The 57,671-nt window shown below is 70.6% G+C and carries 48 protein-coding genes and 2 pseudogenes; 25 read left to right on the forward strand and 25 right to left on the reverse strand.

Annotated features, from left to right (window positions below; translation table 11 throughout):
- Positions 1-1,046: 1,046 nt before the first annotated feature.
- Positions 1,047-2,780 carry a cellulose-binding protein gene (locus tag ADL01_RS23070; protein WP_234354762.1) on the reverse strand — a complete coding sequence of 578 codons (1,734 nt, stop codon included), beginning with the start codon at positions 2,778-2,780 and terminating at the stop codon, positions 1,047-1,049.
- 568 nt (positions 2,781-3,348) lie between these two features.
- On the opposite strand from ADL01_RS23070, the gene ADL01_RS23075 reads away from it, so the two are divergent.
- Complete coding sequence (locus ADL01_RS23075; RefSeq protein WP_053743930.1) at positions 3,349-4,257, forward strand: MerR family transcriptional regulator; 909 nt, start codon at positions 3,349-3,351, stop codon at positions 4,255-4,257.
- A gap of 1 nt (position 4,258) precedes the next feature.
- Positions 4,259-4,438: pseudogene (locus ADL01_RS46465) on the forward strand (hypothetical protein); the annotation flags it as partial.
- Positions 4,439-4,609: 171 nt separating this feature from the next.
- On the opposite strand, the gene ADL01_RS23080 reads toward ADL01_RS46465, so the two are convergent.
- On the reverse strand, positions 4,610-6,040 hold the full coding sequence (locus ADL01_RS23080; protein WP_053743979.1) for a non-reducing end alpha-L-arabinofuranosidase family hydrolase: 1,431 nt from the start codon (positions 6,038-6,040) through the stop codon (positions 4,610-4,612).
- A gap of 335 nt (positions 6,041-6,375) precedes the next feature.
- Positions 6,376-6,591: a hypothetical protein gene (locus tag ADL01_RS46470; protein ID WP_234354767.1), complete on the reverse strand. Its 216-nt coding sequence runs from the start codon at positions 6,589-6,591 to the stop codon at positions 6,376-6,378.
- Between the two features lie 8 nt (positions 6,592-6,599).
- Between ADL01_RS46470 and ADL01_RS46475 the strand changes: the two are divergent.
- A pseudogene (locus ADL01_RS46475) lies at positions 6,600-6,878 on the forward strand (flavin reductase family protein); the annotation flags it as partial.
- Positions 6,879-7,016: 138 nt separating this feature from the next.
- Here ADL01_RS46475 and ADL01_RS23090 read toward each other — a convergent pair.
- The 6 genes from ADL01_RS23090 to ADL01_RS23115 form a co-directional block, all read right to left on the reverse strand.
- A complete protein-coding gene (locus tag ADL01_RS23090) occupies positions 7,017-7,334 on the reverse strand; it encodes a hypothetical protein (RefSeq protein ID WP_053743931.1) in 318 nt (105 codons plus the stop codon).
- A gap of 36 nt (positions 7,335-7,370) precedes the next feature.
- Positions 7,371-7,628, reverse strand: coding sequence for an ALF repeat-containing protein (locus tag ADL01_RS23095; protein ID WP_234354763.1), 258 nt, complete (start codon positions 7,626-7,628; stop codon positions 7,371-7,373).
- A 585-nt stretch (positions 7,629-8,213) separates the two neighbouring features.
- Positions 8,214-8,477 (reverse strand): hypothetical protein, encoded by a 264-nt coding sequence (locus ADL01_RS45460; RefSeq protein WP_063783564.1) that lies wholly within the window; start codon positions 8,475-8,477, stop codon positions 8,214-8,216.
- Between the two features lie 166 nt (positions 8,478-8,643).
- The gene (locus ADL01_RS23105) at positions 8,644-10,545 is read right to left on the reverse strand and encodes an alpha/beta hydrolase family protein (RefSeq protein WP_053743933.1); all 1,902 of its coding nucleotides are present in this window, start codon (positions 10,543-10,545) and stop codon (positions 8,644-8,646) included.
- A 59-nt stretch (positions 10,546-10,604) separates the two neighbouring features.
- The gene (locus ADL01_RS23110) at positions 10,605-11,264 is read right to left on the reverse strand and encodes a TetR/AcrR family transcriptional regulator (protein WP_078960698.1); all 660 of its coding nucleotides are present in this window, start codon (positions 11,262-11,264) and stop codon (positions 10,605-10,607) included.
- A 322-nt stretch (positions 11,265-11,586) separates the two neighbouring features.
- Positions 11,587-12,909, reverse strand: coding sequence for an MFS transporter (locus tag ADL01_RS23115; RefSeq protein WP_053743934.1), 1,323 nt, complete (start codon positions 12,907-12,909; stop codon positions 11,587-11,589).
- 71 nt (positions 12,910-12,980) lie between these two features.
- Here ADL01_RS23115 and ADL01_RS23120 point away from each other — a divergent pair, with 71 nt between their 5' ends.
- Positions 12,981-14,024 carry a GlxA family transcriptional regulator gene (locus ADL01_RS23120; protein WP_053743935.1) on the forward strand — a complete coding sequence of 348 codons (1,044 nt, stop codon included), beginning with the start codon at positions 12,981-12,983 and terminating at the stop codon, positions 14,022-14,024.
- On the opposite strand, the gene ADL01_RS42440 is transcribed toward ADL01_RS23120, so the two are convergent.
- The 4 genes from ADL01_RS42440 to ADL01_RS23140 all read right to left on the reverse strand — a co-directional run bounded on the left by ADL01_RS42440 (position 13,929) and on the right by ADL01_RS23140 (position 18,614).
- Entirely contained in the window at positions 13,929-15,260 is a 1,332-nt protein-coding gene (locus tag ADL01_RS42440; protein WP_078960704.1) for an MFS transporter, read from the reverse strand. The two genes, ADL01_RS23120 and ADL01_RS42440, sit on opposite strands and share 96 nt — an antisense overlap.
- A gap of 88 nt (positions 15,261-15,348) precedes the next feature.
- Positions 15,349-16,398 (reverse strand): alcohol dehydrogenase catalytic domain-containing protein, encoded by a 1,050-nt coding sequence (locus tag ADL01_RS23130; RefSeq protein WP_053743937.1) that lies wholly within the window; start codon positions 16,396-16,398, stop codon positions 15,349-15,351.
- The gene (locus tag ADL01_RS23135) at positions 16,398-17,567 is read right to left on the reverse strand and encodes an acyl-CoA dehydrogenase family protein (protein WP_053743938.1); all 1,170 of its coding nucleotides are present in this window, start codon (positions 17,565-17,567) and stop codon (positions 16,398-16,400) included. Before ADL01_RS23135 ends, ADL01_RS23130 begins: the two co-directional genes overlap by 1 nt.
- Positions 17,568-17,699: 132 nt before the next feature.
- Entirely contained in the window at positions 17,700-18,614 is a 915-nt protein-coding gene (locus ADL01_RS23140) for an SDR family oxidoreductase (protein WP_053743939.1), read from the reverse strand.
- 107 nt (positions 18,615-18,721) lie between these two features.
- On the opposite strand from ADL01_RS23140, the gene ADL01_RS23145 reads away from it, so the two are divergent.
- Positions 18,722-19,657 (forward strand): cyclase family protein, encoded by a 936-nt coding sequence (locus tag ADL01_RS23145; RefSeq protein WP_053743940.1) that lies wholly within the window; start codon positions 18,722-18,724, stop codon positions 19,655-19,657.
- A gap of 450 nt (positions 19,658-20,107) precedes the next feature.
- Here the strand turns inward: ADL01_RS23145 and ADL01_RS23150 are convergent, their stop codons facing one another.
- The 4 genes from ADL01_RS23150 to ADL01_RS23165 all read right to left on the reverse strand — a co-directional run bounded on the left by ADL01_RS23150 (position 20,108) and on the right by ADL01_RS23165 (position 24,460).
- Complete coding sequence (locus ADL01_RS23150; protein WP_053743941.1) at positions 20,108-20,701, reverse strand: ATP-binding protein; 594 nt, start codon at positions 20,699-20,701, stop codon at positions 20,108-20,110.
- Between the two features lie 514 nt (positions 20,702-21,215).
- On the reverse strand, positions 21,216-22,121 hold the full coding sequence (locus ADL01_RS23155) for an acyl-CoA dehydrogenase family protein (RefSeq protein ID WP_053743942.1): 906 nt from the start codon (positions 22,119-22,121) through the stop codon (positions 21,216-21,218).
- 9 nt (positions 22,122-22,130) lie between these two features.
- A complete protein-coding gene (locus ADL01_RS23160; RefSeq protein ID WP_053743943.1) occupies positions 22,131-23,267 on the reverse strand; it encodes an acyl-CoA dehydrogenase family protein in 1,137 nt (378 codons plus the stop codon).
- Entirely contained in the window at positions 23,267-24,460 is a 1,194-nt protein-coding gene (locus ADL01_RS23165; RefSeq protein ID WP_053743944.1) for an amidohydrolase family protein, read from the reverse strand. The genes ADL01_RS23160 and ADL01_RS23165 overlap by 1 nt, the downstream gene beginning before the upstream one ends.
- Positions 24,461-24,631: 171 nt before the next feature.
- Between ADL01_RS23165 and ADL01_RS23170 the strand changes: the two genes are divergently transcribed.
- Positions 24,632-26,188, forward strand: coding sequence for a class I adenylate-forming enzyme family protein (locus tag ADL01_RS23170; protein ID WP_053743945.1), 1,557 nt, complete (start codon positions 24,632-24,634; stop codon positions 26,186-26,188).
- Here ADL01_RS23170 and ADL01_RS23175 read toward each other — a convergent pair.
- Both ADL01_RS23175 and ADL01_RS23180 read right to left on the reverse strand, forming a co-directional pair.
- Positions 26,131-26,679: an EF-hand domain-containing protein gene (locus tag ADL01_RS23175; RefSeq protein WP_053743946.1), complete on the reverse strand. Its 549-nt coding sequence runs from the start codon at positions 26,677-26,679 to the stop codon at positions 26,131-26,133. The two genes, ADL01_RS23170 and ADL01_RS23175, sit on opposite strands and share 58 nt — an antisense overlap.
- Before the next feature lie 208 nt (positions 26,680-26,887).
- A complete protein-coding gene (locus ADL01_RS23180) occupies positions 26,888-27,289 on the reverse strand; it encodes an STAS domain-containing protein (RefSeq protein WP_053743981.1) in 402 nt (133 codons plus the stop codon).
- A gap of 362 nt (positions 27,290-27,651) precedes the next feature.
- Between ADL01_RS23180 and ADL01_RS23185 the strand changes: the two genes are divergently transcribed.
- The 10 genes from ADL01_RS23185 to ADL01_RS23230 all read left to right on the forward strand — a co-directional run bounded on the left by ADL01_RS23185 (position 27,652) and on the right by ADL01_RS23230 (position 39,153).
- A complete protein-coding gene (locus ADL01_RS23185) occupies positions 27,652-28,281 on the forward strand; it encodes a sigma-70 family RNA polymerase sigma factor (RefSeq protein WP_053743947.1) in 630 nt (209 codons plus the stop codon).
- Complete coding sequence (locus ADL01_RS23190) at positions 28,278-29,633, forward strand: zf-HC2 domain-containing protein (RefSeq protein ID WP_053743948.1); 1,356 nt, start codon at positions 28,278-28,280, stop codon at positions 29,631-29,633. The genes ADL01_RS23185 and ADL01_RS23190 overlap by 4 nt, the downstream gene beginning before the upstream one ends.
- 433 nt (positions 29,634-30,066) lie before the next feature.
- Positions 30,067-31,080 (forward strand): C-terminal binding protein, encoded by a 1,014-nt coding sequence (locus ADL01_RS23195; RefSeq protein WP_053743949.1) that lies wholly within the window; start codon positions 30,067-30,069, stop codon positions 31,078-31,080.
- A 42-nt stretch (positions 31,081-31,122) separates the two neighbouring features.
- Complete coding sequence (locus ADL01_RS23200) at positions 31,123-32,298, forward strand: KamA family radical SAM protein (protein ID WP_063783565.1); 1,176 nt, start codon at positions 31,123-31,125, stop codon at positions 32,296-32,298.
- Positions 32,295-33,479 carry an alanine racemase gene (gene alr / locus ADL01_RS23205; protein WP_053743951.1) on the forward strand — a complete coding sequence of 395 codons (1,185 nt, stop codon included), beginning with the start codon at positions 32,295-32,297 and terminating at the stop codon, positions 33,477-33,479. Before ADL01_RS23200 ends, alr begins: the two co-directional genes overlap by 4 nt.
- 55 nt (positions 33,480-33,534) lie before the next feature.
- A complete protein-coding gene (locus ADL01_RS23210; protein ID WP_053743952.1) occupies positions 33,535-34,635 on the forward strand; it encodes an iron-containing redox enzyme family protein in 1,101 nt (366 codons plus the stop codon).
- Positions 34,636-34,644: 9 nt separating this feature from the next.
- Positions 34,645-35,721: a pyridoxal phosphate-dependent aminotransferase gene (locus tag ADL01_RS23215; protein ID WP_053743953.1), complete on the forward strand. Its 1,077-nt coding sequence runs from the start codon at positions 34,645-34,647 to the stop codon at positions 35,719-35,721.
- 10 nt (positions 35,722-35,731) lie between these two features.
- Entirely contained in the window at positions 35,732-36,943 is a 1,212-nt protein-coding gene (gene metK, locus ADL01_RS23220) for a methionine adenosyltransferase (protein ID WP_053743954.1), read from the forward strand.
- 116 nt (positions 36,944-37,059) lie between these two features.
- A complete protein-coding gene (locus ADL01_RS23225; RefSeq protein WP_053743955.1) occupies positions 37,060-38,421 on the forward strand; it encodes a glutamate-cysteine ligase family protein in 1,362 nt (453 codons plus the stop codon).
- Between the two features lie 87 nt (positions 38,422-38,508).
- Positions 38,509-39,153, forward strand: coding sequence for a dihydrofolate reductase family protein (locus tag ADL01_RS23230; protein ID WP_053743956.1), 645 nt, complete (start codon positions 38,509-38,511; stop codon positions 39,151-39,153).
- Between the two features lie 120 nt (positions 39,154-39,273).
- Here the strand turns inward: ADL01_RS23230 and purU are convergent, their stop codons facing one another.
- Both purU and ADL01_RS23240 read right to left on the reverse strand, forming a co-directional pair.
- Positions 39,274-40,167 carry a formyltetrahydrofolate deformylase gene (purU, locus tag ADL01_RS23235; RefSeq protein WP_053743957.1) on the reverse strand — a complete coding sequence of 298 codons (894 nt, stop codon included), beginning with the start codon at positions 40,165-40,167 and terminating at the stop codon, positions 39,274-39,276.
- Between the two features lie 85 nt (positions 40,168-40,252).
- Positions 40,253-40,753, reverse strand: a complete 501-nt coding sequence (locus tag ADL01_RS23240) for an SCO4402 family protein (protein ID WP_053743958.1) — start codon at positions 40,751-40,753, stop codon at positions 40,253-40,255.
- A 117-nt stretch (positions 40,754-40,870) separates the two neighbouring features.
- Here ADL01_RS23240 and ADL01_RS23245 point away from each other — a divergent pair, with 117 nt between their 5' ends.
- Positions 40,871-42,160, forward strand: coding sequence for an ABC transporter substrate-binding protein (locus ADL01_RS23245; RefSeq protein ID WP_053743959.1), 1,290 nt, complete (start codon positions 40,871-40,873; stop codon positions 42,158-42,160).
- A gap of 78 nt (positions 42,161-42,238) precedes the next feature.
- Here the strand turns inward: ADL01_RS23245 and ADL01_RS23250 are convergent, their stop codons facing one another.
- Complete coding sequence (locus tag ADL01_RS23250; RefSeq protein ID WP_234354764.1) at positions 42,239-43,738, reverse strand: hypothetical protein; 1,500 nt, start codon at positions 43,736-43,738, stop codon at positions 42,239-42,241.
- Positions 43,739-43,753: 15 nt separating this feature from the next.
- Here ADL01_RS23250 and ADL01_RS46480 point away from each other — a divergent pair, with 15 nt between their 5' ends.
- Positions 43,754-44,086: a hypothetical protein gene (locus ADL01_RS46480; protein WP_234354765.1), complete on the forward strand. Its 333-nt coding sequence runs from the start codon at positions 43,754-43,756 to the stop codon at positions 44,084-44,086.
- Between the two features lie 114 nt (positions 44,087-44,200).
- Here ADL01_RS46480 and ADL01_RS23255 read toward each other — a convergent pair whose 3' ends face one another.
- Positions 44,201-45,586 (reverse strand): hypothetical protein, encoded by a 1,386-nt coding sequence (locus ADL01_RS23255; protein ID WP_053743961.1) that lies wholly within the window; start codon positions 45,584-45,586, stop codon positions 44,201-44,203.
- A 306-nt stretch (positions 45,587-45,892) separates the two neighbouring features.
- Between ADL01_RS23255 and ADL01_RS23260 the strand changes: the two genes are divergently transcribed.
- The 7 genes from ADL01_RS23260 (at position 45,893) to ADL01_RS23290 (ending at position 55,310) form a co-directional block, all read left to right on the forward strand.
- Entirely contained in the window at positions 45,893-46,546 is a 654-nt protein-coding gene (locus tag ADL01_RS23260) for a bifunctional DNA primase/polymerase (RefSeq protein ID WP_234354766.1), read from the forward strand.
- Positions 46,547-46,803: 257 nt separating this feature from the next.
- Positions 46,804-47,580, forward strand: a complete 777-nt coding sequence (locus ADL01_RS23265) for an ABC transporter ATP-binding protein (RefSeq protein ID WP_053743963.1) — start codon at positions 46,804-46,806, stop codon at positions 47,578-47,580.
- Positions 47,577-49,187 (forward strand): hypothetical protein, encoded by a 1,611-nt coding sequence (locus tag ADL01_RS23270; RefSeq protein WP_053743964.1) that lies wholly within the window; start codon positions 47,577-47,579, stop codon positions 49,185-49,187. Before ADL01_RS23265 ends, ADL01_RS23270 begins: the two co-directional genes overlap by 4 nt.
- Positions 49,188-49,327: 140 nt before the next feature.
- Positions 49,328-50,143, forward strand: coding sequence for a hypothetical protein (locus tag ADL01_RS44840; protein WP_053743965.1), 816 nt, complete (start codon positions 49,328-49,330; stop codon positions 50,141-50,143).
- A gap of 5 nt (positions 50,144-50,148) precedes the next feature.
- Positions 50,149-54,423, forward strand: coding sequence for a CHAT domain-containing protein (locus ADL01_RS47290; protein ID WP_053743966.1), 4,275 nt, complete (start codon positions 50,149-50,151; stop codon positions 54,421-54,423).
- A 27-nt stretch (positions 54,424-54,450) separates the two neighbouring features.
- Positions 54,451-54,645, forward strand: coding sequence for a hypothetical protein (locus tag ADL01_RS23285; RefSeq protein ID WP_053743967.1), 195 nt, complete (start codon positions 54,451-54,453; stop codon positions 54,643-54,645).
- Positions 54,642-55,310, forward strand: a complete 669-nt coding sequence (locus ADL01_RS23290; RefSeq protein WP_053743968.1) for a hypothetical protein — start codon at positions 54,642-54,644, stop codon at positions 55,308-55,310. The genes ADL01_RS23285 and ADL01_RS23290 overlap by 4 nt, the downstream gene beginning before the upstream one ends.
- A 124-nt stretch (positions 55,311-55,434) precedes the next feature.
- Here the strand turns inward: ADL01_RS23290 and ADL01_RS23295 are convergent, their stop codons facing one another.
- Positions 55,435-56,316: an alpha/beta fold hydrolase gene (locus ADL01_RS23295; RefSeq protein WP_053743969.1), complete on the reverse strand. Its 882-nt coding sequence runs from the start codon at positions 56,314-56,316 to the stop codon at positions 55,435-55,437.
- Positions 56,317-56,882: 566 nt separating this feature from the next.
- Positions 56,883-57,575, reverse strand: coding sequence for a metal-dependent transcriptional regulator (locus ADL01_RS23300; RefSeq protein WP_053743970.1), 693 nt, complete (start codon positions 57,573-57,575; stop codon positions 56,883-56,885).
- Positions 57,576-57,671: the final 96 nt, after the last annotated feature.

Here is a 57,671-nt window from a genome sequence, read left to right on the forward strand (position 1 = left end):
GACGAGCAGCGCCGCCAACGCGGCCAGGGCCGCGACCACGGCGGCGAACACTGCGGGTGGACGTCTGCGACTGAAAATACGTCTGCGCATCAGGACCTCATTATCCTTGAGCAAGCGACTCCGGTTCGGCCCGTCAAGGGCTGCCCGGAGGCGGTGTGGTGGGGCCCTCGCGTCCGATATGCCGAACAAGGGTCGAAGTGTCGAGCAATTGGATGATAAGGATCCAGTGGTCGGCGTCAATACCTCTCGCGAAATTCGCAGGCGGAAACGTTCGCAGACCGAAACCGGGCGGCTTCAAGTCCCGTGGTTGCACGGGACTTTGGCGTGAGGGGCAGGCAGCGGTGCGGGTGCGGGCTTGGTGATCATCACGGACCCCGACCAGGTCGCTCATCTGAGCCTCCGGTCGGCCAGGGGGTGTTTCGAAAGTCCCGTGCGGCGCCCGCGGTGTCCGGTGCGTACTCTCGGCGTGAATGATCATGGGCTTGGCCGGCAGCTCGGCGCCGGAGGGAAGGAGGCCTCCCTCGGCCGATTCTGCTGGTCCCCCAGGCCCCTGGCCCAGAACTCGCTCGGGCCGTGGACGGCGACGTCGGTCGCCCTGGCCATGGCGCGGTCGATCTCGGCGTCATCGCCGCTGCCGACCGCAGCCCAGAGACGGCTGAAGCCCGTGCCACCGCGGCGGTGGACGACCTCGGCTGCGGCGTCGTTGGGCAGAGGCCAGGCCGGGAGTGTGGCCAGGCCCAGGCTCGTGAGGCAGTCGAGCGGGTAGGACTCCGGCAGGTTGCTGTGACGTGCGGGAACGCAGACCCCGCGACCGTCCGCCCGGCGAACCGCCGGGCGGGCTCGCGCAGGTCGACGCAGTGGCCCGGAACGCGGCCCGTGGGCCGCGTTCCCGGGTCGGGAGCGGTGCCGATGCAGGCCAGGTCCAGGTCAACGACCCGGGCCTTGTCTGTTTCCTGACCGCCGACGCCGGCGCGGAGGCCGACGGCCCGGCGCGCACGCCACGGGTGGGTGGCGTTGCTGCCGGGCCGTCAGTCACTCACGCGGTCTCACTTCCCGTGCAAAGCCCTGCGGCGACGTCCGCGAAGCGCCAGCACGCCGCCGACAGCGATGACCAGCAGGCCACCGAGGCCGCCGTACGTGACCGCGCTGCTCGCCCCGGTGGAAGCCAGGTCGCCGGACGCGCTGCTCGGGGTCGGCTGGCCGGCGGGTGCGGCGCCGATCTTCGCCTCCGCCTGCGCCCGGGTGCCGGTCGTGCCGAGCGCCGAGACAGCCGGCGCGGGGGCGGCCGGCACGGCGGTCTTCGTGGGGACGGGCGACGGCTTGTCAGCGGCAGTCCCCGACGCGGGCTTCAGCTGAAGAGTCGTGATCGAGTACGGCGGCAGCGTCTGTGCGACCGCCGTGCCGCGCTTCGCCGTCGTGAGGGCGGTGTCTCCCTGGCCGTACGAAACGGTCGTGACCGCCCCTGCGGCCGGGGTGAATCCGGCGTACGAGAGCGACACCTGCGCCGCGTTCTCCGGGCTCTTGTTGGTCAGCATGACGTTCAGACCGCCGTTGCCGCTCCGCACCGCGTGCACAGTGACCGACGAGTTGCCCGAGGACGACTTGACGATGGTGTCGCCAGGCTGCGCCAGCGCGGTCAGCGAGCGGATGCCCCAGTAGATGGGGAAGGGCGTGTCGCGCGACGGTTCGCACTTCCCCCCGGCGCAGGTTCCGGCGGAGAGCACACCCCCGTCCTGGTAGTCGGTCTGGCCGTGGACGGTGGTGGGTGCTTGGTCCGTGCCGTTGTGCAGGTTCCACCAGTCCACGTGGGTGGCGCCCTGCTCGAACCAGGTCATGTAGGTGTCCGGCGCGAACAGGGCCGCGGCCTGGCTGGTCTGGGCGGGCGAGCCGACGGCGCCGTTCTCGGTGACCGCGATCTCCACCGAAGCGGCGCGCGAGCCCGTGTACTTGGCGATCAGAGAGCGCAGCTCGGACGTGGTAGCGGCGATCCGGGAGGGGGTGTTCAGCAGGTCGGCCGTGGTTTTGCCGCCCGGATACCAGTGGACGATGACGAAGTCGATCGAGCTTCCCGCGATGGAGAGCACCGTGTTGTTCCAGTCGGCGGTGTCACCGGGAGCCTTCTCCTTGTCCGGCCAGCCGCCGGGGGTGGTGAGCACCGCTCCGATCTTCACCGTCGGGTCCACGGCCTTCATCGCCTTCGAGTAGGCGACGAGGTTCTTCCCGTACTCCTTCGGGCTCTTGTCGGCGTGGTTGTCGGTTTCCCAGCCCTTGCCGTTGCCGTAGTGCCCGTTGCCGTAGACCTCGTTGCCGATCTCCCAGTACTTCACGCCGTAACCCTTTTCGACGTTGGCGTACTTGACCCAGTCGGCGGCCTCCTGGGCAGTGCCGGAACCGTAGTTCGCGGTCAGGATCGGCTGGGCGCCGACCTTCTTCGCGATGGTCATGAAGCGGTCGAAGTTGGTGTTGGAGGGGATCCAGCCCTTGCCATCGCCGTGGGTGTGGGTCTTCCAGTGGTATTCGTCCGCGCCGGAGCCGCCGGGATAGCGCAGCTGCCGAACTCCCGCGGCCTTCATCAGCGATGTGACCTTGGCGTCCCCCATGTGCTCGTCGCCGAAGCCCAAGTTGAGGCCGGCACCGCTGCTGGGCACCGTGCCCAGGGAGGTACCGGCGTCCACCTTGATGCCGACGGTCGCCGCGGCGTCCGCGCTGGGCGCCAGGGCGCCGACACCGGCCGAGGCGGCGAGCACCGCCACCGCCCCCGCGACAAAGCGCCGGCGCATCGGGCTACGGCGGGGCGTGCGCCCCCGAGGCATCGGCTGCTCGGCGGATATCGGGTTGTCTGGTGACACGTGGGGCTCCGATCGGGTGTTGACACAGAGTGCGTAGCGCCGCTGACCACGGCTCGCCCTCGTCGGTACGCCCCTAAGTGGCCACTCAGAGCGGAAAGGTTGCCGCCTTGATTATTTTTTTTCGCCGAGACCCGGCCGCACACCGCCCCGCGGTGGCCGAGCGGCTGAAGCCGCACAAGAAGCACGGGAAAAGACAGACGGCGGCCGCCGCCACCGCGTGTGCGACATCCCGTGGGTTCCCGTGGTTCTTGCCGGAACCCTGAGCCCTGACCTGGGGCTTCTCTCTCGCTCGCGTGATCGGCCGGTCAGTGACGTGACTTCGGGATTCCTGAAGCTTTCTCGTCCGATCTGATCAGTCCGCAGTCTGGTCGAAGGCGGGGAGGCGCATGCTGTCGACGCCGGCGGTGGTGAGAAAACTCGACAGAGCTCTGGAGAACTCACGGGATGTCGCACTGAGGCGCTTGAGTCTCCAGCCGCCGGAGAGTTCAGGATCTCACTCATGGACGACGAACGCCCCGACGTGCTCACCATTGGCCGGCTCGCGCACCGCACCGGACTTCCGGTACGTACCCTGCGCTTCTGGTCGGACGAGGGGGCGGTGCCGCCTGTGGGCCGTTCCGCGGGCGGCTACCGGCTGTACGACGCCGAGTCCGTGGCCCGCGTCGAGCTGGTCCGGACCCTGCGGGAGCTGGGCCTCGGGCTCGACGACGCGTGCCGTGTCCTGAGCGGCCGCACCACGGTCGCCCAGGTCGCCGACGCGCATGTGGCCGCGCTCGACGCGCAGATCCGCTCCCTCAAGGTGAGCCGGGCCGTCCTGTCCACCGTGGCGAAACGGGGTTCGACCGTTGAGGAGACAGCACTGATGAACCGGTTGGCGCGGCTTTCCGCCGCCGAGCGCAAGCAGATCATCGACGAGTTCAAGGAGGAGGTGTTCGGCGGCCTCGACGACCCGCGCCTGCGCGACCGCATGCGCGCCTTCAGCATCGAACTGCCCGACGATCCCACACCTGAGCAGGTCGACGCCTGGATCGAACTGGCCGAACTGGTGCGGGACCCCGGGTTCCGCACCCGGTTGCGCACATGGATGGAGCTCAACACGCCCATACCGGGGCAGGGCCCTCCCCCCGGGGCGTCCATCTGGTGGGCCAGGCAGATCGTGCAGACCGTCGCGGAGGTCAGAAAAGGCGGGGTCGCTCCCGAGGGGCCGGCAGCGGCCGAGGTGCTGGCCGAGCTGTTCGGTGACGCCGATCGGGCCGCCGTGCTGCGCGGCCTGGAGGCCGGGATCGAGGCAGGAGCGGAGCACTACCGCAGGCTCGTCGCCCGTGTGCGCGGGCAGAGTTCGTCGCCCGACGCGACCGAGGAGCTGGAATGGCTGGCGCGGGCCCTTCGCGCCGCGGATCAGACCTGACCTGGTGCTCGACCTCGGCTCGGGGCAGGCCGCCGACCTTGCGGTGCCGCTCGACCGGGGCGAGCTGATCGCCTACGGGCCGCGGCTGTCCGACAACGGCGCCACCCGGCTGGGGACGGCGGCGTTGGTCCGGAGGCCGGACCCGGACACGACACGCGCCATCACGCTTGCCCGTTACGCCGCCATGCGCCCGCGGGGGAAACCCACGAAAGGAAGGAACCCCGGCCGACCCTCGACCGGGGTTCCTCAAGGTGGTGAGTATCGGTCAGCGGGTGGAGTCGCCCACGCCGTAAACCACTCGTCTACGCGTCGGCGGACCGCCCCACATCGCGATCACCGTGGATCAGGCGGGTCAGCGCTGCAGGGTGAGCAGGGCCGGCCGGTACGGCAGCCTCAGGTAGTTGGGTTCCTGTGTGTTGTTGGGGAGGCCCTGGTAGAGGAACTGCAGGTTGCAGGGATCGATGGTCATGGTCTGGTCGGGGTTGTCGCGAACCAGGTCACCGTGGCTGACGCCCTGGAACAAGGTGGAACCGCTGTTGGCCTGGCCCGCGAAGGGGTTGCTTTCGGTGGCGGCCTGCGGGGTCCACGGACCGTCCAGGCTGGAGGCGGTGAACGAGCGGAAGAAGCGCTGCGTCCCCTGCGCCTCAACGATCATGAGGTACTGGTTCTGGCCCTTGACCTTGTAGACCTCCGGCGCCTCGAACAGAAGGTCCCTTACGTCGCTCATGACCGTCGTGTAGGAGGTGCCGAAGTTGCCCGGGAAGTTCGCGAGCGGCATGCTCGCCCGGTAGATCTTGCCGTTGTCAGCGGCGAAGAACAGGTACATGTTCTGGTCGTCGGCGATCATGGTCGGGTCGATCGGCTTGTCCTGCTGGTTCGGATCGGGGCCCGGGGGGAGAGTGCCGGTGAACAGCGGCTGCCTGGCAGACCAGCCGTTGGGGTTGGTGGGGTCGCTGGACGTGCGGTAGTAGAGCGGCCACTGACCCCACTGGGACACCATCACCCAGATGTTCTTGGTCGAGAGGTAGAACAGCTCGGGCGCCACCGCGCCGTCGGTCATCTGGGTCTGGGTGGCCGCCCCCATGTCCGACCAGTTCGTGAAGGGACTGAACGTCGTACCGCCCCAATTCGTTCCGTCGGAGGTGGTCGCGTAGACCAGGTTCTTGCCGTTGTACTTCACGGTGGTGAAGTCCTTCAGCGCGAGCTGCCCGTTGGCCGGCTGCGCCAGCGCACCGGTCGAGGTCCAGCGGTAGGTCGACGGAAGAGCACACGTGTTGCCCGTCCCGGCCAGGCCGGTCCACTTCTGGTTGGCGCCGCCGGTGCACGACCAGAGTCGCGCCTGCGTGCCGTTGGCCGAACCCCAGCCCGCGGCCTCCAGGCACAGCCCGGACCGCACGCCGACGATCGTGCCGTCGGAGTTCACCCGCCACTGCTGGTTGTCACTGCCGGTGCACGACCAGATCTGCACCGGGGTCCCGTTCGTGGTACCGCCGCCCCGGGCATCCAGGCACTTGTTGCCGTACACGGTCAGCTGGCTGCTGTCCGTCAACGTCCACTGCTGGTTGACTCCGCCGTGGCAGTCCCAGATGTGCACGTTCGCGCCGTCGGTCTGGCTGAAGCTCTCCACATCGAGACAGCGGCCGGAAGCAACACCGCGCACGTCGCTGGTGGTGGCCGCCTGAGCCGGGCCGGCGACGAGCAGCGCCGCCAACGCGGCCAAGGCCGCGACCACGGCGGCGAACACCGCGGGTGGACGTCTGCGACTGAAAATACGACTGTGCATCAGGACCTCGTCATCCTTGAGCAAGCGACTCCGGTTCGGCCCGTCAAGGGCTGCCCGGGGGCGGTGTGGTGCGACCCTGACTGTCCGATATGCCGAACAAGGGTCGAAGTGTCGAGCATTTGGATGATAAGGATCAGGTAATCAACGTCAATAGTTCTGACAAAATTCGCGGGAAGAAACGTTCGCAGACTTAAACCAGGCGGCCTCAAGCCCCGTGCCCGTAGGGGTCTTTGGCGTGAGGAGCAGGCAACGGTCCGGGCAGGGCCCGGTCATCATCACGGACCCCGACCAAGTCGCCCACCTGCGCCTCTGATTCGGCCAGGTGCCGACCCCGCTCACGGCGGAGCCGGGCACTCACTGACGCCGGTCGGTCGACGTGTGCCCGCGGCGGTCGTCCACGGTGCGGGGAGCGCCGAGTCGACGGCCTGCCGTACGAGTTCGACGCGCCCGACGCACTCGAAGACATGGTCCGCGCCCGTCGGCAGCACATCCCGTACCCCGTCCGTCGTCGTCTTCATGGTCGGCCGTACGTCGAGGACATGGCCGCTCATCGCCCGCGCGGGTGTCTTTCTGCGTCAACGTACTGGGCGCCGAGCAGGGCGAGTTCTGCCGTGGTTTCGCGAAAGGCGGGGCGGGCAGGTTCGCGGGCGTCAGCTACTACGCGGCCCCGGTCTCCGGCTCCCCGCGCCTCGCGGGCGCCCCCGACTGGATCGACCGCACAATTCAGGCAGTGCACACGGGAGGCGACCACTTGATCGTCGCGGGGCGGGTGGACGCGCTGGGGTCGGGCGAGGACGAGGGCACTCCGCTGCTGTTCCATCGGGGGCAGTTCCTCTGACCCAGCCCTCCCGAGTCATTGGACCGCTGCAGATGACACGGGCAGCGACAGCACGTACCGGGTCGGCGAACAGAGCAGGCGTGGCAGTTGCACCTACGCGCGTCCACCACTTCAGGGCTCCTGACCACCGACCTCGAACTAGCCCGCCGGCTCCGGCAGTCGGGCACCCCGGCTGTCGGCGACGCGGAGCACGTCACCGAGTACCTGCGTAACGGCCCGCAGCGCGCGCCGCAGGGTGTCCTCGCCCGCCTTGAGGTCGTCCAGGACCACCTTCGCACCCCCAAGTACGTCTGCTCCGTCCCGGAGTTGGTCCGCCTCGATCTCGTCCGCGAGCCGGGACAGCCGACCTGGGACGCCGCCCGTGGACAGGAAACAGGGCTTGCCGTTGTCGCTCTCCCACGGCAGCAGCCGCAGCCCGACGGGAGGCGTGGAGCAGGCGTTGCGGTCGTACGTCACGGGCTCACCCCGGTGGGGTGGGCTGCCGTCGGCGTCTCATGCATCATGGGGGTCCCTTCCGAGGGGACCGACCACGGTCAGGAAGCGCTGGACATCGGCGTCACCGCCGGTCAGAGCGACCTCGGCCGCCGCCTTGAGGCCGGGGCCGCCGGACTTCCATAAGTTGACGATCCTGCCCCGGTCGGTCGCCGGCACCGGGTCGATGACCTCGCTGCCGGGCACCTCCACCGCGGCGGCGGGCACAGCCTCCACGACGCCGCCTGCGAGAGCCAGGGGCAACAGGCCAAGACTCACGGCGTGTATGGAGCGTCTGACCCTCCCCACGTCGCCCGGCCTGTACATTCTTCGGTTCAAAGGACGCTCGCCTCGATTACCGACAATTCGTTCTGCCGGTCGTTGACTATCGGCACGGCGAGCATAGCTTTGAATATCTTGGGTGCGAATCCGATATCCGGTCGACGGGCGGAACGGGTGGCCGACATTCTGTTTTCCGCTCCCGAGGCCGATCGACAGCAAACCGACAGAAAGGCGACGACCGGGCACCCTTCGCGTGCTCGACAACGCCAGGGCAAGGGGTATTGAAAAGCTATGGATCAGTAACGTCGTTGACGATCGGCGAACCCGTGAGCCAGGTTCGAGCCACACCTTTACTCTTTGATTGCCAAATGGGCACACCTGCAATGATTCAGGCGGCACGCCCGAAAAGGAGTGCGTGGTGCTTTTCCGCGCCCGTAACTTTATGATTTCTGGGGCTGTCGGTTTACTTGCCGCCGCCATCGGAATTCCACTCGCCGTCGCCGATGACTCCGCCGTTGCCAAGGCCGTGGCCACCGCCCCGTGACCGGCGGACGTCCCGCCGGTCGCGGTGGAGGACTACAACTACCCCGGCGCCGCCGATGTTCTCGCGAACCGGGGCATCACGCTGAAGAAGGGCGACGGCCACATCCTGGTCGTGGACTGCAACGCCTCGGCCGACCAGATCAGGGCCACGCATCTGCGCGTACTCCACACGCGGAAGCATGCGATGCCGAGCCACCAACTGCTCGCACTCGACTTTCGCCGACCCGTCACGGGGCGCAGTTCGGCGAACTCCGAGCCGTTGCGTGTGATGTGGACGGTCTCACCGTCATCGACCGCGTCCATGACGGCGGCGGAGTTGTCGCAGAACTCGCACTCATCCCTTCATCGTGAGCTTGTAGGTCAGCACCTTGTACTCCCACTGTGCGGACATGTGCCGGTCTCCCTTCGCGTCGTGCATTCCGGATGCGTTCTCTTGTTCTCCTGACCTCATCAGGGCGTGCCGGTCGGGCTAGCTGCTGCCCGGTCCGCCCAGGTGCCGGGCGAGGAAGTGGTCTGCCGCGCGGTACATGTCGATGTTGTTCTCCGGGTTCACGAAGCCGTGGCCTTCGTCCTCCTTGACCATGTACTCGACTTCGAGGCCGCGAGCGCGCAGCCTGTCGACGATCTGGTCGGACTCGGCCTTGACGACACGGGGGTCGTTGGCGCCCTGGACCACCATCAGCGGCGTGCGGATGTCGTCGACGCGGCTGAGGGGTGAACGGGCCCACAGGTCCGCTTCCTGCTCGGGGTCATCGGGGTTCCCGGCGTACAGGTACCAGTTGTTGACCAGGTAGGGCTTGACGAACTCCGGTACGTTCCGCAGGTAGGTGACGAGGTTGGAGGGGCCGCAGAAGTCGATCGCGGCGGCGAAGACGTCGGGGGTGAAGGAGACGCCGACCAGGGTGGCGTAGCCGCCGTACGAGCCGCCGAAGATCGCGACGCGGTCCGGGTCCGCGTATCCCTGCTCGACGGCCCAGTGGACGGCGTCGATGAGGTCGTCGTGCATCGCGCCGCTCAACTCCCCGATGCCCGCCTTGAGGAACGCCTTGCCGTAACCGGTCGAGCCGCGGAAGTTGACCTGCAGCACCGCGTACCCGCGGTTGGCGAGGAGCTGGGCGCTGGGATCGAACCCCCAGCTGTCCCGGTGCCAGGGCCCGCCGTGGACGAGCAGGACCAGAGGCAGCCGCGCGGGCTGCACCCCCACGGGCAGCGTCAGGTAGGAGGGAAGCTCCAGTCCGTCGCGCGCGGGGACCGTGACCGGCGCCATGGGGGCGAGGACTTCGGCGTCCAGGTGCGGGTAGGGCCTGAAGAGCATACGGTTCTGCCTGGTGGTGTGGTCATAGAGGTAGGTGACACCGGGGTCGCGGTCGTGGTTGAAGCTGACGACCCACCGCTGCCCGCTCACGTCCGACGACAGGGCCAGCAGGTCGCCGTCGGACAGCTTCTCCAGGTTCTCCAGGACCGCGGCGAAGTCCGGGTTCAGGGGCCGGATCACCTGCCGCTCTCCGAGGTAGCGCACCCCCATCAGCTCCCCGGTGCGCCGGTCGCAGATGAGCGGCGAGGGCAGCGTGGGGAAGACCGCGGAACGCGGGTCGAGGTCGAAGAGCGGATGGCTGTCGACCTCGGTCTCCGCGCCGGAGGCCAGGTCCAGCCGCACCACCCGGGTCCGGTCACTGTCGCGGCTGGATCCGATCCACGCACCGGTGCCGTCCGGGGTGAGCTGGAACGGCTGGATGTCCAGCGGGTAGTCGGAGCCGTCGAACGTGATGACCGGCCGCATCGTCCCTGCCCCGGGGTCCCACTGCGACAGCTCGATGTCGCCGTCTGCTGTCAGCCCGTGGGCGTACAGCTTGCCGTCGGGCGTGTGCAGCAGACCGCCGATATGGCCTGGGTTCTGCGCCAGCACTGTCAATTCGCCGGTGGCGACGTCGAGTTCGTAGAGGTCGAACTCAAGGGGATTGCGGTGGTTCAGGTGCAGGGTCGCCTTGCCCGGCCGGGCGACGCTCGTCTCGAAACCGACGGCCCTGGCCCCGGGGAAGGGGGTGAGGTCGACCACCTTGGCATCCGGGTCGTCCAGGTCTACCCGGTAGATGTGGTAGTTCTCGTCGCCGCCGCCGTCCTGCTCGTACAGCAGCCAGCGCGGATCGTCGGTCCAGTGGTAGCGGAGCACGCTGCGGTTGTCGTCGGCGGTGACGCAGCGCGCTTCCTCGTCCGAATCGACGCTCTCCACCCATACGTTGAGGCGCTCCCGCCACGGAGCCAGGTAGGCGATCCTGGTTCCGTCGGGCGAGATCGTTGCGCCGGCACGGACGGGAGAGCCGAAGAATTCCTCAACGGTGAGGTGCGGGACCTCGTGCGGAATAGCGGGCATGGGAAGACTCCTTCGGGTTTCGCCTGGTTCAGTCCGGCATGTTCCTGAGGCTCGGCGTCTCAGGCGACGGGGTCGCCGATGGCTCCGCCGGTGGCGGTGCGGATCGCCTGTGCGTAACGCCGGGCGAGGGCCGGCACGTCCTCGAACTCCGTCAGGTCGGAACCGGCGAGGATGGCCGCGCCGATGTGCTCGTCGAGGACCCGCACCACCGAGGCTGCCGACGCCGCGTACAGCCGCACCTGAAGATCATCGGCCGGGCGCTCAAGACGGCCACTCATGATCGCGCTCAGCTCTCGTTCCGTCTGGTCGCAGGCCATCAGCCACGCCGTGCGCAGTGCGGGCTCGGTGTCGGCGAGACGGATCATCTTCATCGCGAGCATCTCGTCGGCAAAGTCGACGGGCGGCTTCTCTTGACCGAGTCGGGTCAGCGCCGTCACCAGATGCTCCGTAAGGGAAACCTCCCGCGGCCAGGCGTGCAGCACGCTCAGGAGCGTGACGACGCCCTGCGTCACGATCGGCTCGGCGCAGCTCTCCTTGCTGCGAAAGTGCCGCCAGATGGTGCGGGTCGACAGGCCCACGGCCTCCGCGATCTGATCACCGCTGGTCGCGGCCACTCCCTGCTCCCAGAACAGCCGCGCCGCCTCCCTGGAGATCTCAAGGCGCAGCCGTGCACGCCGCTGCTCGCTCATCCCTCCCCCGCTGCGCTTGTTCGTCATCATTGGGCCGACCCCTTTTCTTACGCACGTCTTCAAACGACAGTATGTCACTAAGTGACACTAGCGACCCGACCGCAGCGGCTCGGTCCCGGGGATCGAGAGGAGGCAGCTGCGCAACGGGGAGTGCCTGCCCGGGCGGAATCCTTCGAGCGGTGGGCCGGACAGCTCAGAGGACAGGGTCGTGAGACAAAAGTGCCGTGTCCCTCGAATGAGACGTGCATAAAGCCCAGGTCACCGCAGCGGCACGGGACATTCCGAATGCGGTCCTACATTTCCCTCCGCGACTGATGCCCCGCTGAACCACGCCGGAATGCCTCGGAATCCCTCACCCCACAGCCCCCACCACTCGACCCACCCCACGCCGCCGAATCACCAACGCCATCAGCGCCGCCGCCGCGCACAGCGCCCCCGACGCGTACCAGACCACGTCGTACGAGCCGAAGACATCCCGTGCCAGGCCGCCGAGGAAGGCGACGAGGGCCGCGCCGACCTGGTGGGAGGCGAGGACCCAGCCGAAGACGATCGCGCTGTCGTCGCCGTAGTGCTCACGGCACAGGGCGACGGTGGGTGGGACCGTGGCGACCCAGTCGAGGCCGTAGAAGACGATGAAGAAGATCATCGGTGGGTGGACGGAGGGGGCGAGCAGCATCGGGAGGAAGAGGAGCGAGACGCCGCGCAGCGCGTAGTACACCGCCAGGAGGCGGCGCGGGTCGTAGCGGTCGGTGAACCAGCCCGAGGCGATCGTGCCGGCCACGTCGAAGACGCCGACGACCGCCAGCAGTGAGGCGGCGGCCGTGATGGGCATGCCGTGGTCGTGGGCGGCGGGCACGAAGTGGGTCTGGATCAGGCCGTTGGTGGAGGCTCCGCAGATCGCGAAGGTCCCGGCGAGCAGCCAGAACGGCCCGGTGCGCACCGCCGACAGCAGCACCCGGATCGTGCGGCGGGCCGCCCCCTGGACGGGGGCCGGCTTCGGTACGAACTCCGTTGCCCCGTACGGCTTCAGGCCCACGTCCGCCGGGTGGTCGCGCAGCAGCAGCCAGACGAAGGGCACGACGGTGAGGGCGGCCAGGGACACCGTCACCGCCGCGGGGCGCCAGTCGTACGTCTCGATGATCCACGACAGCAGCGGCAGGAAGATCAGCTGGCCGGAGGCGGACGCGGCGGTCAGGATGCCCGTCACCAGGCCCCGTCGCTCGGTGAACCAGCGGTTGGTGACCGTCGCCGCGAAGGCGAGCGCCATGGAACCGGTGCCCAGGCCGACCAACAGGCCCCAGCACAGCATCAGTTGCCAGGCCGCCGTCATCCACACGGTCAGGCCGGAGCCGAGCGCGATGACCGCGAGGGCGACCGCGACGACCCGCCGGATACCGAAGCGGTCCATCAGCGCGGCGGCGAAGGGGGCTGTGAGCCCGTAGAGCGCGAGGTTGACGGAGACGGCGGCGCCGATCGTGCCGCGCGACCAGTCGAACTCGTCGTGGAGCGGGTCGATGAGCAGCCCCGGCAGGGAGCGGAAGGCGGCGGCGCCGATGATCGTCACGAAGGCGACGGCGGCGACGAACCAGGCCCGGTGGACGCGGAAGCGCGGGGCCCGGCCGGGCTTCCGGAGATCGTCGGCGGCGTCGGTTGTCTGTCTTGAGGTCGTCGTCACGTCGTCAAGCGTCCGACCTGCGAACTCCTCGGGCGAGTGGCCCGAAGGACAGTGTTCGCTAGGATCGGGCCATGACCCTGCCCCGGAAGGACACCCAGGCAGACCCGGACTTCCGCCCCCACCGCGTCGTCGTCCTGGTCCTCGACGGCGTGCTGCCCTTCGAACTGGGCATCCCGCACCGCATCTTCGGCCGGCCCAGGGACTCCCTGCGCCGGTATCTGTACGAGGTCGTGACCTGCTCGATCCGGCCGCCGGGCCCGGTCGAGACCGACGCCGACTTCGCCATCCACGTCGCCCACGGCCCGGAGGCCCTGGCCACCGCCGACACGGTGATCGTCCCGGCGTCGTACGAGCTCGGGCCGGTCTTCGAGGAAGGCGTGCTGACGGACGAACTGGCCGCCGCCCTCGCCCACATCCGGCCCGGCACCCGGCTCGCCTCCATCTGCACCGGCGTGTACGTACTCGCCGCCGCCGGCCATCTGGACGGCCGCCCGGCGACCACGCACTGGTCCGACGCCGAGCACTTCCAGCGGACCTTCCCGAAGGTCAGGGTCGACGCGGACGTCCTGTTCATCGACGACGGCGACGTACTCACCTCGGCCGGTGTCGCGGCCGGTATCGACCTGTGCCTGCACATGGTGCGCCGCGACCACGGCGCCGCCGTCGCCAACGAGGTGGCCCGCCGTACGGTCGTACCGCCGCACCGCGACGGCGGGCAGGCGCAGTACATCCAACGCCCGCTCCCGGAACCCCAGTTGGCGACCACGACCACCGCCCGCGCGTGGGCACTCGGGCGGCTGCACGAACCGCTCCAGCTGCGTGACATGGCGGAGCAGGAGTCGATGTCGGTACGTACGTTCACGCGCCGGTTCCGTGAGGAAGTCGGCGTCAGCCCGGGGCAGTGGCTCACCCAGCAGCGGGTGGAACGGGCCCGGCATCTCCTGGAGTCCACCGGCCTGTCCGTCGACCAGGTGGCCCGCGACGCGGGTTTCGGCACGGCCCAGTCGATGCGGCAGCACCTACAGGCGGTGCTCGGGGTCACCCCCACCGCGTATCGCCGTACCTTCCGGGCCGGGGGCGTCGAGACAACCGGGAGCGGCAGGATCGCCCACTGAGCCAACAGAGCCGGCAGGAGCGGCCGTTACGACGGTGTCGGCACCCCTCGCCGCACGGCCACCGGAGCGCGTCTCGCCCCACCAGCCGACGGCCGTCAGCAGGAGCGTCAGGGCCACGCCGGCCAGGACCGCGGTGGACGGTGCCGTCACCTGGAGCAGGGCGCCCGCGAACGAACCCGCCGCCGCGTAACCCGCCCCGGCAGCCGCGTACATGACCGAGTAAGCCGCGGCCAGGGTGCTGGGCGGCAGCGCCTCGCGCAGGGACAGGTTGCGGGTGAGCAGCGCACCCGACTGGAGCATGCCGCTCACGGCCAGCGCGGCGGCGATCCCGGCCATCGTCGGTATCAGCGCGGCGCCGGCCACGCACACGGCCATTCCGACGATCAGGACCACGCTGCGGGTGCGCAGCCGCCCCGGCCAGGTTCTCAGGCCGTAGAGGAAGGCACCTAGTCCCGCGGCGACCGCCATTCCCGCGAGTATCGGGCCGGACCAGCCGACACCGATTCCGCGCTGTTCGAGAAGCGCGGGCAGGACGAGTTCGGCGAGGCCGAGCAGGGTGAGGCTGGCGGCGCCGGTGACGAACACCGGCCAGGCGCCAACGAGGAGACCGAGCAGCGAAGGACCCGCCCCCTCCTTTCCCTGGCCCTGTCCCGGCGTGTCGTCCCTCCCCCAGCCCGCTGGAAGCAGCCACAGGCCCGCGACGGCCGACGCCATCAGAACGGCGGCGAGGAGCAGCGGGAGGCGTGGTGCCGCGCCCAGCGCGAGGCCGGTGACGGCGGCCGGGGAGACGGCCCACACGCCCGACATCAGCATCGTCTCGGCGGACATCGCCTGCGCCACGGCCCGCGCCGGAACCAGGTCGGTGAGCAGCGCGCGCAACGCGCCGGCGCTCGCGGCCGGAGCGCCGCCGGCCACGAACGCGAACGCGGCGAGAACCACGGGATGCGCCCCCGGGAAGACCCCGAGTCCCACGAACCCCGCGGTCCCGGCCACGAGCCCGCCGGCCAGTTGCCTACGGGCCCGGTCGGGACGCAGCCGCAGACCGAGAGCCGGAGCGCCGACGATCTCCCCGAGCACGTACACGGCGGCGAGAACCGCGCCCAGGGCGTAGCCGCCCGGCCGTTCACGCACCAGGAACACCAGGGCCAGCGGCGCCATGGCCACCGGCATACGGGCGCCGACGGAGGTGCAGGACCAGATCAGGACCTGCTTGGTGGCGACGTCGCGATAGCTCATGGCCCGAAGGTAGAGGCCGGGACCGACAATGCCCCAGGGGATTTCCAGCACCTGTGGATAACCAGCGACCGGCAGCCCGCCGTGCCGCTCAGAACGTCAGCACCCCCCGCGCCACCCGCCCCGCCTGCGCGTCCCCCACCGCCTTCTCGAAGTCCTCCACCGGATACGTCTGCGTCACCAACTCGTCGAGCAGCAGCCGCCCTTCGCGGTACAGCTCGGCGTAGAGCGCGATGTCCCGCTGGGGGCGGGAGGAGCCGTAACGGCAGCCGAGGATCGACTTGTCCAGGAACATCGACGCGACGACGAAGGCCGCCTCCGCCGTGGCCGCCGGGACGCCGAGCAGGACCGCCTGGCCGTGCCGGTCGAGCAGGTCGACGGCCTGCCGTACGAGTTCGACGCGCCCGACGCACTCGAAGACATGGTCCGCGCCCGTCGGCAGCACGTCCCGTACCCCGTCCGTCGAGGTCAGGAAGTGGGTCGCGCCGAACCGCCGTGCCACCCCCTCCTTCGCCGGGTTCGCGTCCACGGCGACGATCCGCAGGGCGCCCGCGATCCGCGCGCCCTGGAGGACGTTCAGCCCGACCCCGCCCGTGCCGATCACCACGACGGTGTCGCCGCGGTCGACCCGGGCCCGGTTGAGCACGGCGCCCACCCCGGTGAGGACGCCGCAGCCGATGAGCGCGGCCGACGGCATCGGGATGTCCTTCGGGATGCGTACCGCCTGTACGGCCTTCACCACCGTGCGTTCCACGAAGGCCGAGTTGCACGCGAACTGGAACACCGGCTGCCCGCCCCGCGTGAAGGGCCGCCCCGGCCGACCGATCGCCTGCCGGCACATGGTCGGCCGCCCCCGGTCGCAGTCGGCGCACGCCCCGCAGTTGGCGAGCGTCGACAGCGCCACGTGATCCCCGGGCGCCACATGGGTGACACCGGCTCCGACTGCCTCCACCACCCCCGCGCCCTCGTGCCCGAGCACCACGGGAACGGGGAAGGGAATGGTGCCGTCCACAACCGACAGGTCGCTGTGGCAGAGCCCCGCCGCCGAGATCGCGACGAGCACCTCCCCCGCGCCGGGATCCCGCACCTCCAGATCATCGACGACCTCGATCCGCTTCCCGTCGAACAGCACACCGCGCATCAGCCGACCCCCTCGGGTCCGTTTGATCGCCTAGGTTCCTTGGGCAGTCCGAGCACGCGCTCGGCGATGATCGTGCGCTGGATCTGGTCGGAGCCGCCGTAGATCGTGTCGGCCCGGGAGAACATGAACAGGTGCTGCGCGGCGTCGAGTTCGTAGGGCGCCGTCCGCGACCACGCCACCGGTCCCACGGCGGCCTCCGCGCCCCGCACCAGCATGGCCAGCTCGCCGAGCCGTTGGTGCCAGCCGCCCCACAGCAGCTTGGCCACGCTCGGCGCTCCGGCATCGCCCGAACCGCCCAGTGTTCGCAGCGAGTTCCAGCGCATCACCCGTAACTCGGCCCACTGCCGCACGAGTCGCTCCCGTACGACGGGATCCTCGACCGCGCCGCTGTCGACGGCGGCCCGGACCACGCGCTCCAACTCCCTGGCGAACCCGATCTGTTGGGCGAGCGTGGAGACGCCTCGCTCGAAACCGAGCAGGCTCATCGCGACGCCCCAGCCGCCGCCCTCGGCTCCGACGAGGTGGTCCGCGCGCGCGTGCGCCCCGTCGAAGAAGACCTCGTTGAACTCGCTGGTCCCGGTCAGCTGCCGGATGGGCCGGACCTCGATGCGCCCAGGCTGGTCCATGGGGACGAGCAGAAAACTGAGCCCACGGTGCCGGACCGACCCCGGTTCCGTCCGGGCGAGCACAAAGCACCAGTCCGCCTCATGGGCGAGGGACGTCCAGATCTTCTGTCCGGTGATCCGGTACGACCCGTCGGCGGCCCGCTCGGCCCTCGTACTCACCCCGGCGAGATCGGACCCGGCGCCGGGCTCGCTGTACCCCTGACACCAGAGTTCCTCGCCGGCGGCGATCGGCGGCAGGAACCGGGCCCGCTGCTCCTCGCTGCCATGCGCGAGAAGCGTAGGAGCAAGCAGATTCTCCCCGATGTGCCCAGACCGCGCAGGCGCCCCGGAACGCACGTACTCCTCGGCCCAAACAACCTGTTGGGTAAGCCCGACACTCCGGTTCCCGTACCCGCTCTCCCCCCAGGAAAGCCCGATCCACCCCCCCTTCCCAAGAACCCGCTCCCAACTCCGCCGCTCAAGCCCTCCACCAACATGAGCACAAAGCCAACCCCGAGCTTCCGCCCGAAACTCCTCATCCCCGACGCCGAATCCAAACTCCACAGGGCTCCCCTCTCAACATGGGACGCGTAGACCCACCTGTAGGGGCGCGGGCTGTATCGATGTGCGGCTCCGCCGCGTGGGCGCGAACAACCACAACGAACCCGCACCCGCCAAACCACAAGCACCCCCGAGCTACTGGGCGTTGGGCCGAGCCCCATCCCGCGCCGCTCTCTCCATCTCCTCCAACCGCACAAGCATCGGCATCGGATCCACCCCCACAGACCCCGGCAAAAACTCCGCGATCCCCTCCACCGTCCACCCGCCGGAGGCATACGCCGCCCGCAACTCCCTAGGCTGCGCCCACACCGCGATCTTCGGTCCGGCGACCGTGTACACCTGCCCGGTGATCCCCTGCTCCTTCGCCCGGTCGGACAGCAGGTACACGACCAGGGCCGCCACATCCTCCGGCTCCCCGATCTCCGCCAGCTCCATGGGCACGTTCGCCGACATCCGCGTACGAGCGACCGGCGCCACCGCGTTCGCGCTCACCCCGTACTTGTGCAGCCCCAGCGCGGCGCTCCGTACGAGCGAGATGACGCCGCCCTTCGCCGCGCTGTAGTTGGCCTGCGACACGGACCCCTGGTGGTTCCCGCTGGTGAAGCCGATCAGCGTCCCCGACCGCTGCTGCCGCATCACCGCCGAGGCCGCCCGGAACACGGTGAAGGTGCCCTTGAGATGGGTGGCGACGACGGGATCCCACTCCTCCTCGGACATGTTGAACAGCATCCGCTCGCGCAGGATCCCGGCGACGCACACGACGCCGTCGAGGCGTCCGTACGACGACAGCGCCACGTCGACGACCCGCTGACCGCCGGCCATGGTGGACACGTCGTCGGCCACCGCGACCGCCTCGCCCCCGGCCGCCTCGATCTCCTTGACGATGCCCTCGGCGATCTCGCTCGTCGGTGAGGCGCCGTCGATGGAGACGCCGTAGTCGTTGACGACGACCCGCGCGCCCTCGGCTGCCGCGCCCAGTGCCACCGCCCGCCCGATCCCTCGGCCGGCGCCCGTCACGGCGACCACCTTGCCTGCCAAGAAGTTCCCCATGTCCGGCCCCTTCCCGCGGTTTCTGACGGACCGTTAGATTTTATGACCCGTCAGATATGCGGAGGCAAGCCCCGGGAGGGGTCCGGTCTCCAGGAAGGACCGGACCGATGCCGCTGCCGGCCGAGTTCCACGAGATCGCCAAACGCGTGAACAACTGGGGGCGTTGGGGGGCTGCCGACGAGATCGGCACTCTCAACCTCATCACCGACGCCGTCGTACGGGACGCCGCCGCGACCGTCCGCAGCGGCCACCGCGTCCCGCTCGCCCTCCCTCTCCAGCAGGACGGCGTCCAGACCGGGGCGATTCCGGGCCGACTGAACCCCGTACACGCCATGGTCCAGATCAACCAGGAGCTGTTCGGGCCGCCGGGCGGCGGAACCGTGGCGACGAGCGACGACATCGTGACCCTGGGGCTCCAGTGCGCGACCCACTGGGACGCCCTCGCCCACGCCTCCCATTCCGGGAAGCTCTACAACGGCCGCCCGGCGGACACGATCACGGCGCACTCCGGGGCCGAGTTCGGCGGCGCCGACAAGGTGCGGCACGTCGTCTCGCGCGGGGTGCTGCTGGACGTGGCACGCGCCCGGGGCGTCGACCGGCTGGACGGGGGGCACGCGGTCACTCCGGAGGACCTGGAAGCGGCGGAGGAACTGGCGGGCACGCGCGTGCGTGCCGGTGACATCGTGCTCGTACGGACGGGGCAGATCCAGGTGTACCTGGCCGGCGACAAGCACGGGTACACGTATCCCTCGCCCGGACTGTCGATCCGTACACCGGAGTGGTTCCACGCGCGGGACGTCGCGGCGGTCGCGAACGACACGCTGACCTTTGAGATCTTCCCGCCCGAGTCGGAGGATCTCTGGATGCCCGTCCACGCACTCGACCTGGTGGAGATGGGGATGCCGCAGGGCCAGAACTGGAATCTCGAAAAGTTGTCCACAGCCTGTGGACAAGAATGCCGGTACGAGTTCCTGCTGTCGGCGACGCCCGAACCGTTCACGGGCGCCACGGGCAGTCCGGTGGCACCCGTAGCGATCCTCTAGCGTCTGCCGAGCCCCTATCGAGCCCCCGTCGAGCCCTCATCGAGCCCCTGTCGAGCTTCCGTCGGCCGGTCGGCGGCGCGCCATTGCCCACCCCAAGTACGGCATCGCGCGCCGCCACCCGCCTTCGACGTTCCCGCTCCATCCCCCCCGGGACCCTGAAGGAGCCGACGCCGAACCACGATCCGCACTCGTCGAGGGCCCCCGTCACCGAACCCTCGCCGTCCCCTCCGGCGAATCGCGCTGAACACAAGCGTGTTCACGCGGTCACGTCACGTCAACACCTGTTCGGAGATTTGCCACTTACGTCCGTTTTGCGACGGCCGCGCACGGGGGCACACCCCGGCGCACCGCACCGCACCCGGCCCGGAAACCCCGGCGTTTCTGCACCTGTGCCCCGCCACGCGCCGCGCCGGGCATCCCGAACGCGCGCCGCACCGCCAGGACTTGCCGTCAGACGGCTTCGTACGCCGCCATGCCCCCGTACAGGGAGGCGGTGGCCTTAGCTGTGGCTGTGGCTGTGGTTCCAGCCGCAGCCGCAACCGTAGATGTGGCCGTAGCCGTGGCCGCGTCATCGCTCTCGTCCGTGTTCGCGTAGGACGCCGGGGCCGGGCAGCGGTCCAGTTCGCACCAGATGCGCTTGCCGATGCCCTCGGGGCTCCACCCCCACCGGTCCGCGAGCCCGTCGACCAGTTCCAGCCCGCGCCCGTTGGTGTCGTCACCCCCGGCATGCCGGGGCGCGGGTGGCCGGGCGCTCAGGTCGGCGACCTCCAGCCGGACAACCCCGCCGGACACACCCTGGGCGCAGGACCGCGCACCGGACCGCGCGCCGAACACCCCGTGGAACCCCAGCCGCAGTACGGCCGGACACCCGGTGTGCACCACCGCGTTGGTGACCAGCTCCGAGACGAGCAGGATCAGCGTCTCGGAGAGCGGGTCGTCGTCCGACACCCCCGACCCGGCAAGCCACGACCGCGCCCATCTCCGGGCCCGCCCCACTTCTGCGGGGTCGGGCCGGATCTCCAGCTGCACTTGAAGCACCTGCACCGCTCACACCATCCGAACCGGCGGACACATCGCCTCGCGCCGCACGAGGGCCACGATCGTAGCCATTTTTTGCATGCCCAGAACAGTAGTTGGGACATCGGCCAGATCAGGGATCACGGACCGTGTATCCCTTACGCGAAAGCATGGTTGACGTACAGTCACGCCAACAAGCGCTTCGGGCATATTCCAACGCGAAGGAGTACGCCTGCGGCATACTGTGCGACGCTCGCCACGGGTAGTCGAACAGACGGCCGCAGAACCGCGATCCGCCCCGCGAGCGGCACGCACCGCCGAATCCGGGGCCGCCTCAGGGGCGACACCGGGATGGCTCGGCCTCGGAACCACTCGCATTCCACAGAAGGTACCGGAGCGAACACCCGACTCCAGGCCGTGACGAGTCACGCCTAGGACACAACCCGATATCAACGCTGAGTAATCTCAAAACATCTCGACTACCTTTCCATCGCGCCACAATCGGCGGCATTATTCCGGCCATACTCAACTGATGCCCTAGTCACCGCACCTCGGCCAGTAACTCGTCGGCGAGCAACTCCTCACACTCCGTCACCGATCCGGGCCGCCGGGCCCGCACCCACGCCCGCTTCAGATACAGATGAACGTCCGACTCCCAGGTGAAGCCCATCCCGCCGTGCACCTGGACGCAGTCCCTGGCCCCGCGCACGGCGGCCTCGTCGGCGAGCAGCCGGGCCGCCGCGACGTCCGCCGGGTCGACGGTGACGGCTGCCGCGTACACCGCCGCCCGGGCCACCTCGACGCGCACCAGCATCCCGGCGCACAGATGCTGCACGGCCTGGAATGCTCCGATCGGCCGCCCGAACTGCTCACGCGTCCGTGCGTGTTGCACGGCCAGCTCGCACACCCGGGCGGCGCTGCCGAGCTGCTCGGCGGCGGTGAGGAGAGACGTCAGGAGTACGTCCGTACGGCCGCCGTCGGCGTCCGGCTCGACGGCCGCCGCGCCGGCCACCCGGTGCAGCGGCGTGAGCGGATCCACCGACCGGATCGCCACCGCCCCCGCCGCGCCCCCGCGCACGACATCGGCCGCGGCCAGCCACTCCACCACCCCGCCACCGTCGACGACGGTCACCACCGCCTCCCCCGTCGCCGCCCCCGGGACCTCCCCCGCCGCGAGATGCGTGGCGATCAGCGGCCCAGGCAGCAGGACGCGCCCCGCCTCCTCGAACGCCAACACCGCCTCGGGCAGCCCGAGTCCGACGCCGCCCGCCTCCTCCGGCAGCCGCAGCGCGAAGAACCCGGCGGTCCCCAGCTCCCGCCACAGCCCCCGGTCCAGCTCGGATCCCTCGGCGACCTCCCGCAGCCGCTCGCGCCCGAACCGCGCCGCCAGCAGCCCCCGGACGCCTTCCCGCAACGCCTGCTGGTCTTCAGTGAGTTGGAAACGCATGGGCCGGTGTCACCGTCCTTTCGGCAGCCCGAGAACGCGTTCGGCCACGATGCTGTGCTGGATCTGGGAGGTGCCGGCGGCGATGGTGTACGACAGTGAGGACAACCGGTCGAGCACCCAGGGCTGTTCGAGATCCAGGGCCGCGCCGCCCGCACCCCCCAGCACCTCCGCCGCCGCCTCGTACAACTCCTGCCGGGCGTGCGAGTACCGCAGCTTGAAGACCGACCCGCCGACTCCCGGCACCCCCGCGCTCGCCTCGCTCACGTTCCACTGCGTCAGCCGCCACAGCGCCCGGAACTCGGCGTTCAGCCGACCGAGACGGCGGCGCAGCACAGGGTCGTCCCAGCGCCCGTTCTCCCTAGCCGCCAGGGCGAGTTCGCCCAGCACCCGGCGGCAGGCGACCACCTCCCCGACGAACGCCGTGCCGCGCTCGAAGGACAGCGTCACCATCGTCACGCGCCAGCCGTCGTTCTCCTCGCCGACCCGGTTGGCGACCGGCACCCGGACCTCGTCGAGGAAGACCTCGGCGAACTCGTTCGACCCGGCGAGCGTGCGCAGCGGCCGTACCGTGATGCCCGGCGCGTCCATGGGCATGGCCAGCCAGGTGATCCCGCGATGCTTGGGCGCGTCCGGGTCGGTGCGCACCAACAACTCGCACCAGTCGGCGACTTCGGCGTGCGAGGTCCAGATCTTGGCGCCGCTCACCACGTAGTCGTCGCCGTCGCGCCACGCGCGCGTGCGCAGCGCCGCGAGGTCCGATCCGGCGTCCGGCTCACTGAACCCCTGGCACCAGACCTCCTCGCCGCGCAGCACGGGCGGCAGCCAGCGCGCCCGCTGTTCGTCACTTCCCTCGGCGGCGACGGTCGGCCCGGCGTGCAGCAGCCCGACGAAGTTCGCCCCCACATAGGGCGCGCCGGCCTTCTCCGTCTCCTCCAGGAAGATCATCCGTACGGCGGGGCCGGCGCCCCAGTGGACGTCGCCGTACCCGGCGTCGTACAGCGTCCGCTGCCAGCCGAGGTCGTACGCGCGCCGCCCGGGCCAGTCGTCCGGCGAGGGCTTCGCCGGCAGCGAGGGGAGCGCCTTGCCCAGCCACTCCCTCAACCGGGCCCGGAATTGCGCCTCTTGGGGAGTGTCGGAGAGGTCCACTACTTGTCCAGGTCGAGGCCGAGCATGCGGATGGCGTTGCCGCGCATCAGCTTGTAGACGGTCTCGTCGTCGAGGTCCTTCACATGGTCGAGGGCGACCTCCTTGGTGTGCGGGAAGGTCGAGTCGACGTGCGGGTAGTCGGTCTCGAAGGTGGCGTTGTCCCGGCCGACGACGTCCAGCGAGGCGACGCCGTGCTTGTCGCGGAAGAAGCAGCAGAAGATCTGCCGGTAGTAGTACGTGGACGGGGGTTCGGGGATCAGATCCCGCACCCCGCCCCACGCGCGGTGCTCCTCCCACACGTCGTCGGCGCGCTCCAGGGCGTACGGGATCCAGCCCATCTGCCCTTCGCTGTACGCGAGTTTGAGTGCCGGGAACTTCACCAGCACCCCGCTGAACAGGAAGTCCATCATCGACGCCATCGCGTTGTTGAAGCTCAGCGAGGCCTGTACGGCGGGCGGCGCGTCCGGGGAGGCGGCGGGCATCTGGCTGCTGCTGCCGATGTGCATGTTGACGACCGTCCCGGTCTCCTCGCACACCGCGAAGAACGGGTCCCAGTAGCCGGAGTGGATCGACGGCAGCCCGAGGTACGTCGGGATCTCCGAGAACGTCACCGCGCGCACCCCGCGTGCGGCGTTGCGCCGGATCTCCGCGACCGCCAACTCGACGTCCCACAAGGGGATCAGGCACAGTGGGATCAGCCGGCCGCCGCTGTCGCCGCACCACTCCTCCACCATCCAGTCGTTGTAGGCGCGCACGCAGGCGAGGGCTACTTCCTTGTCGTGCGCCTCGGCGAAGGTCTGCCCGCAGAACCGGGGGAAGGTCGGGAAGCAGAGGGAGCCCTCGACGTGGTTGAGGTCCATGTCCGCGAGCCGGGCCTTCGGGTCCCAGCAGCCGCGCCGCATCTGCTCGCGGGTGATGCCGTCGAGGGTCATCTCGTCCCGGGAGAACCCGACGGCCGCGATGATCCGCTTGTACGGGAACTGCAGGTCCTCGTACTGCCACCAGTCGGTGAGCGGACCGTCGGGGTCGGTCGTGATCCGGTACTTGCCGCCCACGTAGGCGAGTTCGCCGATTCCGGCGGTGAATGGCTTGGGTCCCCTGTCCCGGTACCTGGCCGGCAGCCAGGTCTCGAAGAGGTGCGCGGGTTCGATCACGTGGTCGTCGACGCTGATGATGCGGGGCAGTTCGGTCATGGGTCCCCTCCGCCTGGCGGGTGCCGATGGATAGATTGGCAGATCATCTGACGGGCCGTCAGTTGTGCCCCTCAGAAGGTTAGTCCCGCGCCTATGGACCGACAAGGCGTGAAGCCCTACGCTCCCCGCACGATCTGATGGACCGTCAGCCACTGTGCCATTGGGGGCAACGTGAACGTCGTCGACACCGCACACGCCCTGGGTTCGGCCCGTACCCTCTGGGAGCTGGTGTTCCGGCGCGCCGAACTCACCCCCGAGCGGCCCGTCTTCCTCCAGGACGACCGCTCGCTCACCTTCGGCGAACTCCGCACCCGCGCCGAGCGGGTGGCGGCGGGCCTGTACGGCATGGGCGTACGGCCCGGCACGGTCGTCGCCTGGCAGCTGCCCACCCGTATCGAGACCGCCCTGCTCTCCTTCGCGCTGGCCCGCCTCGGCGCCACGCAGTCGCCGGTCATCCCCTTCTACCGGGACCGCGAAGTCGGCTTCGCCCTGCGGGAGTCGAAGGCGGAGTTCTTCGCGGTACCGGGCGTGTGGCGCGGCTTCGACCACACGGAGATGGCGAGGCGGCTCGGCGCGAAGGGCGTCTTCCCTGCGTACGACGGCGACGAACTCCCGGACGGGGACCCGTCGTCGCTGCCGCCACCGCCCGCCGACGGCACCTCGGTCCGCTGGATCTACTGGACCTCGGGCACGACCTCCGACCCCAAGGGCGTGCTCCACACGGACCGTTCACTCATCGCGGGCGGCGCGTGTCTCGCCCACGCGCTGCGGCTCACCGAGTCCGACGTGGGCTCGATGGCCTTCCCGTACGCCCATATCGCCGGCCCCGACTACACCGTGATGCTGCTGCTCTACGGCTTCCCGGCGGTGATGTTCGAGCAGTTCGCGCTGCCGGACGCGCTCGAGGGGTACCGCAAGCACGGGGTCACGGTGGCCGGCGGTTCCACGGCCTTCTACTCCATGTTCCTCGCCGAGCAGCGCAAGCAGCCGGACGTTCCGGTGATCCCCACCCTGCGGCTGCTCGCGGGCGGCGGGGCGCCCAAGCCGCCGGAGGTCTACCACTCGGTCGTCCGCGAGATGGGCGTGCAGCTCACGCACGGCTACGGGATGACCGAGGTGCCGATGATCACCATGGGGGCCCCGGACGACACGGTCGACAACCTGGCGACGACGGAGGGGCGTCCGCCGGAGGGGATGGAGATACGGGTGGTGGAGGGCGAGGTGCGGCTGCGCGGGGAGGCCGTCTGCCAGGGGTATCTGGACCCCGCGCAGACCGCCGAGGCCTTCGACGCGGACGGCTTTCTGCGCACCGGTGATCTGGGATTCCTCACCGGGAGCGGGCACTTGGTGCTGACCGGGCGGCTCAAGGACGTCATCATCCGCAAGGGCGAGAACATCTCGGCGAAGGAGATCGAGGACCTGCTGCACACGCATCCGGGGGTGGGCGATGTGGCGGTGGTGGGACTGCCGGACGCGGAGCGCGGGGAGTTGGTTTGCGCGGTGGTCGAACAGGCGCCGGGTGGTGGTGAGTTGACGCTGTCCGCGCTGACCTCGTATCTGCGCGCGGAAGGGCTGTCCGTGCACAAGCTGCCGGAGCGGCTGGAGCTGGTGGACGCCCTTCCGCGCAACGACGCCCTGCGGAAGGTGCTCAAGTACAAGCTGCGCGAGCGTTACTCGGGGCCGGTGCCCTCGCCCGAGCCCTCGTCCGAGTCCGACACGTCGAAGTAGCGGGCCAACGCGTCGACGATCTCCGTCTCGCCGACTTTGCCGTCCGCGTCGGTGTCCAGCGTCGCGGCGGCCATGGCGGCGATGTCCTCGGGCACGCCGAGCGCTTTGAGGACGCGCTCGGTGTCCCCGAGGGTCGCCGCGCCGTCGCCGTCCAGGTCCGCGACGGCCAGGGCCGCGTGCAGGAAGGGGCGGGCGATCTCGGCGAACCGGCCGGGGCTGTCGTGCAGCCGCTTCACGGCGCCGTTCACGAACTCGTCGCGGGTGATCCGCTGGTCGCCGTCCCGGTCAGCAATCCCCGCCATGCCCTGCCAGAAGGCCTCGGCGCCGCCGTAGAGGGCCTGGCCCTTGTCGGACCGGGCGGGAGTGCCGAACTCGGCGAGCAGCGCCTTGGCCGCCACGTTGAAGTCCTCGCGGTCGATGTAGCCGTTGCCGTCCTGATCGAAGACGGTGAACCGGGCGGCGATCTTCCGCCCGTACTCGGAGCTGACCATGTCTGTCGGGCCCGCCTTACGTCTGCTGCGTACGTCTGTGTCGTACCTGTGCGTTTTACCTCTGCGCCGAGGTTCTTGTATGACCTCTGCTACCGCTGCCACCTCTGCGCCGAGGTCTTTCTGGCACGGAGCGTACGACGTGCGGACGGCGACGGGGGCGGGAAAGCGGCGCCTGTGCCAAGACTGGGGGAATTCCGGGACAACGGAGTCATGCGGGCGTGGCGGCCTGGAGGGGGGTCGCGGCCTCGTCGGTGGCCGTGGTGAGGTCCGCGTAGACGTCGAAGAGGCGGCGGACGCCCAGGGCGCCGAGGACCCGGTTGACGTGGTGGGCGTGGGCGCTGTCCGCGGCGCCCTGCGCGGGCAGGATCAGGCGCAGGCTGCCCTGGCAGGAGCGCATCAGCCGACGGGTGGCGATGAGGACGCCGACGCCGCTGGAGTCGCAGAAGACGACCTCGGAGAGATCGAGGACGACCCGGTGGCGGCCGTCGGCCACCGCACTGTGCACGCGTTGTCGCAGCTCCGGCGAGGTGACCAGGTCCATCTCCCCGGACACCTGGAGCACGGTCCAGCCGCCGCGCTCGCCGTCGGTCACCTTGAACGACACCATCACGCCTCTATCCGACTCGTCCGACTCGTCCGCCACAAACGGAAGCTTGACCTTCGCTTCCTGTCGACGCGGCTGCCCAACAGCCGTGCCATCAAACACCGCACATCTACTCGGCCGAGATCGCAAGAGACTTGCAAGCGGTTTCAGAGGGCTTGTTTCGGTCACCCGTGATCCTGTTTGATCAAAAAAGGCGCGCGGAAGGTCACGATCGGTCATTCTCCGTCGGTTCTTTACCCTCCGGAGCGCCTCTGAGAGCGCACAATGCCGCAAAGCCGAGTGGGCTGTCAGAGGGGCCGACTACATTCGAGGAGAGGGTGGGCGACCGCCGGACCTGGACGGCAGTACGGGGGGGGTGAGGGGGCAGCATGGCGAAGCAGGACACACCGCCCCGCTGGGACCGCAAGATGCAGCAGCGGCTCGCGCGCGGGGAGGCAGCCGCGCTCGGCGAGCTGTACGACCGGTTCGCCTCCCTCGTGCACGGCCTCGCCCACCGCGTCCTCGGCGACGAACAGGCGGCCGACCGCATCACGCGCGAGGTCTTCGCCCACGTCTGGCAGCACCCCGACACCTACGACCCCAAACAGGGCCCGCTGCGTTCCTGTCTGGCCACCCTGACCCACCGCCTCGCGGTCCAGCGCCTGCGCCAGACGGAGACGGCCGCGCTGGCCCAGGGCGACGCCACGGAGCCCACTGGCACCACGGAGACCACGGGCACCACTGGCTCGACGGGCTCCCTGGAGGAACTGGAACGCCGGGTCCGCCGCGCCTCCGTCGCCGCCCGCGCCGACTACATCGTCACGTCGATGCCCGCCCCGCTGCGCGCCGCCCTGGAGCTGGCGTACTTCCAACGGCGCGACTACCGCCAGACCGCCGCCGACCTGGGCGTCACGGAGGCCGAGGCCCGCCGCCGCCTCCGCCTCGGCCTCCAACTCCTGTCCACGGCCCACGACACGGGCACACCAGGAGCACCCCCCGAATACGGGGGTGCGGTGTGAGCGGCGCGGGCAACGAGGACGGGGACTGGGAGGGGTACGCGGGGGAGGGCACCCAGGGCCACAGGGGCGAGGGTGCCGGTGCCGACGGCGGCAACGGACCGGGACCTGCACCGGCCACCGGCGCCGGCCCGCCCCGTATACCGATGCCGCGCTCCTCGGTCGAGGACACGGGCCGCCCCCTGCCCGACGCCCCTGAGGCGGCTGCCGTCCCCTCAGTCTCTCTGGCCCCTCTGGTCCTGGAACACGACGTACTGAGGTCGCTGCTCGGGGCCTGGGCGCTGGCCGCCTGCGCGCCGGAGGAGACGCTCGCCGTCGAGGAGCACCTCGGGGAGTGCGGGGCCTGCGCGGACGAGGCGCGGCGGCTGCGCGAAGCGGTCGAGCTGTTGCAGCGCCCGGACCCCCTCGACCTGGACCCGACCCTGCGCACCCGCGTCCTGCAAGGCTGCCTCGACCGGCGCCCGCCACGCATCCCGGTACCGGAGTGGGCGGCCCCCTACGACGCGGAGACCGCCCGCCTCGACGCCCTGCTCCAGGACTTCGGCGACGCGGAGTGGCACGCGCACGTGCGGCTGCGCTGGTTCGAGGGCGACAAGCAGACGACCCGGCGTACGACGGTCGCCGGTGTCATCGCGCATCTGCTGAGCGTGGACGGCCTGGTCGCGGTCGCGCTGGGCCTCGACGACCCGCTCACCGGCGAGCACAAGACGCCGGTCGCACCGACTCCGGCGGCGCGTACGGAGGCGTACTGGCGCGCCTCATACTTCCCGCCGACGCGGTCCGTACGGGTGCCGTGGCGGGAGCAGAGCCACGGCATCGTACGTACCGCGGCCTTCGCGGGCGACGGGTCCGGCAAGCTTCCGGTGCCGTACGGCGAGTTCGAACTGCCACTGCACCAGGCGATGTTGGACCGCGCCTTCGAGTGCTGGGTGCACGCGGGCGACATCGCGGAGGCGGTCAGCTACCCGTACACCCCGCCCGCCCCGCCCCACCTCCACGGCATGATCGCCCTCGCCGCCCGCATGCTCCCGGAAGCCCTGGCCGCCCGCCGCCGGGCAGGCCTGGCCTCCCCGAGCCGGACGGCCCGCCACCTGGTCCCGGCCGGCGAACCGGGCCGCAGCCTGCGCCTGGAGATCGAGGGCTCGGGCGGCGGCGAGTGGCTGATCCCCCTGGACTCCCCGGCCGCGCTCCCCTCGGCCGCCCACGAGGTGGCCCATGTGGCCCTGGACGGCACGGAGTTCTGCCAGCTGGCGGCGGGACACGTATCACCGGAGGAAGCGGCGGCGGGACAGGACGGGGACCGCGAGGCGATCAGGGATGTGCTGTTCGCGGCGGCGTCGCTGAGCCGGATGTAGGTCTATCGGGGCGCACGAACGCGAGCCGGTCCCGCGCACGAGGCCAGGCGTCTCCTGGAAGCGAGGTGGGGCTCATGGCGGGCGCTCCCGCATGCCGACCAGGGCAGGCATTGAACGCGTCCGTATCTCCGGCGTGGAGACCGGAATAGCTCCACCGCGGTGTTCGGACCGGTAATTCAAGATCGGCGTCAAGGGCTTCGCCGGGCCACCGTCAGATCCACTTCGGATTTCGGCCAGCCACCGCATGGATCCCGCAGGTCGGTGATCCTGCCGCACCTCCGATTCGACTCAATCGCGCCCAGCCGAAACATTGCGGTGGGAACCGTCCGCAGCCATGCGACTCGGGACGGTTGCCCTGGCGTCTGAAAGGCGACTTGTGTCGGGCGGGAAACCTCCCGTTCAATTGATCCAAAACAGGGAGGCGGAAAACGCGATGTCCCATCCGAGCGCCGCCAGAAAACCAAGCCTGTATCACACCACACCGATGGTTTCCATCCTTGACGCCCCGGGTGCGGGTTATGTCGAGAACGCCGAGGTCGAGCAGCGGGTCATCGGTTCGCACGGTGAATTGCGGACGTGCATTGTTCCGGAACACGAGCGAGATCGACTACAGGAACTCGACGCCGACTACGTCATTCTTTGGCACCGGGTTTCCCTGGACGCGGACTTCTTCGAAAAGAACAGGACCTGCCGTGCGGTCGTCTGCGCGAGCGTCGGTTATGACCACGTCGCCGTCGAGGCCGCCCATGCCCGCGGGATTGCCGTTTATCACGTCCCCCATTACGGCACCGAAGAGGTGGCCGACCACACGTTGGCCTTGTTCCTCGCCCTGGCGCGCCGGCTCGGGGACCTGAGCGGCCATGTACGGGACGGCGGCTGGGACTGGCGGACGATCGGTGACGCGCGACGGCTGAGGGGCAGCGTGTGGGGCGTCATCGGGCTCGGGCGTATCGGGCTCGCGGTGGCGGAGCGGGCCAAGGCGTTCGGTATGCGGGTCGTCTTCCACGATCCGTACAACCATCCCGGCATCGAGAAATCGCTCGGTATCGAGCGCCACGCAGATCTGAACACGCTGCTGGAGGTGTCCGACGCGGTCAGCCTGCACGTGCCGCTCGACGCCGGCACCCGCCATCTGCTGGACGGTGAGCGGCTGCGCAGGATGAAACGTGGCGCGGCGCTCATCAATACGGCGCGTGGCGCGCTCGTCGACATCGAGGCCCTCAAGGGAGCACTGACCGAGGAACGGCCTGCCTGGGCCGCGCTGGACGTGGTGGAGGGAGAGCCTTCCCTTCCCGATTGGCTGCGCGACCATCCGCAGGTGCTGCTCAGCCCGCACGCCGCTTTCTACTCGGTGGAATCCTTCGCCGAACTGCGCACCCGAGCCGCCGAAGCGGTGGTTCAGCTGATCAATGGGGCGCCCGTCACCTCAGCCATTCTCGTGCCCTGAACTCAGACGTCCCGCATCGCCATACGTTCCGAGGAGCACACATTGACCACGGAAGCCGCCAAGAGCGAAGTCAACGGGGATTGGACGGACTGGAAATGGCAGCAGCGCAACGCGGTGCGGACTGCGAAGCAGTTCCGCCGTAGCTTTCCCGATTGCGATCAGGATCTGGTGGACCTGATCGAACACCACAACACCACCAAGAAGTTCCAGGTGACGCCCTACTACTTAAGCCTCATCCCCACGGATCCCAGTACCGGGGGCCCACTCGGCACCGACCCGCTGTGGAAGCAGGTGGCCCCGTTCGGTACCGATGGATCGACCGACCCGTACAGCTATGACGGGAAGACCGAGAACTGGGAACTCCCGCACGAGATGGTGACCCCCATCGCCCAACACAAGTACGACAACCGCATCATCGTGCGTTACGCGAATGTCTGTCACGCGTACTGCCAGTTCTGTTACGAAGCACTGCGCACACTCGACAAAGAGTCCTCCAAAGAGGTGTTCAACCGGGAATACTGGCAGGCAACGCTCGAATATGTTCGCATGCACCCGGAGGTCGAGGAAATGATCCTGAGCGGCGGAGAGCCGCTCATGCACAGCAATGACCAGATCGACCAGGCGATGGGCGAAGCCCTGGCGGTCCGCCCCGACCTGATTCTGCGCATCCATACGCGCGCGCTGACGTTCAATCCTTACCGTGTCGACCCCGGACTCGCCGACGTACTCGCCCGGCACAGGGTCACCGCGATCGGCCTGCACATCACGCATCCCCGTGAGCTCACCCCCGAGTTCGACACGGCGATCGCGCGCCTGCGCAGCGCCGTGCCCATCCTTTTCGCGAACGTGCCGTTGCTGGCCGGCGTCAACGACGACCCCGACACCATGCGGGACCTGTGCATGGGGCTCTACCGGCGGGGCGTACACGCGGGCTACCTGTACCACTTCATGCCGCACAGCCCGGAGGCCGAGTTCTTCCGTGCCTCCGTACAGCGCGGAGTGGAGATCGTACGGTCGCTGAAGCGGCACATCTCCAACCCGGCTGTTCCCGAGTACGTGCTGCCGCACGCCACCGGCAAGTACACCGTTCCGCTGACGGACGTGGGTGCCGCGGACGCCTTTCCCCGGCATGCCGTCGACGACGACGGCTTCCGGGTGCTGGAATTCGTCAACTGGCAGGGCGAGCACGTCCGTTACCCGGACGTGGAGACCGCATGACCGAGCGGGCCACGCATGCCCCCGTGACGAGTTGTGCGGCCGCCCGGCTGGAGAAGACGGTGTCGGCCGACGCCGTACGGCACAACCTGGCGCTGCTGCGGGCGGAGGCCGGGGGCCGACGGGTGATGCCGGTCGTCAAAGGCGACGCGTACGGGCTCGGGGCCCGCGCCGTCGCCACGCTCCTGGTTGCCTCCGGAGTGGAGGCGCTGGCCGTGGACACCGTCGCCGAGGGAGTCGACCTGCGGGAACACGGCATCGACCGGCCGATTCTGGTGATGGACGTGGACGTGTCCGACAACGCGTCGGCCTGCGCCACGTACGGGCTGATGCCCGCCGTCGCCACCGTGGGACAGGTCGAACGCCACTGCGGTGCGGGCCACCGGCAGGGCGGTCCCGTCACCGTGTGGCTGCGTACCAACATCGGCTTCAACCGGTTCGGACCACGCGAGGACCAGGACTTCGAGGTCGTCCTCGACGCTCTGCGCGAGGCCCGTGCCAAGATCGACGTGGCCGGGGTCTTCGCCCACCTGTCCAGTTCCGCCTGGGACGAGAAGGAAACGGCCGAACAGGCCACCACCTTCCAGTCCCGGGTGCATCAGGCACGGGCGGTACTGGGCGCACACCTCTCCGCGAGCCTGGCCGCGACCCACGGACTGCTGCACCCCGCCGCCCTGCACGGCACGGACTGGATCCGGCCGGGCCTCGGCCTGTACGGACTGCTCCTGCCCGCCGGCCGGAACCTGTCCGGCTGGCAGACCTCCGGCCTGGACCGGCTCCGGCCCGCCCTCACCGTCCGGGCCCGGGTGCTCGACCTGATCGACGTCACCCGGGACGAGGGCCTCGGCTACGACCGTTCCTGCGCCGTACCGCCCGGCCGGTGCCTCGCCTCGGTCGCCATCGGCTTCTCCCGCGGCATCACCGGCTCAGCGGCCGGCTTCTCGGGCCTGCTGCACGGGCGTACCTGCCCCATGGTCGGCAAACCCGGCATGGACTGCACACAGTTCGACGTGACGAAGGTGCCCGGTGTGCGGCCGGGCGACTGGATGACCTTCATCGGGCCCGAACCGGCCGGTGGCCCCGTGGTGCGCACCGCTGAGGACACCGCCGCGGAACTCGGGCTGAGCCTCTACGAGTTGCTCGCCGTGCTCCGGATGCCCGTACGCCTCGAAGACCCGCGATGACCGTCCCGATCCTGGGACGGTTCCCCGTCCAGACCCCGGACAAGGTGGAGGACACGTGACCGAAGACAGCGCCCTGGAGCGGATCCCGCCCCGCGAGGGTGTGATGCGCGCCGCCCAAGCAGCGCCGCCGGGCTCGGTGGAAGCCCAACTGAACGCCTGCCTGCGTGGCCCGGTCGAGCCGTTGGAGCTCAGCGAGGCCCACCGGTCGCTGCTGACAGCCCTCGGCTCCGCACTCGAGCAGGGCGAGCGGAGCCAGGATCCGGAGGCCCTGCTCGACGTACACCGCAGCGCGTACACCGTGTACGAGACACTGCTCGGCCATCCTCTCGGGCCGGCCGCCCACGAACGCAGCGCCTGGTTCAACGCCTTCCGCTGGACGTACGAGGAAGCGGTGCTGCGCGGCGACACCGAGGACATCGCCGAGCGGTTGCCGAGCGCCGAGGACGCGACGCGGCCGGCCTTCGTGCGGGACTGGTTCCTCACCGAGGCCAAGGAACGCAGCACCCTCGACCGAGCCGTCGAGACGCACCTCGCCGAGCACGCCACCGTGGAGCAACTGGCCCGCTTCATCCAGGCCGACGGGTACCTCAACTACCGCTTCTACGACGCTCTCGTGCTGGCACAGCCGCACTTCATGGAGACGGTCAAACACGAGATCAGCCGGCATCTGTGGGACGAGTGCGGGGAGGGCGAGAAGCGGAACGCCCACACCCTCCAGTTCACCCGCAGCCTGCGCACCCTCGGACTGTCCCTGCCCGCCGTCCCGCCGTGGGAGGACTGGCGCCCCTACGCCGGACACAACCTGTACTTCGTGCTCGCCGGCAACCGCAGGCACTACTTCAAGGCACTCGGCAGCCTGGCCATGCCCGAACTCTTCGACGTGGACCGGGACGCGGCCGTCGTCAGGGGACTGGAACGGCACGGCTACACCGCGGACACCGACTTCGAGTTCTTCTACAACCACATGGAAGGAGACGCGGAACACGGCCCCGAGTGGCTGGACGGTGTGGTGCTCCCCATCGTCGACGTCGAGCCCCAGGCGGGGATCGAGCTCATCACCGGCGGGGCGATGCGCATGCTCGCCATGCGCCGCTACAACGAGTACCTCGCCGACTGTCTGGGCCTGGACCCCGCCCTGACCGACGAGAACGGGTGAACCCCGGACGTGGCGAACCCCTTTCCCTCCCTGGAGATGACCGAGCGGAGCTCCGGACGGCGCGCCCGTGAGCGGCTGAGCACCAACGAGAACGAGTTCGGCCCCGCGCCGGAGGTGCTCCGCGCCATCGGGGAAGCGGCGTCCGAAGCCCACCGCTATCCCGACTGCGACCACTTCGTCCTACGACAGCGGCTGGCCGACGAACTGCGCACCGAGCCGGACCACGTCCGTATCGGCTCCGGGGTCGACGGGCTCCTCGGCGAGAGCGTCCGGGCCTTCCTCGGGCCCGGACGCACCGCCGTGACCAGCGCCGTCACCTATCCCACGTTCGCCTACCTCGCCCGCTCACGCGGGACGGCCGTCCATCCGGTGCCCCTGCGCTCCGGCGCTCTCGACCCGGACGAGCTGGCCCGAACCGCACACGAGACCCGCGCCGACGTCATCTACGTCGCCGATCCCGACAACCCGACAGGCAGGTCGCAGGGCGCCCAGGCGGTGCTGAACCTGGCGGACGCACTGCCCCTCGCCACTCTCCTGATCGTCGACGGCGCCTACGCCGAGTACCAGGACCCGTGCCACCGGCTGACCGCGAAGGAGGTGGGAGGACGGCGCATGCTGTGGCTGCGCAGCTTCTCCAAGGCGTACGCACTCGCCGGGCTCCGGATCGGCTACGCCGTCGGCGACCCCGACCTGCTCGCCGCGTTGGACGACGGCGCGGAGCACTACGTCGTGGGCCGGGTGGCCGAGTCCGCGGCCCTCGCCGCGCTCGACGCCACCACGCATCTCGACCGGGTCCTCGCGCAGACCGCGGAGGGACGAGCGCACTACACGGCGGAGCTGGGCGCACTCGGACTCACCGTGCTGCCCGGCCGGACCAACTTCGTCACCGCCCGCACGGCCGCCCCCAAGACGGCGGAACACCTCGCCGACGTACTCGCGCAAGCGGGGATCTTCATCCGCCGGCTGACCGCCCCCGGCATGACCGACTGCGTACGGATCAGCATCGGACCGGCCTCGCAACGCGCGACGGTACTGGAGGCCGTCGCCCACCACCTCGCCCGTCGCCCTGTCGTCCCCACCATCTGAGGGAGCCCTCATGGCCCGTTCCCCCCACGACCTGACCGCCACCCAGATCGCCGAGTCGGTGTGCCCGGGGCACCCGGACAAAGTCGCCGACCAGATCTCGGACAGCGTGCTGGACGCGTTCCTCGCCGCCGACCCGCATTCCCGGGTCAACTGCGAAACCCTGGTCACCCGGGGCAGCGTGGTCGTCACCGGCCAGATCACCTCCACCGCGGACGTGGACGTGGAGAGCACCATCCGCGAGGTGCTCCACGACGTGGGCTACCACGACCCCGCACGGCACGGGCTGTCCGCCGACAGCAGCGAGATACGCATCCAGCTGGACCGCCAGTCACCGGAGATCGCCCACGGTGTCGACCTGGGAGGCGCCGGCGACTCGGGCATCGTCTACGGCTACGCCACCGACGAGACACCGGAGCGGATACCCCTCAGCTGCGTACTGGCCCACGACATCGCCCGGCGTGTCAGCACCGCGCGGGACGACGACGGCGGCAGGCTGCTGGGGCCGGACGGCAAGGTCCAGGTTCAGCTGACCGAGGGACCGGGCGCGGGCTCGGGCGGGGAGACGGGGCGGCGGGCGGTCGTCGTGGTGTCGGCCCAGCACCCCACCGCACTCGGGCTCGAGGAACTGGCCGGCATGGTGGCCGACAAGCTCGTCGGCCCCGCCTTGCGGGAGCGCGACGTCACCCCCGCGCAGATCCATGTGAACCCCGTGGGCACCTTCGTCGTGGGCGGCCCCGCGGCCGACGCGGGCCTGACCGGCCGCAAGCTGATGGTGGACTCCTACGGCGGGCTGGTGCGCCATGGCGGAGGCTGCTGCTCGGGCAAGGACGCCACCAAGGTCGACCGTTCCGGTGCGTACGCCGCCAGGTACCTGGCGGTGAACCTGGTCGCCGCCGGACTGGCGCGGCGCTGCCGGGTCGGACTCGGGTACGCCATCGGCCGCCCGCTCCCCGTGTGGGTGGACGTGAACTTCCTGGGCACCGGCACGGTGGACGCCGAGCGGGTCGCCAGGGCGCTTCCGCACCTGGTGGATCTGCGGGTGGAGTCCGTGATCGAACACCTGGGGCTGCGCTCGGTGCCCTTCCGGCCGACCGCGACCTTCGGCCACTACGGCCGCTCCGACCAGGAATTCACCTGGGACACACCCGGGCTGGCCGAGAAGTTCCGGGAGCACTTCACTACTTCAGGTGATTCCAACTCCGCCTCGGAGACCGCGCTCTGAGCCAACGGCGTGGGAGGGTCGGAATCATCCGGGGATGCCGGAAAATCCACCCTGAAATCGACCCTCCCACGCCATACGCACGCGAGAGCGTTCCCCTTCGTATCCCAAGGTGAGTCATGTCTGTTGCGGCCGAAGCGTCCTCCCTCTCCCCGACGGAGCTGCGCAGCGTGTTCGAGAAGAGCACCTCGCGAGAACTCGTCGGCATCGAAGTCGAGTCCGCCGCTCTGGATCCCCGTACCGGGCTCGGAATTCCCTACGACGGCGCGGCGGGAATCGGCGCCTATCTCGCCCACATGGTGTCGGTGACCGGAGGTGAGCCCCTGCACGACTGCGGATTCCTCGTCGGGGTCCGGCTTCCCGACGGCGGGCTCATCTCGCTCGAACACGGCGGAGCGGTGGAGTACTCGTCGCCCCCGGTGGCCTGCGTCGCCGATCTGATGGACCTCACCCGGCGCACGCTGGCACAGTTCGCGGAGAACGCGGACCGCTTCGGTTTCGCACTGGTGCCCGGGTCCCAGTACCCGTTCACCACGTTCGAGGAAGTGCGGTGGATGCCCCACTCCCGCACCTCGATCATGCGCGAGCACTTCGAAAGCCTCGGCAACGAGGGCATGTTCGGCCCCCGCATCATGTCGATGATTCTCTCGACCCAGGTGTCGTTCGACTTCACCTCGCCCGTCGACCTCGCCGAAAAGCTCCGGGTCCAGGCCGCGGCGTCCACCCCGGCCGCCGCGCTCTTCGTCAACGCGCCCATGGACGGGGGCGAGCCCTGCGGCGCGCTCTCCCGCCGCATGCAGTTCTGGAGCCGCGCGGACCCCGCCCGCACCCGCGTCATCCCGGTCACCCTCCGGGAGGACTTCACCATCGACCGCTTCATCGAGTGGGCACTGACGCTGCCGATGGTGCACAGGGGACTGCCGGACGGAAGCAGGCAACGGGTGACTCCCGTCCCCTTCGCCACTCTGCTGGAGAAGGGCTTCGACGACGGCACGAAACCGGACCTCCAGGACTGGCGAGACCATCTGTCGCAGATCTTCCCGGACGTCCGGCTACGGGACACCCTCGAACTCCGGGCGGTGGACGGGCCGCCCTACCCCGCCCTGGGCGCGGTGCCCGCCTTCTGGAGCGGTCTGACCTACGACGCCGCCGCCCGCGCCTCCGTATGGGAGCTCCTGCGCGGCATCAGCCCCGAGCAGCACCTCCAGGGCCTCGACGACATCGCGGTGCGGGGCATGGACGCGCAGCTGGCGGGCCGCCCCATGCGCGACCTGGCCGCGGAGCTGCTCCGTCTCAGCGAGTCCGGCCTGCGCGCCCAGATCGCCGCGGGGCGGGAACGGGAAGAGGCCGCCGCATACCTGGAGCCGCTCAAAGAGGTCGTACGCACCGGCGAAACCTTCGCCGACCGGGTACTCGCGCTGTGGCACAGCAAGCCCGAGCACTTTCCCGAGGCGTACGTCGACACGTACCGGATCCGCTGAACGGTTGCTCTGGTTGCGATGAGTTTGTTGCCGCCCCCAGGTCTACCCCCCGACCGAGACAGACAGCCGGCGCACCGGGAGTAAGCCATGGGACTCATCCACATCGAGATGTTCGCGACCCTCGACCTCGTCGGGCAGGCGCCCGGCGGTCCCGACGAGGACCCGGCGGGGTTCCCCTTCGGCGGCTGGCAGGCGCCCCTGATCGACGACGTCACCGGGGCGCAGATCCTTGCCGCGTACGAGGGGACGGACGCCCTTCTGCTGGGGCGGCGGACGTACGACCTCTTCGCCTCCTACTGGCCGCACCAGAAGGGCGGCGAGGACAACGAGATCGCCACGCTCTTCAACAGCATCCCGAAGTACGTGGCGTCCCGCGGCACGCCCGACCTCCCGTGGGCCGGGTCCACCCAGCTCGGCCCGGATCTGGCGGGCGCGGTGCGCGAGATCCGCGACCGGCACAAGAACGTGAAGGTCGTCGGCAGCCTGGACCTGGTGCAGACCCTCCTGCGCGAGAAGCTCTTCGACCGTCTCGACCTCTGGGTGCACCCGATCGTCCTCGGCGTCGGCAAGAAGCTGTTCGAGGACGGCGCGGTCCCCACGAACGTCACCCTCCTCGAACCACCGGTGGCCAACCCCAAGGGCACGGTGTACCTCCGCTACGGCCTCGCCGAGGGCACGCCGGCGACAGGTGACATGAGCGCCCCGGACCGCGGCCTCAGCAACGACGCCTGAAACCGCCCCGGCAGGGCCCCGGCGCCGGTCTCGGTTCGCTGGTCTCGGTTCGCTGGTCTCGGTTCGCCGGAATGTGATCTCTTCCTGTGGGATCGGGCTGCCGGGGCCGCCGCCGATCACCTACGCGAAGACGACCGTCCGGCGTCCGTTCAGCAGAATCCGTCGCTCCGCGTGCCACTTCACAGCCCGCGCCAGTGCCTGGCACTCCACGTCGCGGCCGATCGCCACCAGCTGGTCCGGCGTCACGTCGTGGGCGACGCGTTCGACCTCCTGCTCGATGATCGGGCCCTCGTCCAGGTCCGCCGTGACGTAGTGGGCCGTCGCGCCGATCAGCTTCACGCCTCGGGCGTGGGCCTGGTGGTAGGGCTTCGCGCCCTTGAAGCTCGGGAGGAAGGAGTGGTGGATGTTGATGATGCGGCCGCTGAGCGCCTTGCACAGGTCGTCCGACAGGACCTGCATGTAGCGGGCCAGCACCACCAGCTCCACGTTCTCCTTGCGCACCAGCTCCAGCAGCCGCGCCTCCGCCTCCGCCTTGGTGTCCTTGGTCACCGGGATGTGGACGAAGGGGACGTCGTACGAGGCGACCAGCTCGGCGAAGTCCGTGTGGTTGGAGACGACCGCCGCGATGTCGACCGGCAGGGCGCCGATGCGGGCGCGGAAGAGGAGGTCGTTGAGGCAGTGGCCGAACTTGCTGACCATGAGGACGATCCGCATACGGTCCTCGGCGCGGTGGATCTGCCAGTCCATCTGGAAGGCGTCACCGATCGCCGCGAAGCTCGCCCGCAGCTTCTCCACCGTCACCGGGGCCTCGCCCGAGAAGTGGACGCGCATGAAGAACAGTCCCGTGTCCCGGTCGCCGAACTGCTGGCTGTCCTCGATGTTGCAGCCGGTCATGAAGAGGTAGCTCGACACGGCGTGCACGATGCCCGGCTTGTCGGGGCACGAAAGGGTGAGGACGTACTGCTCGACGGGCCGCTCGGTGGCGGCCGTGGCTCGGCTGGACTGCTCGTTCATGCCGGACAGGGTCCCATAACCGCCCGGAGCGCCAGAATCCCGTCCGCCACCCGAAACGGACCGGACCGGACCGGACGCCCGGGTCCTACGCCGAGCGCGTCAGTATCCGCAGGATCTCCAGCGTGCGCGGCGGGACGTCCGGCTCCTCACCGTCGCTCGCCGCGAGGCGGACGTGGGCGTCCCGTGCCGCCCGGACCGCCTCCGGCCACCCCGCGTGGTCGAGATAGGCCGAGACGGGGGCGTCCGGGCCGACCTGGTGCATGATCCGCAGGACGCGCAGGACGGCGGTGTCGACGAGGGCGGCTTCCTGGGAGTCCCGGAAGATCGTGCCCACGTACTTCTCGGCGGACCAGCTGTCCAGCCAGGTGTCCTCGACCAGGCGGTACACGGCGTCGGTGACGTCCCCGTATCCGTCGACGCCGGCCAGCCAGACGTCCCGCTGGAACACCGGATCGGAGAGCATGTGCAGCGCGGAGCGCACATTGCTGCGCCAGCGCCACCACGGCATGTCGTTGAGTGGCATGCCGCCCATGGTGGGGGAGCGACGGCCGCGACGGGAAGAGTCTTCCGAACCTTGCACGGTCATCGATCGTACGGTCCCCGTGAAAATGAGATCAACACCCCCTGTAATTCACCTCCCCGTCACCAACTCTTGACCAAGGGTCACATCCCGGTTGGCTGTGTGACGGAATCGTGCGTGCACATGACCGGCAGGCGACGCACCCGCAGCCCCTTCCGCAACAACCTCCCCAGGTCGATGGGCGTGCTGGCCGTGTGCGCGGCGCTCGCCGCCGGCTGCGGGGTCGTCCCGGGGACCTCGGACGGTTCGGGCAGCGACATCACCGTCATGACCTGGGCCCCGGAGAACACCGACGCGACCAACAAGCCGGGCATGCCGGCCATGGCGCAGGCGTACGCCCGCTGGATCAACTCCACGGGCGGCCTGAACGGGCACAAGCTCAAGGTCCTCACCTGCAACGATCACAACGACCGGGTGGCCGCCGCGAAGTGCGCCCGCCGTGCCGCCCACGAGAACGTCGTCGCGGTCGTCGGCTCCTACAGCCAGTTCGGCGACGATTTCCTGGGCCCGCTGGCCTCCGCCGGCATCCCGTACATCGGCGGCTACGGCGTCACCAACGACGAGTTCACCAACCCGATGTCCTACCCGGTCAACGGCGGCTCGCCCGCCCTCCTCGCCGGCCTCGGCAAGGAACTCGCCGCCGTCTGCGGTCCCGTCGCCCTGATCCGCCCCGACTCCATCGCGGGCGACCAGTTGCCCCAGCTCCTCGACTCCGGCCTGCGGGCCGGCGGGCACGCCCGGGCGCTGGACCAGCTGGCCGCCGAGGACGCCACCGAGTACGGCACGCAGACCAGGCTCGCCCTGCGACGGACGACGGACAAGGCCTCGCCGAGCGAGAACAAGGGGTGTGTGGTGCCGGCGCTCGGGGACCGCAACAACACCTTCATGGACTCCTTCCGGCGCGACCGCAAGGACTACCCGGCCGTGCGCACCGCCACCGTGCTCGGCAGCGTCGACCAGACGGTGATCAACGCGAACGGCGGAAAGTCGGGCCCGTACGAGGGCTCGTACATCACCGGCTGGTACCCGGTCGCCAGTGACCCCCGCTGGGACCGGATGAAGAAGGTCATCAACGAAGAGGCCTTCAGCGACAACCGCGTCGACCCGCAGGACGCGGGCGTCCAGACCACCTGGATCGCGTACACCGTCCTGAAAGCGGTCGTCGAGTCGCTGGGAGAGGGCGAGGTGTCCTCGATCACCGTCCGGCGGGCCCTCGACAAGGGCCTGCGGGTCACCACCGGCGGCCTCACGCCGACGCTGCGCTGGCGCTTCGAGGACCTGCTCGAGGTAGTCGGCTTCCCGCGCCTGGTCAACACACAGGTGACCCTCCAGGTCGTCCGCGAGGGCCGACTCGTCGCCGCCCGCAAGGGCTTCGTCAACACGTCGAAGCTGCTGGAGAGCGTCGAGGACTGAGAGGGCTGAGGGAGCCGAGTGTGCTGCGGGCGGTCCCTTTCGGCGGGACCGCCCGTCAGGCCCGGAGCGGCAGCGGGGTCACAGCTGGGTGGACTGGCGCTCCGTCAGGCCGTACGGCCTCGCGATCGCGTTCCACAGCTCGGCCGCCTTGGCCTTCTGTGCGGTGGCGATACCGCTCTGCTGGTTGCCCTTCTGCGTCTGGCCCGTCGGCCGAGCCTGGCCCTTCCTGCAACCGTGCTTGCCCGCCACCTGGTCGGCCCAGGCCGCGTAGTGGTCGTCGGCCGACTGGGACGCGTGCCACGCCTTGGTGAGGGCGTCGGTCAGCTGGGCGTGCTCGGGAAGCTTGTCGACGGCCAGTGAGGACAGCCGGGTGACCAGCTCGCCGCGCTGCTGGGCCGCGCTACGCAGGTCCGAGGCCGCCTGGCCGAGGTTGGTGCAGGACTTGACGTCCGCCACGGCCTTGATCACCGTGTCGCGGCTGTTGTTGCTGTCGGCGAGCAGCTTGTCCAGCTCGACGGCCTGCGCCTTGGCCGGGTCGGCGGCCGGCCCCTTGGACTCCTCCGGCGCGCCCGAGGTCGCCGCGACCGTCTTGCTCGCCGGGTCCTTGTCGCTGTCGCCTCCCACGCCGCTCAGCAGGGCCCCGGCGCCGACCCCGAGCACGGCGATACCGATCCCGAGGGCCGCGATGACGGGCACCCGCGAACGCTTCCGCCCGCCATGGCTGTCGTCCATGTCGTGGGGGCCGTGGGGCGCGCGGGGTGGCCCCCCGGCGGCCTGGAAGCCGTACGGAGCCTGCTGGGCGCCGTACGGAGCCTGCTGGGCGCCGTACGGAGCCTGCTGGGCGCCGTACGGAGCCTGCTGGGCGTAGGGCGGCGCGGGGGCGTGCTGCTGGACGCGGGGCAGCTGCTGGGTGCCGCCGGCCGGTACGTCGGCGCCGGGGCCGGTGCGGAAGAGGTTGTCGAAGTCGGAGGGCGGCTGACGGTTGTCGGCGCCGCCCTGGCCTATGCCGTACGCCCCTGAGGGCACCGGCGGGATGTACTGGGTGGCGTCGGCGTCCGAGCCGCCCGGGGCGGCCTGCGGTACGTGGCCCAGGTACGCGGTCGCCTCGGCGTGCGACTCGGGCGGCATCGCGCCGGGCACCACGGGCGGCAGGAACTGCGTCGCCGCCTCGTTGACGTGCGGGGGCGCGGGGGCGTGCGCCGCGACCGGCGGAAGGTACTGGGTGGCCGGTTCGGCTCCCGGGCCGGGGGTGCTCGGCACCGGCGGGATGTACTGCGTCGCGCCGTCGTCGACAGGCGGCAGGGGGGCGCTGGGCGCGCCGCCGTACGGCCCGTAGGAGTCGTGGGGCTGGTACGACTCGTGCGGCTCGTGCTGGTACTGCGGGAGGGGGGCGCTCGGGGTCGGCTGGGCACCGTAGCCGGGCTGCTGGGTCCAACCGCCGGACACGCGCGGGTCGTTGTCCCACTCCGGTGCCGCCGGCGCCTGCTGCTGCGGTGGGGAGTGCGGGTGGAACTGGCCCTGGTCGCCCCACTGCTGATGCTGCTGGGCGTCGGGCGGCGCGGGCCACCCCTCCGCCACCTGAGGCTGAGCCTGGTGCTGACCCTGCCCCTGATACTGCTCCTGCCCCTGATGCTGACCCTGACCCTGATGCTGGTCCTGACCCTGATGCTGGTCCTGACCCTGACCCTGATGCTGGTCCTGGTGCTGGTTCATGTCCGGGCCCCACGGCTGGCCCCATGCCTGACCGCCGGTCGGGTTCGGGGCCGGGGGCTGCGCCGGGACGGGAACCGGCCGGGCGCCGCCGCTCCCCGTCATACCCGGCAGCAGCGGTTCGCCACCGTCGGAGGGCAGCACGATGCCTTCGCGCGCCACGCGCGGCGAGGGCTCCTCGCCCTGTCCACTCTGCGTCACCAGGACTCCTACTGATGGGGGACCTTGGGAATCGTCGGTTAACGCTACCGGGTCCCCGGAATCCGATTCACAAAACACAGGACCAGACCACTCCCCCACCAGCACCTCAGCGTCCCGCTGTGTCTCCCGTCACGCCGCCGCCCGCAGGTCCAGCCGCGCCCCGAACTCCCGGACCACCGGTTCCTCGCGGTACGGCTCCAGGCGCGCCTGGAGGTCCTCCAGGTACTCGGCGCCCCGGTTGGAGCGCAGGGTGCCCAGAAGTTCCACCGCGCGCAGGCCCGTGTGGCAGGCCTCCTCCACCTCGCGCTGCTGGACCTGTGCCGTGGCCAGCAGCACCAGCCCGATGGCCCGGCGCCGCGCCCGCGTCTCCGGGTGCCCGTCCAGCGCCTCCCGCGCGCACCGCGCCGCCGCCTCGGCCTGGCCGAGGTCCCGGTGGCAGTGCGCCAGCTCGTCGGCCAGGTACGCCCCGTCGAAGTGCGCGATCCACGCCGGGTCGTCCCCGGACTCCGGATCGGCCGCCTCCAGCGCGCTGACCGCGCGCCCCGACGCCAGCTGGGCCGACCGCGCGTCGCCCATCAGCGCGTGCCCCCGGGCCTCGGCCGCGTAGAACATCGCCTCCGCGCGCGGGGTGACCCTGCCGCGCGCCCCCTCCTGCGCCGCCCGCGCCAACTGCGCGATCTCGCGCGGGTTTCCGAGCTGTGCGGCGAGATGGCTCATGGAGGCGGCGAGTACGTACCCGCCGTACCCCCGGTCCCCCGCCGCCTGGGCGAGCCGGAGCGCCTGGATGTAGTAGCGCTGGGCGAGACCGGGCTGGCCGGTGTCGATGGCCATGTACCCGGCGAGTTCGGTCAGCCGTGCGACGGCGGCGAACAGATCACGCCCCACCGCCTCCCGGTACGAGCCCGCCAGCAGCCCGGAGACGACGCTGTTCAGGTAGTGCACGACGACCGGACGCACATGCCCGCTGCCGTACTGGTGGTCCAGGTCCGTCAGCGACTGCGTCATCGCGCGCACCGCCGCCACGTCCGACGGCCCCACCCGGGGCCCCGCCTGGCGCGCCACCTGGGAGTCGGGCGACGAGATCAGCCAGTCGCGGCTGGGCTCCACGAGCGCGGACGCGGCGACGGACGAACCGGAGAGGAAGTCCCGCCGGCCCACGTCGCTGCGCCACAGCTCACACACCTGCTCGATGGCGCCGAGGACGGTCGGGGAGAACTGGAGCCCGACGCCCGAGGCGAGGTTCTTGCCGTTGGCCATGCCGATCTCGTCGATCGTGACCGTACGGCCGAGTTTGCGGCCGAGGGCCTCGGCGATGATCGCGGGCGCCCGGCCCCGGGGCTGCTGGCCGCGCAGCCAACGGGCCACGGACGTCTTGTCGTACCGCAGATCGTGGCCGTGCTCCGCGCCGCACATGTTGACTCGGCGGGCCAGCCCGGCGTTCGAGCAGCCCGCTTCCTGGATGAGCGCCTGCAGCCGTTCGTTCGGCTGCCGCGCGACGAGAGGCCTTGCGGCCATGGCGTACCCCCCTGTGGCTGCGGTGCCGTGCCACGCACCGAGTTGACGTGTCTTCCGTGTCCGGAACCAGCGAAAGGATCCGGCCTTGAAGATCGATGCCCCGCAGACATGCCGACAATGCGAGACATGTGAGGATTGCCGGGGTAAAGGCGGATGCCCGGCCCCTCCGCTGCCTACCCAGCCCTGTCCGGGATCCTCCTGCGCGCCCCCGCACATGCATCCATGCGCCCCGGATGCGGAATCGATGCACCTTCCCGGCGCATGTGACAGGCGTAACCCATGATTCCCACTAGAGTTGAGCTCATCGTGGAAGAGACCATCGCGGGCCCTGATGCTGCCCAAATCCCCAAGCAACGCGGCGAATCCCTCTTGGAAACCGCCGTCCGGTACGCCGAAGAGCGCCACTGGGACGTGTTCCCGGGTACGTGGCTGGAAGCAGTCGACGGGATGCAGCGCTGCTCCTGCGGCGACACAGCGTGTGCCCTGCCCGGCGCACACCCGTCGCGCCCCGACTGGGTGACGCAGGCCACGGGCAGCGCGACCGTCGCGCGCCGGCTGTGGACCGAGCAGCCGACGGCGTCGATCCTGCTGCCGACCGGCCATACGTTCGATGCGATTGATGTGCCCGAGACTGCGGGGTTCCTTGCGCTGGCGCGCATGGAGCGGATGGAACTGACGCTGGGGCCGGTGACGTTGACGCCGGATCGGCGGATGCGGTTCTTTGTGCTGCCGGGGGCTTCGGCGAAGGTGCCGGATCTGGTGCGCAAGTTGGGGTGGGCGCCGGCTTCGCTCGACCTGATCGCGATGGGTGAGGGGGCGTATGTGGCTGCGCCGCCTACTCGGTACGGGTCTCGGGGGGCTGTGCAGTGGGCGTGCCGGCCTACGCCTGCGAATCGGTGGTTGCCGGATGCGGAGGAGTTGATCTCGCCGCTCGCTTACGCCTGCGGGCGGGATCGGTAGCTTTCGCGGTTCGGGGAGCCTGGTTCGCTTGTGCGGCGGCTGCGGGTGCGTTGTGGCTTGTCGCGCCCCGCGGCGGAGCCGCAGATCAAACACAGCCCCGCGCCCCTGAAGGCCTGCGGGTGCCGCCCGGCAGTCGTGTGCGGCTCGCACCCCTGAAAAGGCCCTGGTGGCCGCCCGCCGATCAAACACAGCCCCGCGCCCCTGAAACCCCGAAAGGCTCCCCTTGCCCTGTGGGGGGTGAGCCGTAGGCTCCTCGCATGGTTGATGGGGTTGCCGTGCGTGTGCAGGGGCTTTGGAAGCGGTTCGGGGAGCAGGTCGCGGTTGCCGGGATCGATCTGGAGTTGCCCGCGGGGAAGTTCGTCGGGCTCGTCGGGCCCAACGGGGCCGGGAAGACCACCACGCTGTCGATGGTGACCGGGCTGCTGCGGCCCGATCAGGGCACCGTGGAGGTCGTGGGGCACGACGTGTGGCGTGACCCGGTCGAGGTCAAGGCACGGATCGGGGTGCTGCCCGAAGGGCTTCGGCTCTTCGAGCGGCTGTCCGGGCGCGAACTCCTCGCCTACTCGGGGCGCTTGCGCGGACTGCCGGGCGTCGAGGTCGACAAGCGGGCCGCCCAGCTTCTCGACGTCCTCGACCTGGCCGGCGCCCAGCACAAACTCGTCGTCGACTACTCGACCGGCATGCGCAAGAAGATCGGCCTCGCCGCCGCCCTCCTCCACAATCCCGAAGTCCTGTTCCTCGACGAGCCGTTCGAGGGCGTCGACCCGGTGTCGGCGCAGATCATCCGGGGCGTGCTGGAGCGGTACACGGCCTCCGGTGCCACCGTCGTCTTCTCCTCCCACGTCATGGAGCTGGTCGAGTCGCTGTGCGACTGGGTCGCGGTGATGGCGGCGGGACGGATCCGGGCGCACGGCCCGCTGGCCGAGGTGCGGGGCGACGCCTCCTCGTTGCAGCAGGCGTTCCTCGAACTCGTCGGGGCGGGCGGGCGCGACCACGGGTCCCACCTCGACTGGCTCGGCGGCGACGCCCGATGAGCGCGGCGCCGAGCGCGGCGACCTCGATCACACCCGTCGTCGTACGGCTGAAGCTGTCCCTGCTGCGCAACGGGCTGCGGCAGTCCGCGGGGCGGCGGACCGTGTACATCACCTCCCTCGTCGTCGTGGCGCTGCTCGCCGCGCTCCAGTTCCTCGGGCTGATCGCCCTGCGCGGCAACGCGCACGCCGCGTCCGTGACCGTGCTGCTCCTCGCGGTCATGGCGCTGGGCTGGGCCGTCATGCCGCTGTTCTTTCCCAGCGGGGACGAGACGCTCGACCCGACCCGGCTGGTGATGCTCCCGCTGCGGCCCCGCCCGCTGGTCCGGGCGCTGCTCGTGGCCTCGCTCGTCGGCATAGGGCCGCTGTTCACGCTGTCCCTGCTCGTCGGGTCGGTGATCGCCCTGGCGCGCGACGCGGCGGGGTTCGTCGTGTCGCTCGTCGCCGTCCCGCTCGCGCTGCTCGTCTGCGTGGCGCTCGCGCGGGCCGTCGCCGCCGCCAACATCCGGCTGCTCAGCAGTCGCAAGGGGCGCGATCTCGCCGTGCTCAGCGGGCTGGTCATCGCGGTCGGGGCGCAGCTCGTCAACTTCGGTGTGCAGCAGCTCGGTACGGCCGGGCTCGGTCAACTCGATCCGGCCGCCGAGGTGTTGGCGTGGGTGCCGCCCGCTTCCGCCCTCGGGGCGGTGGACGCGGCGAGCGACGGGTCGTACGGGGTCGCGGTCGCCCAACTCGGGCTCAGTGTCGGTGCGTTGGTGTTGCTGTTGGGGGGCTGGGCGCGGACGCTCACCCGGCTGATGACCTCTGGGGACGGGTCCACTCTGCAGGCCGCCGAGCCTTCCGGTACCCGGGAGCGGGGCGCGGGCGGGCTCGCGCGGCTGCTGCCGGGCGGGCGTACCGGGACCGTCATGGAACGGAGTCTGCGGTACGCGTGGCGCGACCCCAAGACCAAGGCCGCGTGGGTGACTTCGCTGGCGATCGGGCTGATCGTGCCGGTGTTCAACGCGATGCAGGGCACCGGTTCGATCTACTTCGCCTGCTTCGCGGCCGGGATGCTCGGCATCCAGATGTACAACCAGTTCGGCCAGGACACCTCCGCCTTCTGGATGGTCGCGATGACGATCTCGTCCACCCGGGACGCGTACGTCGAACTGCGCGGCCGGGCACTGGCGTTGCTGCTGATCAGCCTGCCGTACGCCACCCTCGTGGTCGTTGCCACCACCGCGCTGCTCGACGACTGGGCCACGTTGCCGGAGGCGCTCGGGCTGTCCCTCGCGCTGCTGGGGGCGATGCTGGCGGCCGGGGCGTGGTCGTCGGCGCGGTTCCCGTACTCGATCCCGCAGGAGGGCTACAAGAACGTCGCCCCCGGGCAGTCCGGGCTGGCGACGGTCGCCATCTTCGGCGGGATGGTCGGGGCCGCCCTGCTGTGCGCCCCGGTCATCGCCCTCACCATCTGGCTGAACGTCGCCTCGGGCGGCGACCGGTGGGCCTGGCTGCTGCTGCCCGGTGGCGCCGCGTACGGCGCCCTGCTCACCCTGCTCGGACTGCGGCTCGCCGCCCCGCGCACGGCACAGCGGCTGCCGGAGATCCTCGCGGCGGTCAGCAAGGGCTGACTCCGACGACGGGCCGCCGCCCGGCCGCCGCCCGGGATGGCAGTCCTTTTTGGTCGAACTTGCCTATGGCACGGGGTGTTTCGTCTGCCTTTCGCGGGGAGTGAGGGGTGAGGCACGCTTTTTCAGGGGGGAGCCCGCGCATGGCCAGATGGTTCGGCAAATCCAGGTCCAGGAGCCACGACAAGGCCGGAGCCGCGGCGGAGTCCGAGAACCTCGAACCCCTCGGCGTCTCCGACGACCTGCGGCTGGCGTACGGCCGTACCCACGACCCGAAGCTCCTGCGCGGCTCGATCCAGGCCGCCGAGCTGGCCGTGCAGGTCTACCCGGTCAACGACATCCGTCACGCCGCCGCCCTGTCCTCGCTGTGCATGCTGCACCGGCTGAGCTGGGAACGGGACCGGGAGGCCCCCGATCTGGTCAAGGCCGTCGACTACGGGCGCCGGGCCGTCGACACGTCACGGCCCGGCGATCCGGAACTCCCCCGGCACATGTCCTCCCTGGCCACCGCCCTCCAGGAGGTCTACGACAGCACCCAGGACGAGGAGTCCATCGACGAGGCCATCGCCCTGTACCGGGGCTGTCTGGACATCATGCCGACGGGCGGCAGCCCCGAGCGGGTCGAACAGCGCCTCAGCCAGGAGTCCAACCTCGCCAACTCCCTCCTGCGCAAAGGGCGCGCCAGCCGCGACGACGACACCCTGAACGAGGCCGCCGAGCACGCCCGCGCCGCACTCCACGACACCCCGGACGACCATCCGATGCACGCGGCGCGCCTCATCAACCTCGGCGGTGCACTCCTCGGGCTCGCCCAGAGCGGCCATCCGGAACACCTCAGCGGGTCGGAGGACATGTACGCGAGTGGACTCCGGGAGCTCCCGGCCGGCCATCCCGCACGCGCCGGCGTGGAGCAGACGCTCACCATGATCCGAGGCCTGCGCCGACAGCTCGGGTACTGACCGCCGTGCCGGACCAGCCCGCAGCCCAACTGACCCTGCGCGTCGAGGACTTCGCCGGGCCCGACCGTTGGCGGTGGGTGCTGGTGGCACCGGACGGCGAGGTCGTCGCCCGGCACGAGGTCCGCCTGGACCCGGCAGGACCCCAGTACGAGGCATTCCTCGACCTGCCCGGATATCTGCGCCGGCACGCGGCCCCGGACGTACGGGCCGAGCGGGAGCGGGAGATCGTCCGGGAGGTGGGCACCTGGATCGGCGCGGAGGTCCTCGGGCCCGTGGCGCCCGCCCTGCTCGCGTGGGCCCCGGCAGTGGTACGGGTCGTCGTGCCGGCGGACGTGCCCGCCGCGCGGCGCCTGATGTTCGTACCGCTGGAACTGGCCCATGCCGAGGGGCGGCCACTGGCCGTCCAGGACGTGACCCTGGTGACGCAGCTCGGGGCGGGCGGGGAGGGCGGATCGGGTGAAGGGCGTGACGACGGGCCGGTGCGGGTGTTGGCGCTGTTCAGTCTGCCCGAGGGCAGCCGGGCGCTGAACCTGCGGCGCGAACGGCTGGCGCTGACCCGGCTGTTCACCGTCGCGGCCCGCTCCGGGCGGGCGGTGGAGGTGCGCACACTGCAGTACGGGGTCACGCGGGAGCGGCTGCGTGCCGTACTGGCGCGGCCGGCCGGCTGGGACCTCGTCCATGTCTCCGGGCACGGCGCCCCCGGTGAGCTGCTCCTGGAGACCGACGCCGGGCGCCCGGACCGTGTCCCCGGACCCGAACTCGTCGATCTCCTCGGTGCGGCCCGTGGCGTCCGTCTCGTGACCCTGTCGGCGTGCTGGTCGGCGGCGGCCGGGATCCCGCCGGCCGACGAGGCTGCCGAGGGCGCGGTCGTCGGGGCCGTCGCCGGGGACCTCGTCGAGCGGCTCGGGTGCGCGGTGCTGGCCATGCGGTACCCGGTGGAGGACGACTTCGCCATCGCCCTCGCGGAACGGCTGTACCGGCAACTGGTCGTCGAGGGGAGGGTGTTGCCCCGGGCGTTGGCGGGAGTGCTGGGCGAGCTGTCGACTGAGGCCGCCGGGGTGGGTTCCGCTCTCCGGGCGGGGACTCCGACGTTGTTCGGGGCGCGGGCGCTGGGGCTCACGCTGGGCGCGCCGGTGGGGGAGGCGGTGGAGGAGGAGGCGTCGCGCGAGGCGGGTGCCCTCGCCCAACTCCCGCCCGTACCGGAGCACTTCGTCGGCCGTGTCGCCCTCATGGCCCGCGCGAGCACCGTACTGGCCCCCCGCAGCGGGCTGTGCGGGATGCTGCTGCAAGGTATGCCGGGCGCCGGAAAGACCGCGTGCGCACGGGAGTTGGTCGCGACGCACGCCCACGCCTTCGACCGGATCGTCTGGTTCACGGCACCCCAGGAACAGGAACAGGAGAACGACGAGCAGCCGGGCCAAGAGGGCGTGCTCGCCTCCTTCGCGCTGGTCCTGGAGCAGGCGGTGCCCGGACTGCGCTGCCTGCGTCTGCTGGACGGCGGCGCCGACGGGACCGACCGGTCGGCGGCCGAGTTCGTCGGTGCCGTCTCCTCGTGGCTGGAGCGGGAGCGGGCGCTGCTGGTCATCGACGGCATCGACACACTGCTGGCCCCCGAGCGGGCCTGGCGGGACCGGCGTTGGGGGGAGCTGGTCGGTGCGCTGGCCGCGCACACCGGGGCGGGGCGCCTGATCCTGTGCGGGCGGGTACGGCCGGCCGGGCTGGGGCCGCGCGTACCGACCGAGCCGGTCGATCTGCTGACCTCGGACGAGGCCCTGCTGCTCGCCCGCGAACTCCCCCACCTGGCCCACCTGATCGACGGCCGACTCCCCGGCGCGACCCCCGCCGCCGCTCGCCGACTCGGCGCCGATCTCCTCCAACTCGCCCAGGGCCACCCGAAGTTGCTGGAGCTGGCCGACGCCCAGGCGGCGGATCCGGAGCGTCTGACCCGACTGCTGGCCGCCGGAAACCGCGCCTCGACGGCCGCCGACAACAAGACCGGCAAGGGCGGCGATGGCAGCAATGGTGGAAGCAACGACGAGCAACTTCGCGTACTGCGGGCCTGGTCCACCGGCGTCGCCGCCGAACTCGCCCCCGCCAACCGCGACTTGTTCCACGTCCTGTGCTGCCTGGAGGAGACCGACCGCACCCGCCCGGCCGTCGACCACAACTGGCCCGACCTGCGCACCCGGCTCGGCCACCCGGACACACCGGTGGAGACGGCGCTGGCGACACTGGTCGCGCAGGGCCTGCTCACACCACGGTCGGGACAGTCGTACGAGATCCAGGCCGCCATCGCCGCCGAGGGGCGGGCGCGGGCCGGTGAGGGGGTCCGGGAGCTGGTCGACACCCGACTCGCGGGCTACTGGGTGCGGGTGTTCGAGATGGCGTGGACTCGTGAGGGCACCGACGCCGAGGGCGCCCAGCTGGCCGGGCCGCTGCTCACGCACGCCGCGCTGGCCGCCGCTCCCTATCTGATCCGGCTGCGGCAGGAGTCGTCCGCCGCGACACTGCTGGAAGCCGTGCTGCGCCGGGACACCTCGGGCCCGACCAGGGCCCGCGTACTGCCCCTGTTGCGCCGGATCGCGGCCCGCGCCGCGTCCGCGCCGGGCAGCGGAGTCGTGCCGCCGACGGACGCGCTGGCCCGGGTGATCAGCGAGACCGACCCGGTCCTCGCCGAACGCCTGGAACGCGCCGCTCTCGCCTCCGCGCTGGCCCGCGGCGACCACTCCGCCGCTGCCGCCGCGACCAGCGGCCTGATCGACATCTGCGTACGCACCGGACGCCTGACCGAGGCGCTCGCCCTCGCCGACCAGGGCCTCGACCACGCGCGGCGGGCCGGCCTCGGCCCCTGGTCGACGCTCCTGCGCGAGGTCCAGCGGCTGCACGTCCTGTCGCAGACCGCCCGCGCCGGCGAAGCCCTCGCCGAGGCCGACGCCCTGCACCGGCGGATGCGTGACCTGCCCCGCGAACGTGGGCCGCGCGAGGGAGTCGACTGGTGGGAGGTCTGGGAGGAGCTGTGCGACACCGGGCAGCGCGCCGCGATCGAGGCGGGCGAGTGGCGGCGCGCGCTGGAGTACGCCGACGACCTGGGTGCCTCCAAACGGGCGCGCGGCGCGCCGGTCACCGACTACGCGCGGGCCCGGCTGCCCGCGTACATGCCGTTGCTGCGGCTGGGCCGGACGGAGGACGCGCTGCGGCTGCTCGAGGAGTGCCGGGAGGTCTTCCAGGACGCCGGGGACTTCCTGTACCTGGGTGAGGTGTTCGGGGCGCTCGCCAACGTGGCGGACGTGCGCGGGCACGGCGAGGTGGCGATCGCCCGGGAACGGGACAGTCTGCGGTACGCGTACCGGGCGGGCCTTGTGGCGGTCGTCGCTGTCGGCCACGCCAACCTGGGCACGTATCTGCACAGCCACGCGCGGGACGCGGGAGGCGCGGTCGCCCACCATCTCGCGGGCGCTCTGCTCGCCACGCTCACCGGGGGCGGCCGGACGATGACGGCCGCGCTGTCCCTCGCGGGCGACCTCCAGGAGTTCGGGGCGGCTGCCGACGCCCAACTGCCGAGTAGCATCGAGGAGTTGTGCGCTCGGGTGGCCGAGGTGCCCGGGGTGGCCCTGGACCGGCTGCTGGCCGGCCTGGACCCCGGCCTCGTCCGCACCCGGGAGGCGCTCGCCGCGCTGGTCCGGGAGGCGCGCGAAAGCGCGGCGGCGGAGGGTGCGGCGGCGCACCGGCTCACCGCCGTACAGGCGGCGGCGTGGGGCATGACCTGGGAACCTGTGCTCGCGGCACTGGTGGCCGCCGAGCGGCGCAACAGCGCGGCGCAGGTCAAACTGCGCCAGCATCTCGCCCATCTCACCGAGTTGAACCCGATGTTCGGCCCCCTCGCCGGCGTACTGGTCCGGATCCAGTCCGGTGAGCGCGGTCCGGATGTGCTCGCCGGGCTGGATCCCCGCGACGCCGGGGTGGCGAGGCGCGCGCTCGACGCGCTGGCCGGCCGGGTGACCGTACCCGCCGAGCTGTGGACCGTGATGTATCTCGGCATCGCCCTCGGCAGCTTCGTCGCCGTCGCCCTCGGCCGGCCGGGGACCGGCGCGGTGACCCGCGAGAACCTGGACGGGTTCGCCGCCGATCCCCTCCTCGCGCCGATGGCCCCGGTCCTGGAGCGGATCCTCGCGGGCGAACGCGCCCCCGGGCTCGCGGCCGGTCTCCAGCAGCCGACGCATCGGGCCGCGATCGCGGCGGTGCTGCACCACATCAACGACGTGGAGGCGGGCGCCCGTTGACCGGTCGGTGGCTGGGATACTGCGCGTATGGCGGACGCCCCGAAGATCAACGACGTACGGCTCGGCGACAACGGTGTGCTGGAGTTCTACGACGGCACGGCGTGGATCCTGTACCCGGATGTGCCCGACGACGACGGGCCGCCCCAGGCGCTGACCAAGGACTCCGCGGCCACGGACTCCGCCACCTCGGACTCCGCGACCACGGAGGACCGGCCGCGGTGACCACCGAACCGCCGCCCTCGCCGGAGCCGAGCACCGTCACCCCCTTCGACGCCCTCCCCTCCCCGCTCGACGCCGTGCCCGAACTGCGGGCCGCCGCACGGTGGATGATCGCCTCGTTCGGCGCCGTCGGGGCCGCGCTGGTCGGCGGCGGGCCGCTGGTTGCCGTCGGGAAGGTGCACGGGCTGGGCGAGGCACTGGTCGCGGGCGGCGCACTGGTCGTCGCGCTCGCCGGGGTCTGCCTCGCGGTCTGGCAGGTGAGCCGGGTGCTCGTACCGCCGATCACCACCGCCGCCACCCTCAACACCCCGGCGGTACGCGGCCTGCGCGAGCTGGTCGACGCCTCCCCGGCCGACTTCTTCGGCTCCGCCGCCACCGGCGTCGACGACCTGCTGCGCCACCGGACCGTCGCCGCGAACCTCCACCGCGCTCTCGCGGCCGAGACCGACCCGCACCGCCGCGAACTCCTGCGCGGGCACCTGGACCGGGCGAAGACCAACATCACCCGCACCGACCCCTTCGTACGCTGGCTGCTAGCCATGGCCCACGTATGGCAGATCCGGACGACTTTCCACGAGGCCCGCCGCTGGTGCCTACTGTCGGTAGCCCTGGTGGCAACGGGCGCGGTGGCCTTCCTGACGGCAACGGGAGGATCTGGCAAGACCTGACACCGACCTGGCGCCCCGCGCCCCAAAGGGGCGGGCGCGGGGCTGTATCCGATCTGCGGCTCCGCCGCGGGGCGCGACAAGCCCCCACCGCCCCGCAGCCAAAGAACCGCCACTAAACGGCGCGCTACCGGGCCAGCACACCCTCCAGAAACGGTTCGATGACCCCCCGCCAAGCCGACGGCTGGTCATAGTGCGCAAGATGCCCCGCGTCCACGACCTCCGCGTACTCGCCCCGAGGCAGAACGCGAACCATCTCCTGCGCCTCCGCCCGCCCCAACTCCCCGTCCAGACCGCGCACGACAAGGGCGGGACACTGAACCTGCGCCAGTTCCTCCCAGTGCGCGTCGAACACCCATGTCTCCCGGGACTTGAGCATCTGCTCGGGTTCGAAAACGGGTCGCCAGCCGTCGGGGGACTCCTGCATCACCTCGACGTAGAACTCACCGCGCGCCGGACTGGGGCGCTCCACCCAGGGGTCGTCCTCGCCGAACCACTTGCGTACGTCGGCGAGGGTGGCGAAGGGGGCGGGCCAGGCCTTGAACCAGTTCTCCCACTCGCGCTGGGTGGCCGCGCCCAGCGCGGAGGCCCGCATGTCGCAGATGATGAGGGCACGCACCAGGTCGGGGCGTTTCGCGGCGAGCTGCCAGGCCGTCAGGGCGCCCATGGCGTGGCCGATGACGACGACCGGGCCGAGGTCCAGCTGTTCGATGGCCGCCTCGGCGTCCTCGACGTACGCCTCGCGGGTGTAGATGCCGTCGGGTGGACGGTCGCTCTGGCCGTGACCCCGCTGGTCGAGTGCGACGGCCCGGTGGTGTTCGCCCAGCCAGCGGGCGGCGGACGCCCAGTGCGAGGCGCGGCCCATGAGCCCGTGCAGTAACAGGACGCCGGGGGGCCGGTCGGGTGATTCACCCCGGGCCTGGTCCTCGCCGCTTTTGGGAGGGTCGGCGAACTCCCAGGCGGCGAGTCGTACGCCGCCCGCTCCGGTCACGTCGATACGCCGCGCCACAGGTCCTGGCACCCCCCTAGCTATCGAAGCTTCCTCACTCACTGGAGGACAGATTATCGAATACCCATTCGAAAAAACGGTCTCCGGCCGCAACACCCCTCGTTCGAGTGACACCCCTCAAGGAATGATCCGCGTGGCCGAGGGGAGATCTTCTGCGGGAGGCGGACCGCTCGGGGACAACGGTCCGAAGGGGATGACCCTGGGAGCTCGGGGCTCCGGGTCAGCACAGGGGAGGACAGGCCCCGGCGCCACTTGGCGCCGGGGCCCTCTTCGTGTTCGCGGCACATCCTCACGCTCCCCCTCCCCGCCGGGCGACACCTCCGCCGACCCGGCCAAGAGCCCCCTACGTCATATGCCTCTCGCGACAGGGTGGCACGCGCGGCGGCCGCGCGCTGCGGTTCCGGACACTCAGTCCTGGATTGGCTCCCCGGAACCGCACGGACCCCAGAACGGGGCAACTTCCCCCTCGGTCACAGGTGTCGACGGTACGTCGATCCGTGCCACGAAGTACGTGCCGGGAAGTCCGTGCCGGGAAGTCCGTACGGGAAACGGGAAAGGGGGCCGGGTCAGCGCTTCGCCACGAACACGTGCGAGGCCACGTCCGCCTCCAGCTCGGCCGCCTCGCCGCCACTGCCGACCAGCACCCCGCCGGCCGCCGCCGTCACGCTCACCACCGAACCGGGCTGCACACCCGCGCGACGCAGCGTGTACATCAGCTGCGCGTCCGTCTGGATGGGCTCGCCGATCCGCCGTACGACAACCGTCTTGCCGTCGACACCGGGGTCGAGGTCGGCCAGCGAGACCATGCCCTCGTCCAGGAACGGGTCCGCGCCGTCCTTCTCGCCCAGCTCCTCAAGGCCCGGGATCGGGTTGCCGTACGGCGACTCGGTGGGGTGGCGCAGGAGTTCGAGGACGCGGCGCTCGACGGCCTCGCTCATCACGTGCTCCCAGCGGCACGCCTCCGCGTGGACCTGCTCCCACTCCAGGCCGATCACGTCGACGAGGAGACACTCGGCGAGGCGGTGCTTGCGCATGACGCGGATGGCGAGGCGGCGCCCCTCGTCCGTGAGTTCCAGGTGCCGGTCGCTGGCGACCGCCACCAGACCGTCGCGCTCCATCCGGGCAACGGTCTGGCTGACCGTCGGGCCGCTCTGGTCCAGCCGCTCGGCGATCCGGGCGCGCATGGGGACCACACCTTCCTCCTCCAGCTCGAGGATGGTGCGGAGATACATCTCCGTCGTATCGATCAGTCCGGACATTCGTGCCCCTTGATGAGATGTGCCGGAGGCTCGACGGCTCCGGCGCGTGCGCTGGCCCTGGCTTCAATTCTGACGCATACCACTGACAACCGTGCC

It is taken from the genome of Streptomyces sp. NRRL WC-3618, assembly GCF_001280005.1.
GTDB lineage: Bacteria > Actinomycetota > Actinomycetes > Streptomycetales > Streptomycetaceae > Streptomyces.

Excerpts from the sequence above, each read along its gene's own strand:
- ADL01_RS23070 (WP_234354762.1), bottom strand. The coding sequence starts at position 2,780 with ATGCGCCGGCGCTTTGTCGCGGGGGCGGTGGCGGTGCTCGCCGCCTCG.
- ADL01_RS23075 (WP_053743930.1), top strand. The coding sequence starts at position 3,349 with ATGGACGACGAACGCCCCGACGTGCTCACCATTGGCCGGCTCGCGCAC.
- ADL01_RS23080 (WP_053743979.1), bottom strand. The coding sequence starts at position 6,040 with ATGCACAGTCGTATTTTCAGTCGCAGACGTCCACCCGCGGTGTTCGCC.
- ADL01_RS46470 (WP_234354767.1), bottom strand. The coding sequence starts at position 6,591 with ATGAGCGGCCATGTCCTCGACGTACGGCCGACCATGAAGACGACGACG.
- ADL01_RS45460 (WP_063783564.1), bottom strand. The coding sequence starts at position 8,477 with ATGGACGCGGTCGATGACGGTGAGACCGTCCACATCACACGCAACGGC.
- ADL01_RS23105 (WP_053743933.1), bottom strand. The coding sequence starts at position 10,545 with ATGCCCGCTATTCCGCACGAGGTCCCGCACCTCACCGTTGAGGAATTC.
- ADL01_RS23110 (WP_078960698.1), bottom strand. The coding sequence starts at position 11,264 with ATGATGACGAACAAGCGCAGCGGGGGAGGGATGAGCGAGCAGCGGCGT.
- ADL01_RS23120 (WP_053743935.1), top strand. The coding sequence starts at position 12,981 with ATGACCCTGCCCCGGAAGGACACCCAGGCAGACCCGGACTTCCGCCCC.
- ADL01_RS42440 (WP_078960704.1), bottom strand. The coding sequence starts at position 15,260 with ATGAGCTATCGCGACGTCGCCACCAAGCAGGTCCTGATCTGGTCCTGC.
- ADL01_RS23130 (WP_053743937.1), bottom strand. The coding sequence starts at position 16,398 with ATGCGCGGTGTGCTGTTCGACGGGAAGCGGATCGAGGTCGTCGATGAT.
- ADL01_RS23140 (WP_053743939.1), bottom strand. The coding sequence starts at position 18,614 with ATGGGGAACTTCTTGGCAGGCAAGGTGGTCGCCGTGACGGGCGCCGGC.
- ADL01_RS23145 (WP_053743940.1), top strand. The coding sequence starts at position 18,722 with ATGCCGCTGCCGGCCGAGTTCCACGAGATCGCCAAACGCGTGAACAAC.
- ADL01_RS23155 (WP_053743942.1), bottom strand. The coding sequence starts at position 22,121 with ATGCGTTTCCAACTCACTGAAGACCAGCAGGCGTTGCGGGAAGGCGTC.
- ADL01_RS23165 (WP_053743944.1), bottom strand. The coding sequence starts at position 24,460 with ATGACCGAACTGCCCCGCATCATCAGCGTCGACGACCACGTGATCGAA.
- ADL01_RS23175 (WP_053743946.1), bottom strand. The coding sequence starts at position 26,679 with ATGGTCAGCTCCGAGTACGGGCGGAAGATCGCCGCCCGGTTCACCGTC.
- ADL01_RS23185 (WP_053743947.1), top strand. The coding sequence starts at position 27,652 with ATGGCGAAGCAGGACACACCGCCCCGCTGGGACCGCAAGATGCAGCAG.
- ADL01_RS23195 (WP_053743949.1), top strand. The coding sequence starts at position 30,067 with ATGTCCCATCCGAGCGCCGCCAGAAAACCAAGCCTGTATCACACCACA.
- alr (WP_053743951.1), top strand. The coding sequence starts at position 32,295 with ATGACCGAGCGGGCCACGCATGCCCCCGTGACGAGTTGTGCGGCCGCC.
- metK (WP_053743954.1), top strand. The coding sequence starts at position 35,732 with ATGGCCCGTTCCCCCCACGACCTGACCGCCACCCAGATCGCCGAGTCG.
- ADL01_RS23225 (WP_053743955.1), top strand. The coding sequence starts at position 37,060 with ATGTCTGTTGCGGCCGAAGCGTCCTCCCTCTCCCCGACGGAGCTGCGC.
- ADL01_RS23230 (WP_053743956.1), top strand. The coding sequence starts at position 38,509 with ATGGGACTCATCCACATCGAGATGTTCGCGACCCTCGACCTCGTCGGG.
- purU (WP_053743957.1), bottom strand. The coding sequence starts at position 40,167 with ATGAACGAGCAGTCCAGCCGAGCCACGGCCGCCACCGAGCGGCCCGTC.
- ADL01_RS23240 (WP_053743958.1), bottom strand. The coding sequence starts at position 40,753 with ATGACCGTGCAAGGTTCGGAAGACTCTTCCCGTCGCGGCCGTCGCTCC.
- ADL01_RS23245 (WP_053743959.1), top strand. The coding sequence starts at position 40,871 with ATGACCGGCAGGCGACGCACCCGCAGCCCCTTCCGCAACAACCTCCCC.
- ADL01_RS23255 (WP_053743961.1), bottom strand. The coding sequence starts at position 45,586 with ATGGCCGCAAGGCCTCTCGTCGCGCGGCAGCCGAACGAACGGCTGCAG.
- ADL01_RS23265 (WP_053743963.1), top strand. The coding sequence starts at position 46,804 with ATGGTTGATGGGGTTGCCGTGCGTGTGCAGGGGCTTTGGAAGCGGTTC.
- ADL01_RS23270 (WP_053743964.1), top strand. The coding sequence starts at position 47,577 with ATGAGCGCGGCGCCGAGCGCGGCGACCTCGATCACACCCGTCGTCGTA.
- ADL01_RS44840 (WP_053743965.1), top strand. The coding sequence starts at position 49,328 with ATGGCCAGATGGTTCGGCAAATCCAGGTCCAGGAGCCACGACAAGGCC.
- ADL01_RS23285 (WP_053743967.1), top strand. The coding sequence starts at position 54,451 with ATGGCGGACGCCCCGAAGATCAACGACGTACGGCTCGGCGACAACGGT.
- ADL01_RS23300 (WP_053743970.1), bottom strand. The coding sequence starts at position 57,575 with ATGTCCGGACTGATCGATACGACGGAGATGTATCTCCGCACCATCCTC.